This window comes from Banduia mediterranea, from assembly GCF_031846245.1.
In the GTDB taxonomy this organism is placed as follows: Bacteria; Pseudomonadota; Gammaproteobacteria; order Nevskiales; family Nevskiaceae; genus Banduia; species Banduia mediterranea.
In genome coordinates this window covers 1-57,671 of the sequence record NZ_JAVRIC010000014.1, presented here as the reverse complement: position 1 = coordinate 57,671, position 57,671 = coordinate 1, and the positions used below count along the sequence as shown (strand labels likewise).

The window sequence follows — 57,671 nt, the reverse complement described above, 5'->3', positions numbered from 1 at the left end:
GGCGCGCGACGCCGTTCGCCGCAAGCTCAATGTGCGCGCCCTGGAGCGGCAGCTCAGCTCGGATCGTCGCGCCCCCGCGACATCGCCCGCCAAGGACGGGGACTGGCGCCGCCTGGAACGCGCCGTGGCCGAGCATCTCGGCTATCCGGTCAGTATCGAGGCCGCCGACGATGGCCGTGGCGAGTTGCGGGTCCGCTTCCACAGTCTCGAAGAGCTCGACGGCGTGCTTCAGCGTATCGGCTATGACGCATCGAATGGCTGAGGCATGCGCGGCTCCGTCGCGCCGGTATAGTGGGCCGGTCCGCCCTGTTTGATCGCCTATGCCACCGCCTGCCAATCGTCTGAACTGGGATGAGCGCCACCGCGCGATGTTGCTCGAAGCGCTGTTGATCTGGAACGGCGCCGTCAGCGCCGAGGATCTCGGCGATTGCCTCGACTGCGGCATTGATCGGGCCGAACAGGACCTTGCCCGCTATCGGGCACTGCATCCGGGATGCCTGATCGGCGACACCGGAACCTACCGCGCCAGCGACCAGTTCGAACCCAGCTACCTGCGCGGTACGGTGCAGGAATTCCTGCAGGTTCTGCGCAACGTCGGCGACGTCGCGGCAACGCCCTTGTCCGTGGTCGCGGCGCAGGTGGCGCCGATCGAGCTGCTGCAACTGCCGGAACGTGCCTTTGATGTCCGGATTCTGCAGCGCATGAGTACCGCGATCCGAAACCGGCGCTGGCTCGTGGTCGAGTATCAGTCGATGAGTTATCCCGAGCCGCGCCGCCTGCGCATCGCGCCGCACGCCCTGGCACACGCCGGCCGCTGGCATGCCCGTGCATGGTCGGAGACACATCAGGCCTATCGAGACTTCCTGCTCTCGCGCATCAGCGGCATTCCGCAGCTCGGCAACGAGGTGCCGGACCGGACCGACGATTGGGAATGGAGCAATCTCGTCAGTGTGCGGATCGGCCCGCATGCCGGGCTCAGTCCGGCTCAGCAGCGCGTGGTCGAGCAGGACTACGGAATGCGCCACGGCATGCTGGAGGCCACGCTGCGTCTGGCGCTGGTGCCGTACTACCTGAGGATGATGGGCGTCGGCCGGGACGACCATCTGCAACCCGCTGCCGAGCAGCAGATCATGCTGCTCAACGGTAGCGAGCTGGCGAGCTACGATCGCCTGTCCGGCGGGGGTGGGCATGGCGACTGAGCCCGGTGCATGGCTGCTGCAGGAGGACTGGGACGTGGACGAACGGATCAGCGCGCGTGCGCGCCAGATCCGCATCGAACTGCGCGCGCCACGCGAGGTCCGGCTGGTGATCCCCCGTCACGCGCCGCGCCGCGAGGCCTACGCATTTCTCCAGAGTCGCCGCGAGTGGATTGCGCGCAAACTCGCCGAGCTGAGCAGCGTCGTGCCCGAGGCCGGCGCTGCGCCGATGCGCTGGGACGGCCAGGACGAACTGCCGCTGCTCGGCCGCCCGCGTCGCGTCGAGGTCCATCCGGCGCGCCTGAAGCGGCCGCAGATGCGGATCGCCGATGACTGCATCGCGCTGTACGTGCCCGGCGCCTGGAAGACGCAGGGCGACAAGCTGCGTGCCTTTCTGATTCACGCGCTGCGCGAGCGCGCGCGAGACGCCGCGCGCGACATGCTGGACGAGGAATCGACGCGTCTCGGCCTGCCGTATTCTGGCCTGCGTATTGCGGATCAGAAGACCTTGTGGGGCAGCTGCACCTGGGACGGACGGATCAGTCTCAACTGGCGCCTGCTGATGGCGCCGGGCGAGACGTTTCGCTACGTGGTGATCCATGAGCTGTGCCACCTGCGCTGGCGAGCACACGGGCCGCGTTTCTGGGGGCTGGTCGCCCGTCAGATGCCCGAATACGAGCAGCACCGACAGTGGTTGCGTGAGCACGGCGGGCAGTTGCAGGCCGCGCTGGGGCGCAGCCCGTGAGGCGTGAGGGGGAAGGCGTCAGGCGTAACAGCGAAAAAAGCCGCAGAGGCCCGTAGCCCGTTCCGCCTCACGCCTTGCGCGGAAACCGGCAGCTGTCAAGATGCTCGGCGAGTGGCGCTTGTCTCGCGTGCCTTCAGGTGTACTCGCAGCAGCGACACTGCGGCCGGCGTGATGCCCGAGATCCGTGCCGCCTGAGCCAGTGTCTCGGGGCGGTGGCTCTTGAGTTTCTGCCGCACTTCGTTGGACAGGCCGCCGACGCCGTCGTAGTCGAAATCCAGCGGCAGTACCGTCGATTCCTGGCGGCGGCCGCGTTCGATCTCCAGCCGGCTGCGCTCGATGTAGCCGGCGTACTTGGCCTGAATCTCCACCTGTTCGGCCACGGCCGCGTCGATTTCCCGGGGCGCGAGATTCAAGGCCTGCAAGTGGGCGTAACGCACCTGCGGCCGGCGCAGCAGATCAAGGGCCTTGGCACCCGTGGATTCGCGTGCCTCACCGAACACGGCCACATGCTCGGTCTGGGCGAGTTGCGCCGGTTTGAGCCACAGCGCTGCCAGACGCGTGTTCTCCTTGTCGATCGCCTCGCGCTTTTGTTCGAAACGCATCCAGCGCATGCTGTCGACAAGCCCGAGTTCGCGCGCCAGCGGCGTCAGCCGCAGGTCGGCGTTGTCCTCACGCAGATGCAGGCGGTGTTCGGCACGCGAGGTGAACATGCGGTAGGGTTCGGTGGTGCCGAGCGTGATCAGGTCGTCCACCAGCACGCCGATGTAGGCCTGATCGCGCAGCGGTGTCCAGGGTTCCTCGCCGGCCGCGCCACGCGCCGCATTGATGCCGGCGAGCAGACCTTGCGCCGCCGCTTCCTCGTAGCCGGTGGTGCCGTTGATCTGGCCGGCGAAATACAGGCCGGACACGGTCTTGGTTTCCAGCGTGCGCCTGAGGTCGCGTGGGTCGAAATAGTCGTATTCGATCGCGTAGCCGGGCCGCGTGATCCGCGCCTGCTCCAGGCCCGCGATCGAGCGCACGAAGCGTTCCTGGATGTCGAATGGCAGGCTGGTGGAGATACCGTTCGGATAAATCTCGCGGGTATAGAGCCCTTCCGGCTCCAGGAAGATCTGATGCGCCGTGCGTTCGGCGAAGCGCGCGACCTTGTCTTCCACGCTCGGGCAGTAGCGCGGGCCCACACCTTCGATCAGGCCGGTGAACATCGGCGAGCGTTCGAAGCCCTCGCGAATGATCGCGTGCGTGGTTTCGTTGGTGTGGGTGATGTGGCAGGACACCTGGCGCGGGTGCAGTTCGCGCGTACCGAGCAGCGAAAACACCGGCGTCGGTTCGTCGCCGGGCTGGGCCGTGAGCCGTGAAAAGTCGATGGAGCGACCATCCAGACGCGGCGGCGTGCCGGTCTTGAGGCGCCCCACGCGCGGCATCAGTTCACGCAGGCGCTCCGCCAGCGGCAGCGACGGCGCATCGCCGGCACGGCCGCCGGGCTGGTGGTTGAGGCCCACATGGATGCGGCCGCCGAGGAATGTACCCACGGTCAGCACCACCGCTTCGGCATCGAAGCGCAGCCCGCTGCGGGTGATGACAGCGCGCACGCGGGCACCTTCGATCACCAGATCGGCGGCTTCCTGCTGGAACAGTTCGAGGTTCGGCTGCGCTTCGAGCATTTCCCGAATGGCAAGACGGTACAGCGCGCGGTCGCACTGCGCCCGGGTGGCACGCACGGCCGGACCCTTGGAGGCGTTGAGCATGCGGAACTGGATGCCGGCGCGATCCGCCGCCAGCGCGATGGCGCCGCCCATGGCGTCGATTTCCTTGACCAGGTGCCCCTTGCCGATGCCGCCGATCGCGGGGTTGCAGGACATTTGACCCACTGTCTCGATGTTCTGCGTCAACAACAAGGTACGCGCGCCGGCGCGGGCCGCCGCCAGCGCGGCTTCGGTTCCGGCGTGGCCTCCGCCGATGACGATCACGCCGAAACGCTTTTCTTGGCCGGGCTTGTCGAAGTGTGGGGCGGGCTTGTCTAGGTCCATGTCAATGAAGCTCTTTCCGGGTTCAGCGCTGGCCGAGGATTCTACGGCCTCTGTCAAGCCGGCACAGGGGCTGGGTCGGCGGAATTTCGCGGGACTTTCCAGTGTTGATCCCCAAGTATTCGGATCGACTTTAAGAAGTCGGTATTGCGTATTGTTTTTAAAGGCTTTAAATTCATGGAAGATGATCAGAACAACCGGGGCTGCCTGAAATGAATCCAACGACGCTAGAGTTCGACCTTCGATCCCGCCTGGGCCAGCACGCCCAGCCGCTGCCGGCCCATCGCTCGGGCGCAGAGCCGGCACGGCCGTCCGGTACCGAAATGCAGCGCCTGTTCGCGCGCCTGCAGCGTCAGGGTCAGCCGCGCTGATTCAAGGGGATTCAGGGTGGCTGGCGCGCACTGCTGCCGTCAGCCCATGTCGACGCCTGATCGCGATAGGCGAACAGACGCAGAGCACGCCGCGGCTTGAGGCCTTGCTGCCACTGGCAAGGTTGGTGCCTAGGCAGCTATATTGCGCACGTCGAGCTTGGGTAAAGGTCCGGTTGCTAGATTTGATCGGGGCCAGCCCGTAAACTTCGGCGGCGGTATCCCTCGCGACCCCATCGTTCCCTCTTTCCCGGGCAGCCTAAAACCGTGGATGTCACGCGTATCAAGATCAAGAAAGGTCTGGACGTGCCCTTGGCCGGCGCGCCCCAGCAAATCATCGAAGCCGCGGTACCGGTCAGCTGTGTTGCGCTGATCGGCGCCGACTACATCGACATGAAACCGTCGATGCTGGTCGAGCAGGGCGACCGGGTAAAGCTCGGTCAGCCGCTGTTCGAGGACAAGCGCAACCCGGGCGTGCTGTTCACCGCGCCTGCCGCTGGCATCGTTTCCGCGATCAATCGCGGCGCGCGTCGCGTGCTGCAGTCCGTGGTGATCGAGGTCGACGGCGATGAGGCGATCGATTTCGGAAGCCACGCGGTGTCGGCGCTGCCGCAACTTGCGCGGGAGACCGTGCGCGACCAGCTGGTCCAGTCCGGCCTGTGGACGGCGCTGCGCACGCGGCCCTACAACAAGACGCCAGCGATCGACGCAGTGCCGGCCGCGATTTTCGTCAGTGCGCTTGATACCAATCCTCTGGCCGCCGACCCGGCCGTGGTCCTGGCCGAACGCGCCGAGGACTTCAAGAACGGACTTGCGGTGCTGTCGCGCCTGACCGAAGGCGAACTGTTCGTGTGCAAGGCGCCAGGCAGCTCGATTCCGCTACCGGAGCTGCCGTCGCTGCGCGTCGCCGAATTCGAAGGGCCGCACCCGGCCGGTCTGGTCGGCACGCACATGCATTTCCTCAAGCCGGTCGGCGCCACGCGCAGCAACTGGCATATCGGCCCGCAGGACGTGGTCGCGATCGGCCAGCTGTTTACGACGGGCCGGCTTTCGGTGGAACGCGTGATCTCTCTGGCGGGGCCGGTGGTGCGCAAACCGCGCCTGCTGCGCACGCGCGTCGGTGCGTCGGTCGACCAGTTGCTCAAGGGTGAACTGGAAGACATCGATGCGCGCGCGATCTCGGGTTCGGTGCTCGGCGGACGCCGAGCTGCGGGATGGGCCGCCTACCTCGGCCGCTTCGATGTGCAGGTTTCGGTGATCGTCGAAAACCGCGATCGCGAGCTGTTCGGCTGGCTCAACCCGGCCGGCGACAAGTATTCCGTGACCAATGTGTTTTTCTCGGCGCTGTCGAAGGCGAGCCGCCGGTTCTCGTTCTCGACCTCCACCAATGGCAGCCCGCGTGCGATGGTGCCGATCGGCAGCTATGAGCGCGTGGTGCCGCTGGACATTCTGCCGACGCAGCTGCTGCGTGCACTGTTGGTGCGGGATACCGACATGGCGCAAAGCCTCGGTGCGCTGGAGTTGGCTGAAGAGGATTTGTCGCTGTGCACCTATGTGTGCGTCGGCAAGTACGACTACGCGCCGATGCTGCGCGCGAATCTCGACCAGATCGAGAAGGAAGGATAATGGCTACCGGTTTACGGGGGGTTCTGGATCGGCTGCATCCGCTGTTCGCCAAGGGCGGCAAGCTGGAGAAGTACTACGCCGTCTACGAGATGGTGGATACCTTCTTCTACAGCCCGCCGGACGTGACACGCGGGGCGCCACATGTGCGCGATGGCATCGACCTCAAGCGCACGATGATCTATGTGTGGCTGGCGACGTTCCCGGCGATCGCCGTCGGCTGCTGGAACGTGGGCTATCAGGCCAATCTCGGCATGCAGGCGCTGGATATCGCGCAGCTCGACGACTGGCGCCAGGTGTTCCTGCACTACGTCGGCTACAGCCCGGACAACTGGTTCGCCTGCTTCGTGCATGGCTTCACTTATTGGGCGCCGATCTATTTCGTCACCTTCCTGGTCGGCGGACTGTGGGAAGTGTTGTTCGCCGGCGTGCGCAATCACGAGATCAACGAGGGCTTCTTCGTCACCTCGATCCTGTTCTCTCTGATCCTGCCGCCCACCGTGCCCTTGTGGCAGGTCGCGCTCGGTGTGAGCTTCGGCGTGGTGATCGGCAAGGAGATCTTCGGCGGTACCGGCAAGAACTTCCTGAACCCGGCCCTGGTCGGACGCGCCTTTCTGTACTTTGCCTATCCAGCGCAGCACTCAGGCGATGCGGTATGGACGGCCGTGGACGGTTTCACCGGCGCGACCCCGCTGGCCTTGGCCGCGCAGGGCGGCGTCGATGCGGTGCAGGCCGGCGGGTTCACCTGGATGCAAACCTTCCTCGGCAACATCCCGGGTTCGGTCGGCGAGGTCTCCACGGCGGCGATCCTGCTCGGTGGCGCCTTCCTGGTGTACACCCGTATTGCCAGCTACCGCATCATCCTAGGCATGTTCATTGGCATGCTTGTTTCGGTGTACGTGTTCCAGTGGTTGGGGCCGGCGGACAATCCGTACTTCCAGGTGCCGTGGTACTGGCATCTGACGCTCGGCAGCTTTGCCTTCGGCGCGGTGTTCATGGCCACCGATCCGGTCAGCGCCGCGCATACCAATGCCGGGCGCTGGATATTTGGCGGACTCTGCGGTTTCATGACCGTGCTGGTGCGCGTCGTCAACCCGGCCTTCCCGGAAGGCGTGATGCTGGCGATTCTGTTCAGCAACATTTTTGCGCCGCTGATCGACTACTGTGTGATCAAGGCGAACATCCGCCGTCGCAAGTCGCGGCTGGCGGCGGTCTGAGGGCGACATGAAAAAGGACAGCAAGAGCTACACCGTTCTCGTCGCGTTCATCCTGTGCCTGGTGTGCTCGGTGTTCGTGTCGGCTGCGGCCGTCATTCTCAAGCCGGTTCAGACGGTCAATCGTGTCGCCGACCGCCAGACCAACATCCTCAAGGTTCTGGGCCTGTGGCAACCGGGCATCGACGTGGCCGCGGTGTTCGACGACAAGGTCGAATCGCGCATCATCGAGATCGAAAGCGGCGACTACGTCGAAGGCATCGATCCGGCGACCTTCGACATGTACAAGGAGCAGAAGGACGCAAGCAGCAATTTCACGCTGTCCTCGGCCGAGGACATTGCCGGTATCGGTGCCGTGCCCAAGCACGCCATCGTCTATCTGCAACGTGACGAGGCCGGCACGCTCAAGACCATCGTGCTGCCGGTACAGGGCTACGGCCTGTGGTCGACCATGTACGGTTATCTGGCGCTGGAGGCCGACGGCAACACGGTGCGCGGCATCACCTTCTACCAGCAGGCGGAGACGCCTGGCCTCGGTGGCGAGGTCGAGAATCCGAACTGGACGGCACTCTGGCCCGGCAAGAAGGTCTACAAGGACGACGAGGTCGAACTGCATCTGGTGAAGGGCGGCGTCAACCCCAACGCAGCGGATGCCGAGTACCAGGTCGACGCGCTGGCCGGTGCCACGCTGACCTCGCGCGGTGTCACCAATTTGATCCACTTCTGGCTGTCGGATCGCGGATTCAAGCCGTATCTTGACCGCGTCGCGAAGAGCTGAGGGAGCTAGCAAGCAATGGCGAGCGAAACCACAACCCTGGTCACCGAACCGGTCTTCGACAACAACCCGATCATCCTGCAGGTGCTGGGCATCTGTTCGGCGCTGGCGGTGACCTCGAAGATGGAAACGGCCTTCATCATGTCGCTGTCGCTGACCGCGGTGACGGCCTGTTCCAGCCTGTTCATCAGCATGGTGCGCAATGTGATTCCGGGCTCGATCCGCATCATCGTGCAGATGACGATCATCGCCTCGCTGGTGATCGTGGTCGATCAGCTGCTGCGCGCCTACGCCTATGACGTGTCCAAGCAGCTCTCGGTATTCGTCGGCCTGATCATCACCAACTGCATCGTGCTCGGCCGCGCCGAAGCCTTTGCGATGAAGAACAAACCGGTGGCCTCGTTCATGGACGGCGTCGGCAACGGCCTGGGCTACAGCTTCATCCTCATGAGCGTCGCCGTGGTCCGCGAACTGTTCGGCAGCGGCAAGCTGTTCGGCGTCGAGATTCTTCCGCTGGTGACCGATGGTGGCTGGTACGTTCCGAACGGCCTGTTGCTGTTGCCGCCGTCCGCGTTCTTCATCATCGGCATGCTGATCTGGGGCGTGCGCACCTGGAAGCCGACGCAGGTCGAGAAGCCCGACTACCAGATTCACATCGTCCACCGCACCGAATCGGTTTAAGTCATGGAACTGGTCAACCTCGCGATCCGCTCGGTTTTCGTCGAAAACCTCGCGCTGTCGTTCTTCCTGGGCATGTGCACCTTCCTGGCGATCTCCAAGAAGATCGAGACCGCCTTCGGGCTCGGTGTCGCCGTGGTCGCCGTGCAGACCCTGACGGTGCCGGCCAACAACCTCGTCTACCAGTACTTTCTCAAGGACGGCGCGCTGGCCTGGGCCGGCATGCCGGACGTGGATCTGTCGTTCCTGGGTCTGATCTCGTACATCGGCATCATCGCCGCGATCGTGCAGGTCCTGGAAATGTTCCTCGACAAGTACGTGCCGGCGCTCTACAACGCGCTCGGCATCTTCCTGCCGCTGATCACCGTGAACTGCGCGATCCTCGGCGGCACGCTGTTCATGGTCGAGCGCGACTACGATCTGGCCGAGGCCACGGTCTACGGCTTCTCGTCCGGCCTGTCCTGGGCGCTGGCGATCGTGGTGCTGGCCGGCGTGCGCGAAAAGCTCAAGTATTCGGACGTGCCCGACGGCCTGCAGGGTCTCGGCGTGACCTTCGTCACCGCCGGCCTGATGGCACTCGGGTTCATGGCGTTCTCGGGCATCCAGCTCTAGTCGGCGCCCCCCTCAACCACGGTTAGCACGATGACAGAAATCATTCTCGGCGTCGGATTCTTCGTCACCATCATCCTGGTGCTGGTCGCGATCATCCTGTTCGCCAAGTCGATGCTGGTGCCCGAAGGCAATGTCAGCATCGAGATCAACGGCGAAAAGTGCATCTCGGTACCTACCGGCGGCATGCTGCTGCAGACCCTGGCCGCCAACGGCCTGTTCGTGCCCTCGGCCTGCGGCGGCGGCGGTTCCTGCGCGCAGTGCCGCGTCAAGATTCCCGAAGGCGGCGGTTCGATCGGCCCCACCGAACTCAATCACATCACCAAGCGCGAAGCCCGCGAAGGCGAGCGCCTGTCCTGCCAAGTGAAAGTCAAGCAGGACATGAAGGTCGACGTGCCGGAAGAGGTGTTCGGCGTCAAGAAATGGGAGTGCACCGTACGCTCCAACGACAATGTCGCCACCTTCATCAAGGAACTGGTGCTGGAACTGCCAGTGGGACAGCAGGTCCACTTCCGCGCCGGTGGTTACATCCAGATCGAGTGCCCACCGCATACGGTCGAATACAAGAACTTCCAGGTCGACGATCGCTTCCGCGAGGACTGGGACAAGTTCAATCTGTGGCGCTACGTCTCCAAGGTGGACGAGCCGGTGATGCGCGCCTATTCGATGGCGAACTATCCCGACGAACTGGGCATCATCATGCTCAACGTGCGCATCGCCAGTCCGCCGCCGCGTCAGCCGGACGTGCCGCCAGGTGCGATGTCGAGCTACATCTTCGGCCTCAAGCCGGGCGACAAGGTCACCATTTCGGGGCCGTTCGGCGAATTCTTTGCGCGCGACACCGACAAGGAAATGGTCTTCGTCGGCGGCGGCGCCGGCATGGCGCCGATGCGCAGCCATATCCTCGACCAGTTGCTGCGCATCAAGACCCAGCGCAAGATAAGCTTCTGGTACGGCGCGCGCTCCCGCCGCGAGATGTTCTACGTCGAGGATTTCGACGGGCTCGCCGCCGACAACGACAACTTCGAATGGCATGTGGCCCTGTCCGACGCGACGCCGGAGGACAACTGGACCGGCTATACCGGCTTCATCCACAACGTGCTCTACGAGAACTATCTCAAGGACCACAAGGCACCGGAAGACTGTGAGTACTACATGTGCGGCCCGCCGATGATGAACGCCGCCGTGATCAAGATGCTCACCGATCTCGGCGTGGAGCGCGACGACATCATGCTCGACGATTTCGGCGGCTGATCGGGAATGCGTCGGTGAGCACCGGAAAAAAAGGCCGCGTTCGACGCGGCCTTTTTTCGATCGTTCATCGACGACCTGCAGCGGTTCTTCGATCGCTGCAAAGGCAGTATCACGCATGAACAGCGCCGTGGACCCGCAGCAGGACGAGGCATTCATCGGGCTCAAGGTCACCCCGCTGCAGCGCAATGCCGCGCTCGCACGCATGGGGGCGGGCATGGGCGCGCGCTTCGTCGCACACAGCGCGCGCAATCTGTTTCGTGACGCGGATGGCCGCAGCGCGGCGAATCAGACCTTCTACCGCGAGCAGGCGCAGCAGCTGGTCGAACAGCTCGGCCAGCTCAAGGGCAGCGTGATGAAGGCCGGCCAGCTGCTCGCGCTCTATGGCGCCTATTTCCTGCCCGAGGACGCCGTGGGCATACTCGGGCAGCTTCAGGACCTGTCGCAGCCGGTGCCGTGGCGCACGCTCGAACCGATCGTGCGGCGTGGCCTCGGCACCGCGCAAATGGCGCAGCTCGACATCGACGAAACCGCGATCGGTGCCGCTTCGCTCGGGCAGGTACACCGCGCCCGCCGCAAATCCGACGGTCTGGAGCTTTGCCTCAAGGTACAGTATCCGGGTGTCGCCGACGCGATCGACAGCGATATCCGCACCTTGTCGCGCCTGCTGATTCTGAGCCGGATCACGCCCAGGGGCCTGGACCTGCGGCCGATGTTCGACGAGCTCAGGCAGATGCTGCGCCAGGAGGTCGACTACCGCCGCGAGCGGCGCTACACGCAGCTCTACGCTGAGCGTCTGCAGGGCGATGCGCGTTTCGCCGTACCGCGGATGCTGCCCGAATACTGCGGACTTCGCGTACTGACGATGACGTACGAGAGCGGGCGTCCGGTGAGCGATCCACAAATTCGGGCGCTGTCACAGGCACGCCGCAACCGCTACGCCGATGCACTGCTGGACCTGTTCCTGACCGAGCTGTTCGGCTGGGGCATGGTGCAGAGCGACCCGAACTTCGGCAACTATCTGTTCCGCCCGGGGACCCCCGAAGGCGACGCCCTCCTGCTGCTCGATTTCGGCGCGGTGCGTCGTTTCAGGCCGGCGTTCGTCGAAGCCTACGCGGAGATCGTGCGCGGCGCGTTGCTGCACGAGCGCCCGCGCATCATCCGTGGCGCGGCGGCGATCGGCATCCTGCGCGAGGATTTTCCGCAGTCCGTGCTCGACGGCTTTTCGCGCATGTGCGAGGCACTGGTCGAACCGTTTGCCGAGCCGCCCAGGGGCGGTCCGCAGGCGCATCTCTGGAACGCGCGCGGCGAATACCGATGGGGACGTTCGGACCTGCCGGAACGTGCCGCGCTCGCCACCGCGGCGAGCACGGTGACGGTGCACTTCCGCCTGCCGCCGCGCGAGATCGTGTTCCTGCACCGGCGGTTGACCGGCATGTTCATGATGCTGGCGGCGCTCGACGCCGAACTGGACGGCAGAGAGCGCCTGTGCCGCGCGCTGAAGCTGCCCTGAGCGGCGGTCGCCGCTGTTCACGGTCGGGACACGGCGACGCTGGAGAGCCTGCGATGCTGTGGCTCAACACGCTGGTGACGAGCCTGTCGGTCCGTCTCGCGCTGGCTTGGCCCTGCCGCGTGGATTCACCTGCATAGCCAGCAGGCGCCGCTTGCGGCATCGTTGCCGCTGACGACGGTCGACAGCTCGACCGTGGGCCTGCTGGCGCCCGGTACGCTGGCTTGGTTGGGGGACGCCCGCTTTCACTGGACCCTGACGGGGAATGTTGACGGATGGAACGCACAATCATCGGCCCGGTGTTTCATGCCGCCCGGCCCAATTTCCTGAGCCTGACGCCGCTGTGCGTGTTGCTCGGCATCGCGGCGGCGCTGCATTCGGCCGGCCGTGTCGATATCGGCGAGAGCCTGCTGGTGCTGCTCGCGGCCCTGCTCGGACACATCAGCGTCAACCTGCTCAACGAATATCACGATTTCCGGTCGGGACTAGACCACCTGACGGTGCGAACCCCGTTTTCGGGTGGCAGCGGCTCGTTGCCGGCGCACCCCGAGGCTGCCGCCGCGGCCGGCGCGGCCGGTGCCGTGGCCCTGGCCGGCAGCGTCGCGATCGGCCTTTATTTCATCGCTGAAAAGGGCTGGGCATTGTTACCGCTGGGTCTGGTCGGGGCGCTCGTCGTGGTCGCGTATACGCCGCTGATCACGCGCCAGCCGCTGCTGTGCCTGCTGGCACCGGGTCTCGGATTCGGCCCGGTGATGGTCGGCGGCAGCGCCTTCGTATTGAGCGGCCATTACAGCTGGGTCGGTGCGGTGGCGGCATTGCCGCCGCTGCTGCTGGTCAGCGAGCTGTTGCTGATCAACCAGTTTCCCGACGTCGAAGCCGATCGCCAGGTCGGGCGGCGTCACCTGCCGATCGTGCTGGGCCGGCGTCGCGCCGCCGTGCTGTTCGGCGCGCTGCTGATCGCGACCTATCTCACGATCATTGGCGGCGTTCTGGCCTCGATACTGCCGCTGCCCGCTTTGCTGGCGCTGCTGACGCTGCCCGCGGGCCTGCTGCTGGCGGTGCGCGTACACACCCATGCCGACGACACGAAGCGCCTGCTGCGCTATCTCGGAATCAACGTCGCGACGATCCACCTCACGCTACTGCTGCTCGCGGTCGGCCTGCTGCTCGGCTGATGCCGTGTCGCAAGGTCCGCCGTTCAGGCGGTGTTCGAGATGTATCCGCTGGGCTTTCTGACGATCGCGAGCTATCCGCACGCGTGCGGCCTGCAGGTGTGGCATCGTCAACCTCGCTTGGAGTTCTTCACCGTGCCGCCGGCCTGGCTCCTGCCGAAGGTCGCGACGCGACAGCCTGAAATCCGGCGCTGCTCGGCGAGATTTCGCGTTTCTCGATCTCCACGGTCTGCGACAAACGCGGGCTGTTCTGGCGGCGCCATGTCGTCAATTTCCGTTTCGGTGAGGGGCTGCGCATCATCTGGCGGTATGGCAGGGATCGGCTGCATCAGAGCCGGCCGGTGCACTGAATCAGTCACGCCTTCGGGCAGGCTCGCCAAACCGGGTCGCGGCTCAGACGCCTTCGGGCAGTACGTGGGCAACGCCCTTGTGGCAATCGATGCAGGTCTTGCCGCTCTTGGCCATGTATTCGGCCGAATGCCGTTTGGCGGCGATACGGTCCTGTTTGCTCAGGTCCATTGCGGCCTGATTGTGACAACTGCGACATTCCGCCGAGTCGTTCGCCTTTAATTCCGCCCAGATCTTCTGCGCGAGCTGGGCCCGCAGGGCCTCGTACTTTTCGGGCGTGTTGAGCTTGCCGGTCAAGTGTCCCCAGACCTCGGTGCTCGCGCGGACGTGTCGCATCAGGCCGCCGAAGAGGGTCGGCGGGACGTGGCAGTCGGCGCAGCCGGCCTGAATGCCGTAGGCGTTGGAATGGTGAATGCTCTGCTGAAGCTCGGCGAGCGGTTGCTTCATCTCATGGCAGGAGGTGCAGAACGCATCGGTTTCGGTGTATTTCAGCCCGCCGACGAATCCGCCGGCGACGCCGATTCCAAGTACGAAGGTGAGCAGGCCGCCGAGCGGAATTCCGAACAGGAACCAGCGTCGCGGCCGTTTCCACAGGCGCGCGCCGATTCCGCGATGCTGCGTGTCTTCTCCCTGTTCCGGGTTCACAGTCGTTTCCCCTGGGACGTCGCCGATCTTATTCGGTGGTTTCGCTGGCGTAGAACTCGACCAGGGCCTTGATGTCGTCGTCGGACAGGGCCGAAGTCTGCGGCTTCATCTTCTCCGGCTCGACGCGCTTGCCGCTGCGGTATTCGACGAGCATCGACTGCAGATAGGGCTTCCACTGTCCGGCGAGCAGGCCGGCGTCGTCGTCGGCGAAGCTGCCACCGTCGGAATGGCAGATCTCGCAACGCCGCTCGTGCAGCGCCTTGCCCTTGGCGGCCAGCGCCGCGTCGGCGGTCTGGTCCGCCGCGACGAAGTCCTGGCTGGAGAAATAGGCGTCGATCTCGGCGATCTGATCGGCCGTCAGCGCCTTGGCGATGTCGCACATGTCGGCCGTCTGGCCGTCATCGCCCTTGACCTTTTCACAGGGGCGATCGCCTTTCTGATACGCCTGCATCTGTCCTTCGAGATAGAACTCCGAGAGGCCGGCGATCGTCGGGATGTCGGAACGCTGGCTGACGCCACCTTCGCCGTGGCAGGCGGCGCAGCCGGCCGCCGAATCCGGCGCCGCGGCGGCGGCGGTACCGCCGAGCGCGAACGACAGCACGAGCAGTGTCGCGAAAGATTTGATGCGCATTCTTGTCTCCGGACCTGAGCGGGCGAACCGCTTCTGGGTGATTGGCCGCATCGGCGTCTACGTGATCGCAGACTACGGCAAGCGGGCATCCGCGAAATTGATCGTGGTCAATATCGCTGCGATCGACGCGTGCTGTAATCGAAAGAACCAGCAAGCAGATGCGGGGGCGGGATCGGACGTGCCGTCAACGGATTCCTGCCGCCGCTGCCAGTCAAGGGGTCGGGAGCATGTATCTTCATAGCCGTCGGCGTGGCAACGCGTGCTTGTTCGTGTTTTCGCTGCTGTTGTTCGGGGCCTTGGCCGGATGTGATGGCGACGACGGCGAGCAAGGGCCCGCAGGCGAGCCCGGCACGCCCGGCACGACGATTCCGGTCAGCAACGGGCAAAGCGATTTGACGCTGACGATCACCGGCGCGAGCCTCGGCGACAGCTCGACGGTCGACTTCACGCTCATCGACGAATCCGGCCTGCCCTACGTCGGCCTGCCCGCGAGTACGCTCGAAGTCATGCTGGCGAGGCTCCTGCCGGGCACCGATGGCGACGCCGACAGCTGGCAGAGCTACATCAACCAGACTGAAGAGCCGAGCGGCAGCGGAGCAGGCACCGAGGAAACGATCATCGCCGCCCGCGACTCGGGCGGCAGTCTCGAAGACCACAACGACGGCAGCTATTCCTATACCTTCGGCGCCGACGTCACGCACGTCACCGAGCCGCGCGCGGTCGAGTACGATGCGACGCTGACGCACCGCGTCGCCATCGCCGTGCGCTCGGGGACGCTGCCAACGGTCAACAACGCCGTCTACACCTGGCAGCCGTCCACCGGCAGCACCGAGCCGGAGGACGGTCGCGACATGGTTGCGCAGGCCAGTTGCAATGCCTGCCATGGTGATCTGTCCGCGCACGGCGGCGCGCGGCGCGACGTCAAGCTGTGCGTGACCTGCCACAACCCCGGCAGCGTCGAGGCGAGCAGCGGGCAGTCGATCGACTTCATGGTGATGATCCACAGGATCCACGCCGGCGCCGAACTGCCGAGCGTCGTCGCCGGCACGCCGTATCTGATCTACGGCTACGGCAACAGCGTGCACGACTACTCCGAGGTCGAATTCCCGAAGGACTTGCGCAACTGCACCGGCTGCCACAATCCGGACGACAGCAGCACACCGCAGGCCGCCCATTTCATCAACAAGCCGACGCTGCAGGCCTGCGGAAGCTGCCATGACGACGTCGATTTCGCGGCCGGCGCGGCCGGCGGTCATCCCGGCGGCGTCGTCACCGACAACACCCAGTGCACGGTCTGCCACGCCGAGAACCGAGTCGCCGGCAGCGTGCCGGAATCGCACCAGATTCCCGGCAAGCTGTGGGCGGCCCGCTTCCAGTACAACATTCTCAGTATCGACGACACCGGGCAGGGCCAGTACCCGAGCGTGAGCTTCTCGGTGACCAACCCCGAGGACGGCAACGCGCCCTACGACATCCTCGCCGACGCGCCGTTCACGGCCGGCGGCAATTCCTCGCTGAGCATCGACATCGCCTGGAGCACCGCCGATTACGGCAATGTCGGCAGCGGCGACTATCCGGGTGGGCCGGTCGCGATCTCCGCGTTGAGTGCGGCCACGTCCAACGGCGACGGCACCTTTACCGTGACGTCATCGGTGCCGGTGCCGTACGACGTGACCGGCTCGGGCACGGTCGCGATCGAAGGCCATCCGGCCGGCGACTACGACGGTGACGGGATCTATTCCGACCGCATTCCGGTGACCGGGGTGACCGAGAATTTCGCGATCACCGACACGGTACCCGCGGCGCGCCGCAGCGTCGTCAGCCTCGACAAATGCCAGGCCTGCCACGGCGTCAACGATGGCCTGTCGTTCCACGGCAACAACCGCACCGACAACGTGCAGCTCTGCACGATGTGCCATACGCCGAACGCGACCGATCTGGCGGTGCGTCCGGACGATCCCGACGCAAGCGCCAACGGCGTCAACACCGCGGCCGTCGATGGTCTCGAACAGCGTCCGATCGACTTCAAGCTCATGATTCACGCGATTCACGGCGCTTCGGTGCGCAGCAGCAACTTCGTGGTCTACGGCTACCGCAGCTCGGTCAACGACTTCTCCGGCATCGGCTATCCCGGCGTGGTCGCCAACTGCACGCAATGCCACGAATCGTCGAGCTATGCGCTGCCGCTGCAGAGCACGGTGCTCGGCACGACGATCGACACGCATGCGACCAGGCTGGCCGGCGACTTCTCGCCGCCGGGCGCGGTCGAGGACCTTGCGTCCTATGGACGCATCTCGCCGGCCAGCGCGGTGTGCTCGTCCTGCCATGACGATCAGGCGGCCGTCACGCACATGCAGCAGAACGGCGGCGGCTTCGGCATCACCGCGGCCGAGATCGGCAGCAGCGCGGCGACGACCGAAAGCTGCGCGGTTTGCCACGGCTCGGGCTCGATTGCCGACGTCGCGGTCGTGCACGGTCTGCCATGACGCCACGCGCGGCGAAGCCGGGCCGGCGGAGCGGGCGTGCGCTGGCCTGTCTCGTGCTGGCGCTGGCTGCGGTCGGCGCCGCCGTGCCGTCAGCGGCTGCGGTGACGTCGGCATCCGATGAATCCGCCGAAGCGGCGCCCTCGTTCTCGCCGCGCGGCGCGGACACCTGCATCAAGTGTCATGACGATGCGCACGTGAAAAGCATCTTCGACTCGCCGCACGGCCGCCGCGCCGATTCGCGCACGCCGTTCGCGCAGGCGCAGTGCGAAAGTTGCCACGGTCCCGGCGGCGAGCATGCCAGACGCCTGCATCCCGGCGATCCGCGGCCGCCGATTCCGCTGTTCGGCAAGCACTCCGCGGCCAGCGTCGCCGAGGAAAACGGTGCCTGCCTGGCCTGTCACCAGGGCGGCCATCGCGTCGATTGGCAGGGCAGCGTGCACGAGCGCGAGGACGTGGCCTGCGCGAGCTGCCACACCGTGCACGCCGACCACGATCCGGTCATGAGTGCGCACGAGCAGCCGCAGGTCTGCGAGAAGTGCCACCGCGAGGTGCGCGCCGACTTCGAGAAATTCTCGGCGCATCCGGTGCGCGAAGGGGTGATGCAGTGCACCTCCTGTCACGCCGCGCACGACTCGATGTTCGCGGCGATGCTGCACAAGCCGACCGTCAACCAGACCTGCTACACCTGCCACGCCGATCTGCGCGGCCCGTTCCTGTGGGAGCACCCGCCGGTGGCCGAGGACTGCGCCAACTGCCATGTGCCGCACGGTTCGCCGCGGCCGGCGTTGCTGACACGCCGTCCGCCGCAGTTGTGCCAGCAATGCCACTCCGCGGAGGACCATCCGGGTCTGCCGTTTACGGGGCGCGGGCTCGCTGGCGGCTCCAGCCCTTCGGCTTTCGTGCTTGGCGGAAGCTGTACCAACTGCCATTCCCACGTGCACGGCTCCAATGCGCCGTCCGGCGCGGACCTGAGCCGCTGACGGGTGCCGCGATGAGCCCGCATCCGCTTCGATCGATCGCCATCCCGCTCGGATTGCTGCTCGGCTTCGGCAGCGGCGAGGCCGTCGCGGCCGAGGACGGACCCGACACCTCGCATTGGGATTGCCGCTTCTGCCAGTTCGATTATGGCTGGCGCGGATTCGCCGACCTGGGGTTCGAGTACGCCGACGCGGCAAGCTACCGCCTTGGCGAATACACCGGCCTGCGTGACGACGGCGCCTACCTGCTGGCCGGCGGCGAGGCCTCGTACCGCAACGAGCACGGCGCCTGGTTCGACGCCGTCGCCGACGAACTGGGCCTGTTGTCGCGGCGGATCGACGCCCGCGGCGGCCGCCAGGGACTCTACGAATTGCACGGCAGCTGGCAGCAGATTCCGCAGTTCCGTTACGGCAACGCGGTCACGCCGTTTGTCCGCGATGGCGAGCGGCTGAACCTGCCGGAGGACTGGGTCGCTGCCGGCGCGACCGACCAGATGAGCGCGCTCGATGCCTCGCTGCATTCCCTGAGCCTCGATACCCGGCGCAGCCGCTTCGCGCTCGGCGGCAGCTTCACGCCGCGCGCCTCGGCCTGGAACTTCGCCTTCGACCTGCGCGAGGACCGCGTTGCCGGCGCCTCGATGCTGGCCGGCAGCGTGCTGACGGCGGCGTCCCAGCTGCCGCTGCCGGTCGACCAGCTCACGCATCAGCTCGACGCCTCGGTCGCGCGGCGCGGTGACAACTGGCAGCTCGCGCTCGGCTTCTACGGATCGTACTTCGAGCAGGATGTCGACGCACTCGAATGGAGCAATCCGTACACCGCTTACAGCGGCGCGACCGAAGGCCGCGCCAGCACCGCGCCCGACAACAGCTTCAACCAGCTTTCGCTGAGCGGCGCCTGGCAGTTGCTGCCGTCGACGCGGCTCACGGCCAATCTGTCCTACGGACGCGGGCGCCAGGACCAGGATTACATCGAGCCGACGATCAACGACACGCTCGGCGTCGCCGCGCTGCCACAGTCCAGCCTCGATGGCCGCGTCGACACCGTCAATCACCTGCTCCGTCTCAGCGCGCGGCCGGCACGCGGACTGTCGCTGACGGCGCAGTACACGCTCGACCAGCGCAAGAACCACACGGACATGGCCGAGTACCAACAGGTGCCGAGCGACGCCTACGTCGGCGAATACCGCGTCAACCTGCCTTACAGCTACAAGCGCCAGGCGGCCGAGGTCGAGGCGCGCTACCGCCTGCGCCCGGACCTGCAGTTCCTGCTCGGTGGCGAGAAGCAGCGCTACGACCGCAGCTACCAGGAGGTCGCGCGCACGCAGACCACCAAGGCCTGGGCCGGGCTGCGCACGAGCCTGCTCCAGCGCATCGATCTCGACCTGCGCTATACCCACTCGTCGCGCTCGGTGTCGTCCTGGCATGAGCTTGATGTCGACGGCCGCCCGCTCGAAAACCCGCTGCTGCGCCGCTTCAACCTCGCCGCGCGCACGCGCAACGCGGTGTCGGTGTCGGGCTCGTTCTCACCGCATCGCGGCGTCATGCTGGCGGCCGATTTCCAGTGGCGCGAAGACCGTTACGACGACACGCAGATCGGCCTGACGCGTGCCGAGGACAGGATCGGCACGATCGACGCAGGCTGGACGCCGGTCGCCGATGTCAGTCTCCACGCCTATACCAGCCTCGAGCGCATCGAGTCGCAACAGGCCGGCAGCCGCCGCTACTCGACGCCGGACTGGTACGGCAGCAGCGACGACACAATCCGCACGATCGGTTTCGACGGCCAGTGGAAGCAGGCGATCAACAAGGCCGACCTCGGTCTCAACTACAGCGACTCCCGCGCCAGCGAATCGGTCGGGATCGACGCCGGTGCGTCGGCCGCCGGTTTTCCCGACAACGACACCCGCTTCCGCAGCCTGCGGTTCTATGCGCGTTATCCCGTCAATGCGCGGATGACGACGATGCTCAGCTACGCCTGGCAGTCGCTGCGCTACAGCGACTGGTCGCTCGACGGGCTCGAGCCCGACACCGTGTCGAACCTGCTGGCGACCGCGACCGGCACGCCGACCGATCACGAGCGTTTGCTGATTCTGTCGCTGCGCTATGCGTTCTGATCGGGTTTCGATCTCAAAACCGCGGCGGGTCCATTGTTTCGCCGGCAATGATTGCCGCGGTGGCGATGGCGGTGTTACGTCGCCGGATTCCGTCTGTCGAGAGCCGATCTCATGTGCATGCGTCTTGCGTTGCCTGCCTTGATTGACCGATGCGCGTCGTCACAGACTCCACGCTCGCATAGCTCTTGAAAACTCCAAGCAAGGCCACCGGATCGGTCGCGCGTGCCGAAAATTGGGTCCATGCTGAATCGAGTGGAATCGGCCTGTAATCTTCGTGTTGCCTGATTGAGGCGTTCATGAAGAGTGGGGAGCACACGGCTCAGAAACGCCTCCACCACCCCCGCACCCATGTCCGCCGGGTGCCGCTTGCCGTGAAACACGATGAAGCGTTTAATCCAGTGGACATAGGTTTCCTCCGTTCGCAGGCTGTAGTGCTTGGCGCGCATACGGTGGCGGACCTGCTCCAAGAGCTTGGGAGGCCTTGAATCCAATGCGGTTATGCTTTGAACAGACGTATTTTCTGATGACATACCCGTTCTCATCAGTTACTTACAAAAATTCTGGGTCCATGACGTTTCAGGTGGAACAATCGTGCCCTCATCGCGTGCAGTTACCGTTGATGTGCTGGACACCCTTCTCAGTGTGTTGCGTCGATCATGGTGAGGACGAATGCTCCGTGGTCAAGGCTTGTCGGCCTAACTGCTTGCCCGACAAGCCTTTTCCGAGCATTTCACGCTGCCGCCGAGCGTCAAGGCCAAGCCCTTCGGGCGGCCTGCGGCCGACCTTGACGCTCAACAGCAGCTCGAGAAACTGGGCCTTGTCTTCCACCCGAAACGACATAGAGCCAAAATTCTGTACAGATTATACGTCTGATTGGCAGGTTAGGCGTCATCCTGAGGTCTAATAAGCGTTAAGCATACAAAAATGAGTGAATTAAACCTCTATCAGATAGGGCGGAAAAATTCATTTTGTCACGTATGAATAATCACGAAACAGTCAATGTGATTCAGACGGAAAGGGAATAGGTGTAGAAATTGAGTGAATTATTCATTGTGAGAATAGATATATGAAGAAGCTGGATGCTTATCGCAAAGCACTGAAGGATTGCGAAAAGATTGCTCAGGAAGAATTCAAAGCGGCAGTAAAGTTTAGTAAGCGTTGCGATCAAATTGTTAACAACCTAAAAAATGAATTTAACGATATTGCATGGAAGGCAGAACAAGTTACCGCCAAGGATCAGGTTGCGGCAAAGGGATTGACTGATATTCAAAGCAGCTTGGGTGCCGGTTATGAGTTGCTCAGGGCTAAGCAAGCAAAGGCTTTAGAACAGCAGAAAGAGTCACTAAAAAGCTTTAGTGTTATGTTGTTTGGTCGCACTATGGCGGGTAAAAGCACTATACGTGAAGCCATCACTGGAGGAGATGGATCAACTATAGGGATGGGGGCGCAAAGAACGACCCGAGACGTGCGTCAGTATGACTGGAATCATCTTCGTATTATAGATACACCAGGGTTTGGTGCTTATAACGGTGAGGAAGATACAGAGATAGCACGCAGCATTCTTGAACAATCAGATGTGATTCTCTTTTTACTCAGCGATGACAGTATTCAGGAGTCTACATTTACCGAGCTGAAATACGCCTATCAGTTGAACAAGCCTTTAATATTTGTTGTGAACGTGAAGAAAAACCTGGAGAAGAATGTTCATAGAAAAAAGGCGATAAAAGATACCGATAGCTATATCTACAATGCTTCAGACCTCGAAGGGCACAAGGAAAGGTTGCGAAATGAAGCTGCAAAGCTGGGGATGAACCCAAGATACATCCATATTGTCCCTATACACGCTCAAGCAGCTTTTTTGTCGACTCAGGAAGCCTATAGCGATCAAAAAGAAGATCTTTATCGAGTCAGTCGAATGGATAATCTTCTGACGCTATTAATAGATGAAATTACGCATAAAGGCCGTGCTAGACGAGTTCAAACGCTATTAGGATCGACATTAACCCATACGGATGATCTTGAGACATTGATTCGTTCCCAGAAAGAATCAGTGAAAGGGCTGCTCAAGGAATATGCTAATACCCAGAAGCGTGTTTATAAATGGCACGAACGCCAGTCAAAACGGGTGCCGGATAAGATTGAAAAAGATGTCGGACGCGCTTTTGCTCCGTTAATGAAGTCAATATCAAGTTTTGTTGATGACAATATTCAGTCTAAGTATTTTGGCAATAGACTTGAAGATCACATTGCTTCTTTTGATTTAGAAGAACGCTGCAAAAATGTGGCAAATAATATAGCTGAAGAACTTGCTTCTGATCTTGAACAATTCAATCGGGATATGGCTAAGAATATTGAGCTTGGTGGCAAGCTCAATATAGAGGGAAGTAAAATGTCATTTGATCCTTTTGATTATAAACGCATGAATGGTTGGACAGCAGCCGGGCTGGGTGTTCTTTCTGTCATTGCTTTTGCAAATAGCTGGAATCCCATTGGTTGGGGACTAGCAGCGGCAGGCTTCGTGTTTGGTTTGTTTCAAATGTTCTCGGATTCAAAAACCAAGAAGCTACAAATGGAAAAGCGTAGTCGAACTAAAGAGATTCGTGATGAAATTGCAGTGCAACGGGATAATTCGATTAAAGAAATCACAAAATGGTTTCACAAGGATATCGAACGAAAGCAGATACTTCAGATTAAATCGGACTTAAATGAGGTCTGCATGGGGCTTGAGATGTTTATTCAGTCTCTCGAAAAAGCGTTTCTCCAGCTTGATCAATTAGAACATGACATAAACGAAAGGTACTTGCTGCGGTCTATGGATATCGTGGCTTCAGATAAATATCAAAAACCAAAGTTTAAACGCATAGTCCGCCAACCCGGTTACGCTTGCTATTTCACCGTCACCAATCATTTTAAAGAGCCTGAGCTGCTCTCATCGTTGCAGACACTTTTGGGTGAGCGGGTTAGAGTGGTATACGAAAGCTCGGTAGAAAAGATGCTTTCTCATATGTTGGGTCTTAGAAAAAATAGGGCTCGAGTCGAAGGTGAAAATGGAGAGTATTTCATTTTTGCTAAAGAAGAAGATCTTGGCCGGATTATTGGAAAGCAGGGACGCAATATTATGTTGGCTGCTGCTATTTGTAATATCAAGTTATCTGCAAAACCAATGCATGAAATGAGTGAGGTTTGTCATTAATGGAAGAGTTGAAGTTTAATCAGGCTAAACAAATGGTGTCGGCATTTATCGCTGATTTGTCTAAGAGAAATGAGTTAACTGAACTGGGCCTCAGTTTTCCGAATCAAGACGAGTATCAAAATTCAAAGCTAAATATCGCTTTTGTTGGCCAATATAGCTCTGGGAAATCCTCTCTAATTAAAGGATTAACAGGACTTGATGACATTCCCATTGGCTCAGGCGTGACAACTGATCAAGTGACTAAGTATGACTACAAAGATCTGGTTGTATGGGATACCCCTGGCATACTTGCTGGTGAAAGAGAGCAGCATGATGAAGCATCATTTACAGCGATGGATCAAGCGGATTTGTTGGTTTACGTGATTACAAATGAACTGTTTGACGATGTTGTTGGGGCTGCATTTAGAGATCTATGTTTTACAAAAGGAAGAGAAAAAGAAATTCTTCTGGCAGTAAATAAATCTCAACGCGATTCAGGTACTGTGGAGACCAAATTAAATGGGATTGCTGAGGTTTTAGAACCCAGAATACCGGAAGACTTTCCTATTGTATTTGTTGATGCAGAGTCATATTTCGAGTCATTGGAAGAAGAGGATGAAGAAGATAGAGCAGAGTTAATGGCTCTATCCAACTTTAGTGGCTTTATCGAAGCTATTGACAAATTTTCCCAAGAGCGAGGTTTGCTAGGCAAGGTGACTACACCGTTAGCCGCTATACACACTCAGTTAGAAGAGTTACTAGGCAAATTGGCCGCTGAAGATCCGACGCAGGAAGCGCTGGTTGAACTGCTTCAGCAAAAGATGAGGATTTTAAAGACTAGTCAAAAGCAGCTTCAAGAGCAGTTTGATGGCAATTTAGCTGAAATGGAGCAAAATATTCTACTTATTGGTGATGAGCTGGCGGAGTCAGTGGATGATGGCCTCAACGAGGCGGATTTTAAGCAAGTACAGCTGCGCTCTGCAGATGATGTTCTTGCTCAAGTTAAGCAAACCCAGCTGAAACTTGAGAAAATCGTCGATTCAGCTTTAAGTACTCTTGAATCTGATCTGCAAGAGCTGGATACAAGCCCGCTAGCAGAGTCACTCAAAGCCGCTTTGAGCGATCATTTTCAAGCTACAGATCAACTTAATGCTAATGCAGATATTGATATTAAAACGCATAATGTCGGCGATAAATATGAGGGTTCGGTAAAAACACAGAAGACTCTTAAGTCTGCAGAGAAAGGATTCTCATGGTTATCAAATCAGGCGATCAATAAGACTGCTAAAGAAGGGACGAAAGCAGCATCGGGCAGCAACCTCCACAAAGCAGTTTTGGAGATAGGACACTTTTTTGGCGCCAAATTTAAACCTCATCAAGCTGTTAATATTACTGAAATAATTGGCTCAGCTGCGAAGTTTGTCGGGCCGGTTATGGCGTTAATCGGCGTAATCGTACAAATCAATGACGACATTCAACAAGAGAAGCGCGCTGCAGACCTAATAGCTGCTAGACGCGATATTAGGAAGAATTATCGGGAAATATTTCTTGAGTTGAAAATTGAGTTTGTCAAACGTATGGATGAGTTATCAACATCTTTCTATACGACTGAAATTCGCCATGTTTCTGAAGCATTGCAAGACTTACAGAGCACATCAGAAGCAAATATTGAACAGCGGCAACAAATTGAAAAGGCGATATCTGAATTAAACAATCTGCGCGATAGATTGGTCCTTGGGTAGAGCAACGGACGTCGGGGTCAGGTCTTGTTCCTTGCCAAATTTCTTTGGCTTCGCTACGTTCCCGGCATGGCCCGCCCTCTGCGTATCGAATTCCCCGGCGCGATCCATCATGTGATGGCGCGCGGCAATGCCCGTCAAGCTATCTTCCTCAATGACGAAGATCGCGACGCCTACGAGAGCGGACACCGACAACTTCCGCAGATCGGTGTGCACTTCGGGTAGCACTACTCGACTACTCGCCGGTAAGCCGGATCGCGCGAGGTGTGGATCGGCGGGCTGCGTCAAGGCGCAAGACCTGACCCCAATTGGTGACCCCGATTGGGCAGAATACCACCCGCACTTCAATCGAGGCCATGATCCCAATAACGTCGCTTACATTGCGAAGCCTCAACTACGAATCGATGACTTGGTTGCAAGCCTTCCAGGAGCAGGCGTCTTCTCGCGTTTCTTGGAGGGCGTTGGGGTCAGGTCTTGTTCCTTGCCAAGCGAGTGGGGTCAGGTCTTGCGCTTTGACGAGGGTCGCCGATCAATACCTTGAATAGTGCAGACCGGAGAGCGCGCCGATCTGAGAAAAGGTGCGGCAAGGAACAAGACCTGACCCCAAAGTTTGCAAGCCCCCGACCCGCATTGAACGTCAGGCAGCGGGCATGCCGCTGCCGGCGATGCTGGCCGATCTGCCGACGGTTTGCGATGTCGGCACCAAGCGCAACAGCCACGGCTTCAAGACCACCTGGATCGGCTACAAGCTGCACCTGGACGTGGCCGACGGCATGATCCCGATCTCGGCGGTGCTCACCTCGGCCAGCGTGCACGACTCGCAGGTGGCGATCCCGTTGGCGACGATCAGTGCGCAGCGCGTGACCCACCTCTACGACCTGATGGATGCCGCCTACTGCAGCCCGATCATCCGCGCGCACAGTCAAGGCATGGGCCATGTGCCGTTGATCGATCACAACCCGCGCCGTGGCGAGAAGATCGAGTTCGCGCCCCATGAAGCCCAGCGCTACAAAGAACGCAGCACCGTCGAGCGCGTCAATGCGCGTCTCAAGGATGACTTCGGTGCCGCACGTGTCAACGTGCGGGGCCCCGCCAAGGTGATGACCCACCTGATGTTCGGCGTGCTGGTCCTCGCCGCCGATCAATTGCTGCGATGGGTCACGTAGCCCCCGGCGTCGGACCCCATCCACACCCTCCGCGCGCGATGGCGCCGGGTTCACCGTGCCCGCCAAACCGAGACATGGACACTTCTTGACCCCATCGATATCCGGATTTCAGTCAAAGGCTTCCGGATTGGCCACAACTTGACCAGCGCGCCGCTGGCGCAAGCTCTCAACCCAACTTCAGCGGGAATTTCGCAAGACCCTCAGAGGGGAAAGCTTTTCAGGCGTACGGTAGAGACGACGCCGGATCGAGCGCAATGATGATCGCAAGGCGAGCGCGGTCGCGCCCCGTGCGGAGCGGGCAACGGTCAGCGGATGTCATCGGTAGTCGCTGTTCTCCTGTGCGGGTGCATGGCCGGAGCGCGATGGCGCTGCGGGTCTGCGGATCGGACGCGATCCGCGCCTGAGGCGTCAGCTGTCGGGTCTGCGGCCGACGCGCACGGCGACGATTCGCATGGGCCAGGCGCAGTGTGGGCAGCAGACGCCGGGACGCGACCGCCGGGCTGTACCGGATGGTTCGGGGCCGCTGCGGCCGAGTCGAGGCGGCCTCAAGCCCTGTCTTTCCGGATCCGCCACCGGCTTGATCCGGGGATCGAGGTCGCATCACGCTGTGCGGTTGGTGGCGGCGCGGGCCTGTGCCCGCTGCCGATCGCGCAGTCCTTGGCGCATGGGCTGCTTCGACATGATGCATCGCCCCGGAAATGCCACGCATTGGCCGGAAAACAAGTCGGTGAAGTCCGCGAGAGTCCAGGCGGAATCCCGCAATCCCGAACGCATGCGCAGTGGGCGGTGGTTTTTCGTAACAAAGTGTTAAGTCCGTCGGGCGTGATTCATCGTGCAAAGTCCCGCCCCCGGTTCCGGATTCGAGCATGGCGCGACGCCGCGAACCAAGCCCGACAAGGGGCGCGGCCAAGCGCTTCCAAGCCGAACGGTTTCCGGTCTGCGGATGCGGCGACGCCGGTGTGCGGTTCGATAGCGCCCATACTTTCGTGGCGCCGGGCAAACTGGCCTGAAATTTTCTTGCAAGGGCTTGGGTGCGCCAGCCTGGGACGTCCGGGAAGGGTCCGTATACTCGAATGCGGAGTTGGGCGCTCCGAATTCGAATAAGAAGGGGGTATTCAGTGCCGCAACGGTTTTCGCCGACGCCGGGAGGGTGTCGCGGCGGTCATTCTGGTGTTCGCGCGGTCGCGCAGGGGCTGCTGCTGGCCCTGCTGTGCGGCTGTTCGATCTTCCAGTCCGAAGCCCCTGAGTCGCCCGCGCCCGAATTGCCGACCGATTTCAATACGCACCTTGAGGGGGCGTCGCTCGCGGTCGGCGACTGGGTCGATGATTTCGACGATCCGCAGCTCGAAGCCCTGGTCGAGGAGGCGTTGAATCACAACAACAAGTTCCTCTCCGCCCTGTCCAAGCGCGATGCAGCCTCGGCCCAGTATGCAGCTGCGTTCGCCGGACGCCTGCCACGGCTGGACCTGCAGGCGCAGGCGCAGCGTCAGAAGTTCATCAACGACATCGTGCGCAGCAGCAGCGTGGATATCGAGCCAGTGGTGTATCCGACGCGCTTGATATTGGGCGCGGGCGTCAACTGGGAATTGGACCTGTGGGGCCGTGTCGCCAATCAGGCCAACGCGGCACGCGAGGAGGCCGCTGCGGCGATTCTCGATGTTCAGGCCGCCAGCTTTTCGCTGGCCGCGCAGACGGCAACGCAGTGGTTCGCGCTGGTGGCCGCTCAGCAGCGTCTGGCCCTGGCGCAGCGGGTGGCGGACTCCTATGGCGAGACCGTCAAGCGCAGCGAGGAACGCTATGAGCGCGGTCTGGTCACGGTGGTGGACCTGCGTCAGGCGATGGCCGAGTCTGAAGGTGCTCAGGGCGAACTGCTCGGGCGGCAGATCGAGCTCGGCCGCACGCGGCGTGCCCTCGAGGTGCTGCTGGGGCGCTACCCGAGCAATGAACTGGAGGTGGCGGGCAGCCTCCCGGCCTTGCCGCCGGCCGTCGCGGCCGGTGTGCCGGGCCAGCTGATCGAGCGCCGACCCGATGTTGCCGCCGCCGAATTGCGCCTGCGCGCGTCCGACCAGCGTCTGCTGGGGGCCAAGAAGAATCTGCTGCCGCGATTCAGTATCAGCCTCGGCGCCGGCACGCAGGCCAAGTATCGTGACCTGTTGTTTACGGACGATTCGGAAATCTGGTCGATCGGCGGCAACGCCGTGATGCCGCTGTTCGACGGCGGCGCGACGCGCGCCGGCATTCAGGCGCAGCGTTCCTTGATGGAAGACTCCGTGGCGCAGTTCCAGGACAAGGTGCTGTCGGCCTGCCTGGAGGTCGAGGACGCGCTGGCGGCCGAGCTGCTGATCCGCGATCAGGTGCAGCGCTCACGCAATGCCGTCGAGCAGACGCTCGCTGTGGAAGATTCGATTTCACGCCGCTTCGAGCTGGGGCTGGTCGATTTGCGCGCGGTGCTGGCGGCACGGCGCAGCCGCTGGCAGGCCGAACAGCGCGTGCTGGAAACCGAGTTGCTGGCGCTGAACAACCGCATCGGGCTGTATCTCGCCCTGGGCGGCGGTATCGCGGAACCGGGCGATGAGGATACGGACACCACGGATGCCGAACCTGATGTGGCCGACGATCAGGCCGAGGATGGCGCGGAAGCGGCCATCGAAATGCTCCCGATCAGGCCCGTGACCGACGAAGAGCTGCCCTCGGACCCGGCGCCGGCATGGGAAACCGTGCCGGAAAAGGAACCTGCCGCCGCCCCCGAGGCGCCCATGGAGTCCATGGATCCGATGGACAATTCCATCATGGAGCCGACCGAACCCGTGGTGCCTGTGGATGAATCCGTGGAGGTGCCGGTCGATGTTCCCGCGTCGGTCATCGAGCCGGAGCCCGAGCCGGCGCTCGATCCTGTTCCGACCGAGGCGGTGACCGGGATGCCGGCCGCCGATGCGGCGCTCAGCGTGCCCGAAGAACCGGTGGTCGAACCCATGGGGGCGGTACCAATGTTGGGCGAGCCGGTGACCGACGATCCGCCAAGCGCCAGCGAGGACGCTGAACTGGAAGCCGCGCGTCAGCGCAATCTCGAATCGTTGCTGGCCACCGACCCGGTTCAGCAATAAAGGAATCAGCAAAGCGCCATGAGTAAACAAGCGATCATTTCCGTTCTGGTGCTGGTGGTGTTCGGCGGCGCCGGATTTCTGATCTGGAAGAGCCGCGAGCCTGCGCAGCCGACCGAACCGGTGTTCGTGGCACCGACGGTCGAGATCGTAGTGGCCAAGGCGGAATCGCTGAGCCTGCCGGTACAGACGCAGGGCACGGTGGTGGCGCGCGCCGAATCCGAGATTACGCCCGAAGTGGCGGGCCGTGTGGAGTGGATGGCGCCGAATTTCGTGGCCGGCGGCAGCTTCAAGCCGTCCGAGGTGTTGTTGCGCATCGATTCGCGCGACTACGAACTGGGCGTGGAACAGGCCCGTTCGCGCGTCGCGCAGGCCGAGCTGAGGCTGTCGCAGATCAAGGCCGAAGCCGAGCAGGCTCGTGCCGAATGGGCCGCGTACTCGGATCAGCCGCCGCCGCCGCTGGCGGTGCGCATACCGCAGATCGAGGAGGCTGAATCCACCGCTGCCGCCGCCCGTGCCGACCTCGAACGCACGCAGCTTGCACTGTCCAAGACCTCCGTGCGCGCGCCACCGTATAGCGGCCGCGTACTGGGCGTGATGACCGGCCTGGGCCAGGTTGTGGCGCCGGGCCGGCCGATCGCCAAGGTGTTCAACATCGATTCGCTGGAAGTGCGCCTGCCGCTGACCGATCCGCAGGTGGGCCTGATCGGACTGCCGCCGCCGGGGCGTCCGATCGAGACTCCGCCGGAGGTGGAGCTGTCCACCTTGGTCGGTGGCAAGCAGCAGGTCTGGAAGGCACGCATGACGCGCACCGAGGCGGCGCTGGACCCGCGGACACGCGTGGTGTTCGGCATCGCCGAGATGCCGGATGATGCGGCCGAGAGCATGGGCTTCGGACTCAGCGTCGGCCAGTTCGTGCAGGCCACCGTCACCGGCTCGCCGCGCGCGGACGTCTACTCCTTGCCGCGTTCGGCCTTGCGCGGCGACGATCAGGTGATGATCGTCGATGCGCAGTCCAAGTTGCGTTTTCGCCAGGTCGGCGTGGTCAACAAGAGTGGCGAACGTGTCGTCGTGTCCTCCGGGCTGGATGATGGCGACAAGGTCGTGGTGTCGCCGATCGAGTTTCCGGTCGACGGCATGGCGGTGACGATCCGGAAGCCTTCATGAAAGCGGCGATTGCCTGGTTCGCGCGCAATCGCGTCGCGCCGAACCTGTTGATGGCGCTGGTGCTGCTGGGTGGCGTCTATGCGGTACCGCACCTGCAGCGCGAGGTCATCCCGGAACTCAAGCTGCAGCGCATTCAGGTCATCACCGCGTATCCCGGCGCCGGCCCTTCGGAAGTCGAGGATGGCGTGGTCGCGCCGATCGAGGATGCGATCGCCGATCTCGAAGGCATCAAGCAACTGGTCTCGGTGTCGGTCGAGAATCTCGGCACGGTGGTCGCCGAGATCGAACCGAACTACGACCTGCATCAGGTCATGAACCTGATCGACACGCGCGTCTCCGGACTGCGCAACCTGCCGCAGGATGCGGAACGGCCGATCATCAGCGAGCTGGTGTTCTCGCAGCCGGTGATGAACCTCACGCTCTATGGCGACGTCGATCCGCGCACGCTCAAGGCCTTGGCCAACAATGCGCTCGACGAGATTCTCACGCTGCCGAACGTGACGCGCGCCGAACTCATCAATGTGCGGCACGACGAGATCGCGATCGAACTGTCCGAATCTGCGCTGCAGAAATACGGTTTGTCGTTTGATCTGGTATCCAAGCTGATCAGGGCCAGCTCGGTGGATATGCCGGCCGGCGAGATTCAGACCGAGACCGGCGGCGTGCTGTTGCGCACCAACGCCAAGCGCCGTACCGGCGACGAATTCGAGGATATGGAGTTGCTGCGTGCGCCGGACGGTACGCTGGTGCGTCTGGCCGATATCGCGACCGTCAAGGACGGCCTGGCCGACGGCGATCAGGAGGTCAGCTTCGACGACAAGCCGGCGGTCACGATCCAGGTGTCACGCGTGTCCGGCCAGGACGTGCTCGACATCACCGGCGTGATCAAGCGCTACGCCGATCAGCTGAAACCACGGCTGCCGGAAGGTGTGAGCGTGGCGCTGTGGCGCGATTCGTCGAAGCTGTTCGAAAGCCGCATGGACACGCTGACCAAGAACGGTCTGCAGTCGATGGTACTGGTGTTCGTTTCCTTGCTGTTGTTCATGCGACCCTCGGTCGCTTTCTGGGTCACTCACGGCATCGTGTTCTCGTTTCTCGGCACGCTGCTGGTGATGTGGCTGCTCGGCATTTCGCTGAACATGGTGACGCTGTTCGGCTTCGTGCTGGTACTTGGCACGCTGGTGGACGATGGCGTGGTCGTGGGCGAGGCGATCTACAGCGAGCAGCGCGTCAACCGCAAGGGCGTGCAGGCCTCGATCATCGGCGCCAGTCTGGTCGGTTGGCCGGTGCTGGTTTCAGTGTTCACCAACATCATGACCTTCACGCCGATCCTGTTCCTGCCCGGCGTGCAGGCGCAGCTCTGGGCCTACGTGCCGGCGGTGGTGATCATCGCCTACCTGGTTTCGCTGGTGGAATCGCTGTTCGTGCTGCCGGCGCATCTGGCGCCGCTCAAGCCGATCGATGAAACGGTGCAGCACCGTAACCGACTGACGCGCATGCAGCGGCGCATCGCCAGCAGCATGGAACGCTTTGCGATCGAGCGTTACCGGCCCGCCCTGGATCGGGCGCTGGCCTGGCGCTGGGTGACGCTGTCGATCTTCGTCGGTGTGCTGTTGCTGACGCTGGGGCTGTTGGCGGGTGGCAAGATTCGTGTGAACTTCTTTCCGGCGGTGACCGCCGATTCGGTGGTCGTGGATATCACGCTCGAATCCGGTTCGCCGCGCAGCTATACGGAGGCGGCCGTCGATCGCATCGAGCAGGCGCTGCGCGAGGTGGTCACCGAAGCCGAGGGCAGTGAAGCCTCGATCCAGCACGTGATGCGATCCATCGGTCAGGCCGGCGGCGGTCTCGGCATCACCACCGAGACCGGCGCCAATACTGCGCAGATGTTCGTGGAGCTGTCACCGGCTGAGGAACGCTCGCTCGATGTGCAGGATCTGGCCGACCGCTGGCGTGAGCGCATCGGTGCCGTGCCCTACCTCAAAGAGCTGAAGATGAACTTTTCGCTCAACTTCCCGGGTGCGGATATCGAGATCAATCTGATGGCGCGCGACAAGGCGATCGTGGCGGCGGCAAGTACTGCGCTGCAGGAACGCCTGAGGCGTTACCCGGGCGCTACGGAAGTCAGCGACAGCTCGCGTGCGCCGCGAGACGAACTCAACTTCGACCTGCGCCCCGAAGCCGAGGCGCTGGGCCTGACCGTGGCCGACGTCGGCCGCCAGATCCGGCAGGGCTTCTTCGGCGAGGAAGTGCAGCGCCTGCTGCGCGGTCGCGAGGAAGTGCGGGTGGTGGTGCGCTACGACGAGCAGAGTCGCGAATCGGAGAACTCGCTGTCCGGCATCAATATCCGTACCTCGGACGGCGCGGCGGTGCCATTGGCGAACGTGACCGACATCGTGCGCGAGCAGAGCGATACGCTGATCACCCGTGTGGACCGGCGCCGCACCACGGTTGTCAGCGCGATGATCGATCGCAACAAGAACGACGCCAATCGCGTCCTTGAAGACCTTGAGACCAACTATTTGCCGCAACTGATGGCGCAGTACCCCGGCCTTCAATGGGCTTACTCCGGAACCAAGCGGGAGGAAGCTGAGGTCACCGGTGCGCTCTATGCCGCGGCCTTGATCGGTATCGCCCTGGTATTCGCCGCAATTTCGATCCTGTTCCAGTCCTATGTGCAGACGCTGCTGGTATTCACCGTGCTGCCGTTCGCCGTGATCGGCGCGATCTTCGCGCACATGGTGTTCGGCATCACATTGTCGATGCTGTCGATGGCGGGCATCGTGGCTGCCTTGGGCGTCTGCGTGAACGATTCGATCGTGCTGATCACCTATATCAACGAACGCCGGCGCGAGGGCATGAGCCGCGACGAGGCGATTCGCACCGCCGGCGTGCAGCGTTTCCGTCCGATCGTCCTGACCACGGTCACCACCTTCCTCGGTCTTTCACCGCTGCTGACCGAACAGGCGGCGCAGGCTCAGGTGCTGATTCCGATGGCGGTTGCGCTGTCCTTCGCCGTGCTGGTCACGACCGTGATCTGCCTGTTTCTGCTGCCGGTACTGGTCAGCCTGGTCTGGGTCGATGCTCCAGCAGTGGACGATGAGTCCGAGGAAACGGCCGCCTGAGCCGGTCCTCGGCGCAAGACTTCACTGAGCGGGCCTGAGCCAGCGCAGGCTCGGATGCACCCACTGCGGATTGGGGCGATAGAACGTCCCATGAGCGTGACCGGTATGAATCTCGATCTCCTCGTACTCACCGGGCGTGCTCGCGGCTTCGAACAGCGGCTCACATGAACGCCCCAGGGAATCGGTCGATTCTCGAATCGACAACATGCGCCCGGCGACATCGACATCCTCACGTTGGAACAGCGCTTCGCCGCAGGTGGCGAGGAATACGTAGTTGATGGCCGGGTCGTGCAGACGCGCCGCGGTCAGCACCGCGATGTAGCCGCCTTTGGAGAATCCGACCACGCCGATATTCGTCGCCGGTACACCGGCTGCGAGTAGCTGGCGCACCTGCGCGGCGACATGCGTCGCGAACTCGCCGATATCGGTATCCATCGGTCGATGCTCCGCGATCACCACGGCGCCCTGCGCCGCCAGCGCGTGGACGATGTCCTCGAATTCATAGCTTCCGAAGCGCGGATCGCTGGCCTTGGCGTTGCGCCCTTCGAAGATTCGCCCGTGCAGATAGATCAGATAGTGCTGCGTCGGATCGATGGCCGCAGGCACGCCCGGCAGCGGCTCGATGGCCTCGGCGGAGGCGAACGGACTTGCCAGAGCCCCCAACAGCAGGGCGCACAGCAGCGGACGGCGACGGATTCGCATGCGAGTCAAGGCGGAGAAAGAAAAAGGCCGCCGCATGATAGCGGCGGCCTCCCGGAGCCGCGACCCGCCGACGTTCAGGGCGCGGTGACGTCCGCCGCCGCGAAGTACGGGGTGGTGATGCCAAGCCCGTTGCTTGCCCACGATGCCCAGGAATTGCCGACACCGTCGCCGAGGTTGTCGGTGGTATCGCTGATGCTGTCGTAAGAGACCAAGCCGTGCGTCTGTACGAGCGCAACCGATGTCAGGTCGGTCAGATCGCCGATCTCGCTCAGGGCGTAGGCGTCTTCCTCGTAGGCCAGCGTCGGATCGAAGCAGCTTTCCGGATCGGCTACGAGTGTGGCTGGGGCCGTCAGCGTGGTGCCGTCGGACGACAGCGCCACCTCGGGCGCAGCGACATCGATCGTCTCTGCGCAGGTTTCAAGGGTGATGCTGCCGGCTTTGTTGATGGCTTCGTGGAACCGGAAGACGAAGTTGCTGCCGTCGTAGAACGCCAGCGTCATCAGCGGCGGGAAGTAGTCTCTCACCCGTACCAGAGCACGGGCCGCGTCGTCGGCCAGCAGGCCATTGAGATCGCGGATCACGCCGCCCAGATCGATCGTCGCTTCATCCGAGGCATTGGCGTCGGCCTCCAGCTGGAACAGGCTGTCGACGCGGTAGGTGAACAGAATCGTCGGCTCGCCATCTTCGGTCACCGCGCTGTTGAGGACGCCGAAGTTGCTGAGCGCGGCCTCGATGTCGGTGGTGTCGGGCTCGGCGCCTTCGACCAGCGAAATCGGTTCGGTGACGACGACACCCAGACGCGGGCCGATCGAAGACAGGAAAGCCATGCTGCCGGTCGCGTCCGCGGCCGTTTCCGTGGTGCCGAGGCTGTCGACGAAGGCCGAGGCCTGCAACATTTCATCGGACAAGCCCAGCAGTTCGTTGTCGCCCTGGAAATCATCGGCGTCAAATCCGGCCTCGCTGTCGTCCACGTCTGCGGCCTGCGGCGTAATTGGATAGATCACGAAGCCCGGCTCGGGGTCGGTGCCGTCGACGATCACACCGCCACCGCCGCCCTGGCCGCTGGTTCCGGCCGTGGCCGCCAGGACTTCGGTCAGCAGCTGCACGCCGACGGTCGGTGGCGCGATGTCATGCAGCGCCAGGGTCGCGGTGCCGCCCAAAATGGCGCTGGCGTTGCGCGACACGATCTTGAAGGTGTCGCCGTCCTGCAGCCGCGTTGCAGCGGTGCGTCCGGTCACGATCAGATCGAATTCGGTGGCGCCATTGGGATCAATCACATAGCGTGAGGTGCCGGCCGTCACCGGCCCGTCGTTCTCGGGGGCGCCATCCAGCGTGGCCACCGGGAAGAACAGGGCGTCCAGCGGGGTTCCGTTGCGCTCCACGGTCACCAGATAGTCGGCGGCTTCTGCGCTGGCCAACACGCGCACGCGGGCGATGTCCGTGAACAGCCCACGGCTGCCGTCGCCTTCCAGTGCATCGAGCAGATCCTGCAGGCCGTCTTCGGCGTCGGCGCTGTTGAGTTGCTCAACGTCGTCACTGTCGGTTCCGATGATGTTGCTGTACAGCACGCTGCCGCCGCTGGGCGTGGCCGCCTGACCAATGCTTTCGCCACCGACGACGGCCGTGTCGATCAGGGCCGAGGTGGTCACGAACGCCGCATCCTCCGGGACGCTGGTGCTCACGACCTGGCTCGGCAAGGCCGCGTCGGCAGTCGCGTCGGACGGCTCGAACGTCAGCAGGTCCAACTCGAACAAAGTCGCCGAGCTGCCGGAAAACTCGTCGTAGGCGATGGCATCGTTCAGTACGATCGGGTTTCCGGCGGTGTCCTTGAGCATGCCGCGCACGATCTGCACGGTCACCGCGGTGCCGCTCGGCAGCGGTGCGGCGGTTGCGATCGACAGGGTGTCTCCGCCACTGAGCGTGACGCTGTCCAGCGGCGCCGAGCTGATGTCCGGTGCGGTGCCGAGCAGGACCGTCACATCGGCGGCGGTGATCGTCGCGGCCATTGCTTCGCTGAATTTGATCCTGAGTTCGTTCGGGGGAACGCCGGTAACCGAGGAATCCAGCGGCGCCGGGTCGCTGTCGGGATTGACGACGCCGACCACCGAGGTCACGAACGGCGAGACGCCGTCTTCCGTCGCATACGGCGTCAGGAACACATTGGCGAGCGTGATGCTGGCCGTATTGGTCTTGAGTTCTAGCGCATTGGGGTCGTCATCGACCTCGGCGATCAGGCACGGCGGCGCGCTGCCGCTGAGGCCGTCGATGCTGTAGCCGGCCACCAGCACACGCACGCAGGAGTCGTCCGCCACGCCGCTGAGGGTGAAGCTGCCGCCGGCCTCGCTGTCGGTGCTGATGGTGGCCGCCGCGCCGTAGGTCAGGGCGATGCCGGTGGTGTCGGCCTGCTCAAAGGCCGTGATGATGAATTCGGCGCTGACGATGCTGCCGACGACCGCGGAACCGGTACCGGTGTCACGCAGCACACCGCTGATGGTGGTCGCCGTGGCCGGTAGCTTGACCGGACCGGTATCCACGTTGAACTCGTCGAGGAATACGTCATTGCTGCTGCCGATGCCGCTGATTGGCTGTGCCGAAGGGGACACAGCCACGGTGCCGGACAGATAGCCGGCAGGCGGTTCCAGGAACAGGGTAAGCGGCGACGACATCGAGTTCTGCGTGCCGCTGACGACCACGCCCGCGAGGGCGAACTGACCCTGGGCATTGGTGACCGCCGAGACCTCGGCGACGCCGTCCGAGCTGGTGTTGCCGGTGTAGTGAACCGTGACCCCGGGGATCGGGTCGCTGTCGCTGTCGAGGATGGTGCCGGTGACGGTGCCGCTGAGATCCTCGATCTCCTGGATATCGTCGTCATCGTCCGGTGACTCGCACGCGAGTAGAGCGACGGCGACCAGCGCCACCGATACCCAACGAAAAACGCTCTGCACGCTGCCTGCGCTGCACCCCATGACCCCCGCCCTCCCCGGAAACTTGGTTTTTGCCGAATTTCTGCAGTCTGTCACTGCGACTGAACTCTCGATATTTCCTTGCACAAGTCCGGCCAAAACCGGAACCGCACAAGCTGGCGTCGCGTCCTGCAAGTCAATATTTGTCGACCTTGACCCCGAAATTCCGCGCCTATGGCCGTGGACACTAGCATCGGCGAGGAAATTGCGACACCGCCCGCCGCCACTGTCGAAAGGTTTCGTAACAAATTCGCACGCCGCCCACTTTCGCGGCGGGCGGCATTTCGTCAGACCCTGATGCGGCGCGCGGATCGCACTCTTTCGGGGCGGTTCCAATGCCGGCCGACTGGCATTCCGTGGCCACTGCACCCATATTGGGGACATGGCCGGAAGACTGCTGTTGCTGTTCATTGCGCTGCCGCTGGCAGAGACTTGGTTGCTGATCGAGGTCGGCAGCCGTATTGGCGCATTGCCCACGATCCTCGCGGTGATCACGACCGCCGTGATCGGCAGTCAGCTGATACGCCGACAGGGCATGGAAACCCTGCGCGAAATCCAGCGCCGCCAGCAGCGCGGCGAAATCCCGGCCGGACCGATGCTGGAGGGCGTGGCTCTCCTGATCGCCGGAGCGTTGTTGATCACGCCCGGTTTCATCAGCGATACCCTGGGTTTTCTGCTGCTGGTGCCGCGGTTGCGTACGCGACTTGCACGCGCATTGCTGTCCCGGGTGTTCGTGATGCGTGGTGCCGCCGGATTTGACGCAGGCGCCGACCGATCCTCCGAAACCATCGAAGGGAAGTTCCGGCGCGAGGACTAACGTGAATCACGCGCCGCGTGCGCGGCCGGTGTTTTGCCCCGGAACGCCGCGGCGGCCGCTTGTGGCATGGCCGTCAGGCTTGCATGGAACGGCCCGGTTCCGCGCCCTGTTCCCACACAAGCGCTGTGGCTTTCAACGCTTGGCGATGATCCACACGGCGTGAACGATGCCTGGAATGTAGCCCAGCAGCGTCAGCAGGATGTTCAGCCAGAATGCGCCAGCGAAACCCACTTGCAGGAACACGCCGAGCGGCGGCAGCAGAATCGCAACGATGATGCGGATCAGGTCCATGGAATAACCGGTGCTCAAGTGGACCGCCACCATGCGCCTTTTCATCTGAGCCGGCACTGAAGCCCACGGCCACGCTCGCGCTCATCTGGGCGAAAGCTGCGCCCGTCAGCATGGGCCGATGAGCGAACCGGAGTCTCCAAACCTGTCGACGCGGCTGCGTTCGCGCTGGCGTTCGTTTGCGGACGCAAGGCCGGGCCATCGGTTTGTGGAGCAATACCATCGGCGGCGCCGCGTCCGCAGCAGTACGCTGGGCAGCCTGTTCGAGATCCTGATCGGCATCGCCCTGCTGGTGGTGGGGCTGACGATGCTGGTCACGCCCGGACCGGGCATCGTCATGCTGTTGCTGGGCCTGAGCCTGCTGGCGCACCACTCGCTGTGGGTTTCGAGCGCGCTCGACCGCGCCGAGCTGCGCTTGCGTCAATGGGGTGCATGGCTGCGTCGCCACTGGCAGACATCGGCGCTGTCGCGCCTGCTGATCTGCTTCGCGGGCTTGTTGCTGACCGGGCTCATGGTCGGTGCCGCGGTGCTTGGGCTGATGCTCTATCGGCAATGAGCCGGGCCTGGAACCGGCGGCCCGTGGTGGGATTCATTCGCCGCGGCGTTGCGCTTCGACTTCGCGAGCGCCCGGCACGAGGATGCGAGCCCACACGATGCCGATCTCGAACAGCAGATACGCCGGTCCGGCCAGCAGCAACTGCGAGAAGATGTCCGGCGGCGTCAGGAACGCGCTGAGCAGGAAGGTGCCCACCAGCACATAGGCGCGCTTGGCCGCGAGATCGGCGGGCGTGACGAAACCGGTCTTGACCAGCAGCACGATGGCCACAGGGGTTTCAAACGCGGCGCCGAAGGCCAGGAACATCGTGATCACGAAGTCGAGGTAGCGCGAGATGTCCGTCATCACGGTGACGCCTTCAGGCGCAACCTTGACGAAAAAACCGAACACGATCGGGAACACCACGAAATAGGCGAACAGCATGCCGACATAGAACAGCGCGCTGCTGGTGGCCAGCAGCGGCACCACGAGGCGTTGCTCGTTCTTGTAGAGCCCCGGCGCGATGAATGCCCATGTCTGGTACAGCACCCACGGCAGCGCAATGACCAGCGCCGCCAGGCCGGCGAGCTTGAACGGGGCGAAGAACGGCGAGGCCACCTCGGTGGCGATCATGCCGGTGCCGGCCGGCATCAGCTGCATCAGCGGTGCGGCGACGATGCGGTAGAAATCCTTGGCGAAATAGGCCAGCGGAATGAACACGATCAACACGCCGATCAGTGCCCGCAGCAGGCGTGTACGCAGCTCGAGCAAGTGCGCGATCAGCGGCTGCTCGCCGCTGCTGGAAGCGTCCTTGCTCATGCCGCGGGCGGCTTCGGCGGCGTAGCGTCAGGCTTGGGCGCGGATTCGATCGCGGCGTCGACATTGCCCGGTTTGAGGGATTCCTCGTCGGCCTTCGGTCGGATCGACCGCTCGGCCTCGTCGGCCAGCTGGCGCACCTGCGTCTTTGCGATCGTGGCCTGTTCGCGCACGGCGCGATTGGCGCTTTCGACCTGTTCCCGCAGCTCCTGCACCTTGACCTCACGCTCGAGTTCTGCGGTGAGATTGCGCATGTAGGCGCGCGCCTGTCCGCTCCAGCGACCGAAGGTGCGTGCCAGACCCGGCAGGCGCTCCGGGCCGAGCACCACCAGCGCGATCACCGCGCACAGGAACAGTTCAGAAAATCCGATATCGAACATGCGCCGAATCCGAGCGTGAACGCCTAGCTGGAGGTCTTGCTGTGCTGCTTGCTGTCTTCGGTCTGGGTCTCGGCCTTGAGGTGTTCGACATTGCGCTCGGCCTCTTCCTCGCCATCCTTGACGGACGACTTGAAGTTCTTGATCGCCGAACCGAGATCGCCGCCGATGTTGCGCAGCTTCTTGGTGCCGAACAGCAGGACGACGATCGCGAGCACGATCAGCAATTGAGTCAGACTTGGGGCCATGGTGGTCTCCTATTGGCCGCCCCGGGCGGCTTTCTCGTCGAGTCCGGAACGGCCCATGCGCCGTGCCAACTCCTTGGTGATGTCGTTGAGCGAAATGCCCGTCTGTGCCGCCAGTACCAGGCTGTGGAACCACAGGTCGGCGAGCTCGTAGGTCAGAGCCGCACGATCCGGATTCTTGGCGGCGATCAGCGTTTCCGCCGCTTCTTCGCCGAGCTTCTTCAGAATCAGATCGATTCCGCCGTCATACAGCCTGGCGACGTAGGAGCTCGACGGATCGGCCTGCTTGCGGGATTCCAGCGTCTCGAACAGGCGCTGAAGCACGTTTTCGGGAGTTTCGGACATTGGGGTGCAATCGTACGCTTCTAACAAGGCGCGCACGAGTCAGTCAGGACACGCGCCGCAGCGCCTCGTTTCGACTACAGGCGGACGCGGACTCCGCGTTCGGCCAGATATTGCTTGGCTTCCGGAACGGTATGCGTGCCGTGGTGAAAGATGCTGGCGGCGAGCACCGCATCGGCGCCACCCGTCACCAGTCCTTCGTAAAGGTGTTCGAGCTTGCCGACGCCACCGGAGGCGATCAGCGGCACCGGCACCGCATCCGAGATCGCCTGTAGCAGTTCCACGTCATAGCCGGACTTGGTTCCGTCCTTGTCCATGCTGGTCACCAGCAGTTCGCCCGCGCCCTTGGCCACCATTTTCTCGGACCATTCGATCGCGTCGAGACCGGTCGGCTTGCGGCCACCATGGGTGAAGACTTCCCAGCGCACCGGCTGCCCCTTCTTGTTGACGCGCTTGACGTCGATCGCCACTACGATGCACTGCACGCCGTAACGCTCGGCCGATTCGGTGACGAGATCGGGGTTGTGCACGGCGGCAGTATTGATCGAGACCTTGTCGGCGCCGGCCGACAGCAGGGCACGCACGTCGGCGCAGCTGCGTACGCCGCCACCGACCGTCAGTGGCACGTAGATCGTGCGCGCGACCTGCTCGACGGTCTGAAACAGTGTGGGCCGCTCGTCGCTGCTGGCGGTGATGTCGAGAAACACCAGTTCGTCCGCACCCTGCTGATCGTAGCGATAGGCCACTTCGACCGGATCGCCGGCGTCCTGGATGTCCTGGAACTTGACGCCTTTGACCACGCGGCCGCGGTCGATGTCCAGGCAGGGGATGATGCGTTTGGCGAGCATGACTTGGTGTAAGCGCTGAGGCGCTATTCGCCGGCGACGATCTTCATCGCGTCGGCCAGCTTGAAGCTGCCTTCGTAGAGTGCGCGACCGATGATGCAGCCGGCGACGCCGTCTTCTTCGAGTTCGATCAACTTGCGGATGTCGTCGAGGCTGGATACGCCGCCGGACGCGAACACCGGCGTGTTGACCGAATCGGCGAGTTCGCGCGTGGTCTCGGCGTTGAAGCCGGTCATCATGCCGTCGCGGCCGATGTCGGTGTAGATGATCGCCTCGACGCCGTCCTTCTCGAACTGCTGCGCCATTTCCATCGCGGTGTGATGCGACAGTTTGCTCCAGCCGTCGATGGCGATGCGTCCGTCCTTGGCATCGAGGCCAACGATGATGTGGCGCGGATATTCCAGACACAGATCGCGCAGGAAATGCGGTGCGTGCACGGCCTTGGTGCCGACGATCACGTACTGCACGCCGGCGTCGAGGTAGCGCAGGACCGCGCCTTCGTCGCGAACGCCGCCACCGACCTGAATCTCGATCTCGGGGCAGGCATCGCAGATACGGTGGATGACATCGGTGTTGACCGGTTCGCCCTTGAGCGCGCCGTCCAGGTCGACGACATGCAGTCGTTGCGCGCCTTCGTCGACCCAGCGCCGCGCCACGGCGACGGGATCGTCGGAAAACACGGTGACATCGTCCATCTTGCCTTGGCGCAGGCGCACGCACTGGCCATTCTTGAGGTCAATCGCGGGGATCAGGAGCATGACACAGGCGGCAGGACACGAGAGCGGTTCGCGGCGGCAGGCCCAGAGGCCAGGCGACACAGTCGTCCGGCGCAAGGGCTTGGAGTGGGCTTCTGGCTGGCTTCGGTTTGGAGAAACAGGCAGTCGGAACGTCGTTGCGGTCAATGTGCACGAATCGTGGGGGCTGCGCAAGGCGCGGCGCCGGTCCTATACCGGACTTTGCCCGTCCCATTGCACGAAGTTGGTCAGCAGCGCCATGCCGGGCCCCTGGCTCTTTTCGGGATGGAACTGCACGGCCACGACATTTTCATGCCCGACCACCGACACGAACGGATGCGTATAGGTGGTCCGGCCGATCACATGCTGCTCATGCCTGGGCTTGGCGTAATAGCTGTGCACGAAGTAGAACCAGGCGTCGTTCGGCACGCCGGCGCAGATCGGGTGCGGCTGCTCCCAGTGCACGCGGTTCCAGCCCATGTGCGGTACCTTGAGTCGTTCGCCGTCGATGCCCTCGGGCGGCGGATCGGGAAAGCGCAGCACTTCGCCGGGAATCAGGCCCAGTGCTTCGACACCCTGGTTTTCATGCGAGAAATCCAGCATCACCTGCATGCCGAGACACACACCGAGGATCGGCTTCTGCCGGGCCTGTTCACGCACGAACTCGTCGAGTTCCAGACGTTTGAGCTCGGCCGTGCAGGCACGCACGCCGCCGACGCCCGGCAACACGAGCCGATCGCACTTGGCGAGCTTGTCCGGGTCATAGCTGACTTCCACGCGCTCCGTACCTGACACCCGCTGCAGCGCCTTGGCCAGCGAATGCAGGTTGCCCATGCCGTAGTCGACAACACCGATCGCAGCCATATTCTCTACAGACGGCCTTTGGTCGACGGGATGCCGGACGCGCGTGGATCGGGCTCCACGGCCATGCGCAGCGCGCGTCCGAATGCCTTGAAGATGGTTTCCGCCACGTGGTGGCTGTTGCGCCCGCGCAGGCTGTCCACGTGCAGCGTGATCTGCGCGTGATTGACGAGGCCCTGGAAGAATTCGCGGAACAGGTCCACATCGAAACTGCCGATGCGCGCGCGCGAGAATTCGACGAACCATTCCAGACCGGGCCGGCCGGACAGGTCCACCACGACGCGCGCCAGCGCTTCGTCGAGCGGCACATAGGCATGACCGTAGCGACGCACGCCGGACTTGTCGCCCCAGGCCTGCGCCAGCGCCTGGCCGACCGTGATGCCGATGTCCTCGACGCTGTGATGGTCGTCGATATGGCGATCGCCGACGCAGTCCACCAGCAGGTCGATCATGCCGTGACGGGCCACCTGATCGAGCATGTGATCGAGGAAGGCGATCCCGGTATCGAGTTCGGCGTGCCCGGTGCCGTCCAGGTCGAGTTCGACGCGGATTTTGGTTTCTCGGGTTTCTCTGGCGACGCTGGCCTTACGTGCGGACATCGAGGGAAGCAGGGTCCCGGCTGGCGAAAAGGGGCGCTAGCATACTCCGCGCCTATGGGCTTGGAAACTTCTGTTCGCAGCCTTGGATGGCGAGCCGCCGAAAGTGCATCGTCGTGTCTCAGACGGCGGGTTTGACGGCTGCCGCCAGGCCTTCGCGATAGATTGCGTCGGCGTCGCCGCCTTCGGGGCTGCGTTCGATCAGCCGCGCCAGTTCGAGATAGGTCGCCGCGTCCGGCCGTATGCGCAGGCCCGCCTCCAGATAGGCGCGCGCCTTGCCCCACAGTTTGTTGTCGAGACAGGCGCGGGCCGCGGCATATAGCAACTCCGGGCGCTCGCCGTACTGATTGAGCCATTGCTCGACCGAGGCCAGCGCACCGATGCCGTCGGGCGGCGACAGCGCGCTGAACACCTGCACCAGTTCGGCGTCCCACTCGGTCTTCAGCACATTGGCGATGAGCGCCGCCGCTTCGGCGTGCGCATTCAGCTGCGCCAGTGCCCGGATGTAGGCGTTGCGCACCTCGCGCTCGCCACGCAGCGCCGTCGGCGTTTGGGCCCAAAGCGCCTTGGCGGCGTCCAGACGCCCGCTTGCCGCAGCCTGCGTCAATCCGCGATGGCTGGCCTCGATCAGCAGGGCACGGAACTGCGCGGGCGCAAACACCTTCATGCGTTCGCTCTCGATGAGCAGCTTTCGCAGCGCTTCCCAGTCCCCGCTCTCGCGGTACAGCCGCGCCGAAAGTTCCACCAGGCCGCTGTGCCTGGGCGCTTCTTCGCGCAGTGTCGGCAGGCGTTCCTGCGCATAGGCGTAATCGCCGTCATCGATCGCAATGCGTGCGCGTAGCAGCCGTGCCGCGAAACGCAGCTGCGGATCCTCGCGCTCCAGCGCCAGGCGCAGGTAATGATCGCGACGTTCGGTTTCACCGCTGTGGTGCGCGGCCTGAGCGGCGAGCAGCATGTTGAGTCCGCCGGCGTCATGATCGGCGGCACGGCGCACCAATTCGACCTCGGCGCGGTGCCAGCGCCCGGACAGCCAGTCCAGCAAGCCCGTCTCGAAGGATTCGCGGGCCAGGCGCTGCCGGCGCTGGTCGTAGGCGCTACGAACCCGCGTCGGCAGCCGCAAGGTTCCCAGCAGCAGGCGCAGGCCGTAGTTCAGCAGCAACAACGCGATGAGCAGGCTCAGCACGAAGATCACGACCGAGGTTTCCAGCGTCCAGTGGCCGTAGCTCAGCAGGACGTAGCCGTTTTGATCGCCCATCAGTACGGCGGCCGCGGCACCGGCGGCGAAGACGAGGGCAAGCAGGATCAGGACTTGAATCATTGGCGCGGCGACGGTGCTTCCATGACGCCGCGCAGCGCCGTCAGGCTGCTCGTGAGGTCCGGCAGCGGCGGTTCCAGTTCGAGTTGTTGCTGCGCCTGGAGTTCGTCGACGGCCGAGGCCACCGCCGGGTCGGACAGCGCGTAGCGCGCACGCAGCCAATCGATCGCGCTGGTCAGGCTCTCGCGGAATTGGCCGGTATTGCCACCGAGCAGGGCCGCGCGCGTCGCCTCCAGCTTGAGCAGCAAGATGGTCTGGACCAGTTCGCGTTGTTCGGGCGCGAGCAGGGGTTCGATCGGCGCATCGCTGCGGCGCAGGGTGAACACCGTGGACAGGGCCAAGCCCATCCGATGCCAGGCGACGCGCCACCAGGGCATGTCCTGCGCCGTGCCGACGTCGGCCGGCGATCCAACCTGATAGTTGTCGGGACGGCTGCGGGCCAGCGGCAGGTTCGGCACCTGCACGATCAGGCTCGACAGTGCCAGCGCCGCCGAGGCGCGATCGGCTGCCGGCAGCGAGGCCAGCGCCCGCTTTTCGGCGGCGATCGCCTCGCGCACCTTGAACAGGCGAGGATCGGCGAGCACCGCGAGGCGGCGGTCGGCCAGATCCAGCGCGCGTGCTGCGCCGGGAACATCACGGGCGAGCTGCAGGCGTTCGTTGGCGATGAACAGCAGTTGCTCGACCGCGACCAGTTGCAGGTCGGTACGGCCGCCACGCACGGATTCCGAAATCTCGGCGAGCATTTTCTCGCTGTCATCGAAGCGCTGGCGCATGGTCTCCAGTTCGCTGCCGAACTTGCGCTGAGTTTGTCCAAGGTCGCCCTGGCGCGTTTCCAGCTGGCGCAGTTCCGCGCCGGCGCCGGTCGCGTCGCGCGAGGTCCGTGACAGCAGCGTCTGCTGCGCGTCCAGTGCGTCCAGCGCCTGTTCGCGAAACTGCCAGGCCATCCAGCCGCCGTAGGCGACCACGGCGGTGAGCAGCAACAGCACTAGCCAGGCAAGACCGACGAAGAAGCCCAGAACACCGCGACGCCCCGCCGGTGCGGCCGGGGCCGGCGCGCGCGACTGCGAAGCTGGCGGCGGCGGTGAGGTGATGGGCTTTTCTGGAATGGGATTCGGTTCGGTCATCGGTGATTGTGGGGCAGGCTCAGTGGGTGCCCCCCAACGTTCCAGGGCTTGCACCAGCGCCGCGTCGGACATCGAATTCGGGAGTATCGGCTCCCGTTCAAAGCCTGCGGCCGTCGCCAGTTCTAGCACACGCACGCTCGGGACCACCACCGGCAGCCTGAGCAGGCGTGCACGAACGGCATCATTCTGAATCGATTCGAGCAGGTGTTGCAGAGCGTCGCCACTGGTCAAAATCAACAGGTCGCTGCGTTCGATCGCCGCCGCGATCTCGGCCTCACCGTAGGGCACACGGACGCGCCGATAGACCGGAACCACCTCGACCTTGGCGCCGCGCGCGCGCAGGCTGTCGGCCAGCGTCGGCAGGCCCTCCTCGCCGGTCACGATGACCACGCGACTGCCGGAAACAGCCTGCATCGGCGGCAGTTCCAGCAGCGCGGCGCTGGAATATGAGTGGCTGGGAACCGCCTGCACCGGATGGCCGGCGGACTCCAGCGCATGCGCGGTGGCCGCGCCCACGGCGGCGATCTGCGCGGGCCATGCGAGACCTTCTGCCTGCGCGGCAAAGCGCACCGCGTTGCTGCTGGTGAAGATCCACCAGTCGGCTTCGGTATTCGCCGCCAGTCGTTGCAGGGCTGTGTCGCCGACGGCTTCAACCGAAAGCAGCGGCAGACGCAGTGCGGTTCCACCTCGGCGTTCGATTTCCGCGCACAAGGCCTCGGCCTGCGCTGCCGGGCGCGTCACCAGGATACGGCGGCCCAGCAGGCTCGTATCCGCCGGCTCGGTCGCTTTGCCATCAATCGGCTCGTTCATCTCAGACCTCGATGCCGAGGTTGCGCAGGATCGCAGCGGCGCCATCGTCCAGCAGGCGCTCGGCAAGGTTCAACCCGAGCTGCGCCGCCTCGTCGACCGGACCTCCGATCTCGCCCCGAACGATCTGCGTACCATCGGCTGCGCCGACCAGCCCGACCAGCCGCAGGCGCTCGCCGCTCGCGGTGGCGTGGCCGGCCACCGGTACCTGGCAGGCGCCGCCTAGACGCGCGTTGAAGGCGCGTTCGGCACGCAAACGCAGCGCCGAGTGTTCGTCGTGCAGCGGCGCCAGCCAGTCGTGCAGTTGCTGGTCGTCTGCGCGACATTCCACGCCGACCACGCCCTGCGCGATCGCCGGCAGCATCCGCGTGACTGCGAAACGCTCGCGTATCCGCTCCGAAAAACCCAGGCGGTCGAGGCCGGCGCAGGCCAGGATGATCGCGTCGTACTCGCGGTTGTCGAGCTTGGCGAGACGGGTGTTGACGTTGCCGCGCAAGGGTTCCACCGCCAGGTCCGGACGCAGCGCGCGCAGCTGCGAGGCGCGGCGCAGGCTGGCGGTGCCGACGATGGCGCCGCGCGGCAGATGGTCGAGGCTCTCATGTGCATTCGAAACGAAGGCGTCTCGCGGATCCTCACCGGCCAGCAGCGCGCCCAGCGTCATGCCGTCCGGAAGCTGCACAGGCACGTCCTTCATCGAATGCACGGCGAGATCGGCACGGCCTTCCAGCATGGCCACTTCGAGTTCCTTGACGAACAGGCCCTTGCCGCCGGCCGTGGCCAGGGACTGGCCGAGCAGGCGATCGCCGGCGGTGCTCATCGGCAGCAATTCGACCCCAAGTCCTGGGTGCGCCGCGCACAGGCGCGCTTTCACATGCTCGGCCTGCCAGAGGGCGAGCGGACTGCGGCGGGTGGCGATGCGCAGGCTGCGCGAATTCATGTAATGGCGACCTTGAACGACGGGCGGCGTGCAGGAAGTCCGGACGACGTCTATTCGCCGTGTGAACTTTCGGTGATGAAACGACGGACCTCGGCCAGGCGGCGCCGCGACACCGGCAACAGTTTATGGGCGTGACGCAGTCGCAACCAGTGATGCTCGTCCTCACCACGACCGCGCTCCAGTGCCTGGATGAAGCGCGTGGCCACCAGCGCCTTGCGGTGCACGCGCAGGAACCAGGGCTCGAAGTCATGCTCCAGGGTTTTCAGTGACTCCTCGATCAGCACCTCGCCATGCAGATGGTGCACGGTGGTGTATTTCTGATCGGCCAGAAAGTAGACGATGTCATCGGCCGGCACGCGGATCAGGCCGTCGCGTGTGGTTGCCAGCACGAACTCGCGCTTGGGCCGGTCGCCGGGCTTGGCTTCACCGCCAGGGCGTTGCGCGCGACTGGGACGCCGCACCTTGACCATCGCGTCGAGCAGTTTTTCCTTGCGAATCGGTTTGAGCAGATAGGCGGTCGCCGCGGTGTCGAAAGCCGACAGCGCGTGCTCGGCGTAGGCCGTGGTGAAGATCACGGCTGGCGGCACGTCCTCCTCCGATAGCTGCCGCGCGACCTGCAGGCCGTCCATGCCGCCCATGCGGATGTCCAGAAACACCAGATCGGGCTGCTCCTCGTCGATCAGTTCCAGGGCGGCCTCGCCGTCGCCGGCCTCGCCGACCACGTCATAGCCCGGGAACTCCGTCAGGAGGCGGCGCAGGCGTTCACGCGCCAAGGGTTCGTCATCGACGATTACGACTCTCATGCTTGGTATCCGGACTTTCCTGCGTCCACTATCGGTAAACGCAGCCGGGCTCGAAACACACCCTCGCTGCGATCCAGCGCCAACGTTGCGCCCTCACCGTAAATCAGGCGCAGGCGCTGGGCAATGTTTTCGACCGCCGTGCGCGAACCGGTATGGCCCGGTTCGTCATCGGGCGGCAGGGGGTTTTCAACATCGATCAGCATGTGGTGTCCGTTGTCCTGGGCGCGCACCGCGATGGTTGCGGCGCCGGCCACCTTGGCCACGCCGTGATAGACCGCATTCTCCACCAGCGGCTGGATCGTCAGCAGCGGGATCTGCGCGTTCATCAGCGATTCCGGTACGTCCCAGTCGGCGCCGAGGCGCGCGCCGAGCCGCGTCTGTTCGATGCGCAGATATTTGCGTACCAGGTCGAGCTCCTCGTGCAGCGGCACCAGCCGGTGGCGCGTGTCCAGGCTCACGCGGAACAGGTCGGCGAGATCCTCAACCATCATTTCCGCCGCCGCCGGCTTGATCGGGATCAGCGCCGCCAGGCTGTTGAGGCTGTTGAACAGGAAGTGCGGCCGGATGCGCGCGTGCAGCGCCTGGTAGCGCGCCTCGCCCTCGGCCGTGACCTGGCTGCGCCACTGGTCGCGCGCCCAGAAATAGCGCAACAGCATCAGGCCCACGATGGCGCTGATCGCCAGATTGCGCAGCACGAACTGGTAGCGGGTTTCACCCGAGAGATACACTTGGTCGATCACGAGCTGCGCCAGCCGATAGCCCAGGTCGCTGACGATGGTCGTCACCGCCAGGATCAGGCCCCAGCTCACGAAGAACACGATCCTGGCCCGCGCCACCAGCAGCCAGCGCCGCGCCACGCACAAGACGCCGGCCACGCTGATGGCGAGCCATTGCAGGTACAGCGAGATCAACATGAAGCGCGCCGGAAACAGCGAGGCGTCGGCTGGACCTGCCAGCGTCAGCACCACGGCGACCAGTTCCATCAGCACCATCAGCGTGAGCAGCGACCGCCACTGACAGAAGTTCGGGATCAGGCCCTGCAGATCGATCGACGGCTGGCTGGTGTTCACGTTGATGATATTTGACTCTTGGCTCGTGCTTCGACGCGACGCGGCGTCGCTCCCGGTTGCGCGGACTATATTGGAGCCGGCCCGGGTGCGCGAACCACCACTTCCGTTCTGCCGTCTATCCGTCCCCACGCGCCCTCTATACTACGGCCCCAAATTTGAAGGTTGGATGCATGAGCCAGGATTCACAGGACGGCAATCGCAAACTCTGGGGCGGACGCTTCAGCGAATCCACGTCCGCACTGGTCGAGCGGTTCTCCGAATCGGTGAGCTTCGACCAACGCCTGTACCGTCACGACATTCGCGGTTCGCAGGCGCACGCGCGCATGCTCGAGCGCGTCGGCGTGCTGGCGAACGGCGAGGCCCAGATCATCGTCGACGGGCTCGACGCCATTCTTGCCGACATCGAAGCCGGTCGCTTCGAATGGAAGACCGCGCTCGAAGACGTGCACATGAACATCGAGGCGCGCTTGACCGAGAACATCGGCGAACTCGGCAAGAAACTGCATACCGGGCGCAGCCGCAATGATCAGGTCGCCACCGATATCCGCCTCTATGTACGCGACGCTATCGACGCACTGGTGGCGGACATGACGCGCCTCGCCGACGCCCTGCTGGATCTGGCCGAACGCGAGGCCGATTCGATCATGCCGGGCTTCACCCACCTGCAGATCGCGCAGCCGGTGACCTTCGGCCATCACATGCTGGCCTGGCGCGAGCAGATACTGCGCGACCGTGCGCGCTTCATCGATGCGCGCCGCCGCACCAATATTCTGCCGCTGGGTTCGGCCGCGCTGGCCGGCACGGTCTATCCGATCGACCGCGAATATGTCGCCGAGCAACTGGGTTTCGACGGGGTGACCGAGAATTCGCTGGACGCCGTTTCGGATCGGGATTTCGCGATCGAGTTCTGCGCCGCCGCCAGCCTCACCCAGGTGCACCTGTCGCGCTGGAGCGAGGAGCTGATTCTGTGGGTCACGCCGATGTTCGGCTTCATCCGCCTGCCGGACCGCTACTGCACCGGTTCCAGCATCATGCCGCAGAAGAAGAACCCGGACGTGCCCGAACTGATCCGTGGCAAGAGCGGTCGTGTAATCGGTGATCTGCAGGCCTTGCTGGTGTTGATGAAGGGCCAGCCGCTGGCCTACAACCGCGACAATCAGGAAGACAAGGAGCCGCTGTTCGACGCGATCGATACGGTATCCGCCTGCGTGCGCCTGTACGCGGACATGTTTCCGCATATCGGCGTGAACCGCGAAACCTGTCGCGAAGCCGCGTTCAAGGGCTATTCCACCGCCACCGATCTGGCCGACTACCTGGTGCGCAAGGGGCTGGCGTTCCGCGACGCGCATCACGTGGTCGGCGCCGCCGTGGGGCACGCCGTGGAACAGGGCTGCGATCTTTCGGAGCTGCCGATCGACACCCTGCGCGGCTATTCGGCCCTGATCGGCGAGGACGTGTACGCGGTGCTGACCGTGGAAGGCTCCGTCGCCGCGCGCGACCACATCGGTGGCACCAGCCCAGGACAGGTGCGCGCCGCCATCGCACGGGCGCGTGCCGCCGGATAAGCCCAGCCGCCGGCCTGTCCCCGAAGCGGCCGTCGGCCGCTATCGGCACGCCCCAAGTCTGGCCTACACTCGCTCGACCATACGCCAGGTTTTCAAGGACGCTGTGCCATGAAAAATGCCGGCCCGGAAGAAGGGGGCATGCCAATGCCGGCCGAAGCACCCGCGGTTCGGCCAGTCGGCGACGCGGACTATCGTCTGATGGTCGATTCGGTGCTCGACTACGCGATCTTCCTGCTGGACCCGGAGGGTCGCATCCTCAGCTGGAACGCCGGTGCTCAGCAGATGAAGGGCTACGAGGCGTCCGAGGTCATCGGCAGGCACTTCTCGATGTTCTATCCGCCCGAGCTGCGGGATGTCGACTGGCCGCAGCGCGAGCTTGATGCGGCACGTGCGCAGGGACGTTTCGAGGACGAAGGCTGGCGGCTGCGCAAGGACGGCACGCGCTTCTGGGCGAACGTCGTGCTTACGCGCCTGGTCGATGCCGACGGTGGGCTGCGCGGCTATTCGAAGATCACGCGCGACCTGAGCGAGCGGCAGCAGCAGGAAGAGCTGCTGCGCACGAGCGAAGAGCGCTTCCGGCTGATGGTGGAAGGGATCAAGGACTACGCCATCTTCATGCTCGATCCGGATGGCATCATCTCCAGCTGGAACGCCGGCGCCAGGCTGAACAAGGGCTACGAGGCCGGGGAAATCATCGGCCAGCATTTTTCGGTGTTCTATCCGCGCAACGTGGCCGAAAGCGGCTGGCCGGCCGAGGAGTTGCGCCGCGCGCTCGCGGACGGGCGTTTCGAGGACGAGGGCTGGCGCGTGCGCAAGGACGGTACGCGCTTCTGGGCCAGCGTGGTGATCACCGCGGTGCGCGACCACAGCGGCCGACACATCGGGTTCGCCAAGGTCACGCGCGATCTCACGGAGCGGCGCCGGATCAGCGTGCTCGAGGAGGAAGGGCGCCGCGTCACGACCTTCCTCGCGATGCTCGGCCACGAGCTGCGCAATCCGCTGGCGCCGATCGTCAGCGCACTGACGATCATGGAGATGGAATCCATCGAATCGGCGACGCTGCGCATGACACGGGACGTGATCGCGCGGCAGGTCGATCAGATGCGACGTCTGATCGACGATCTGCTCGACGTCGGCCGTATCACCAGCGGCAAACTGCGTCTCGACTTGGTGCCGCTGGACTTGCGCGAGGCGACCCTGGAGGCGATCGAAGCATCCGAGCCTTTGATCCGGAGTCGCTCGCATACGCTCGATGTGGATATCGAGTGTCCCGAACTCTGGGTCCGGGGCGACCGCACGCGAGTCGCGCAGATCATCGGCAACCTGCTCACCAATGCAGCCAAGTACACGCCGCCCGGCGGCCGTATTGCCGTGCGCCTGGATGAAGCCGGCTTGAATGCGGAGCTGTCCGTCAGCGACAACGGGATCGGGATTCCGCCGAAGCTGCTGCCGCAAGTGTTCGACCTGTTCGTGCAGGGCGAACAGGACGTGGCGCGCAGCCAGGGTGGACTGGGACTCGGGCTGAGCCTGGTGCAGCAACTGGTGGCGCTGCACGGTGGAGACATCGCCGCCTACAGTTCCGGGCACCCCGGCAAGGGCAGCGAATTCATCGTGCGCTTGCCCAGAACCCAGCCCCCGGCGGAGACCGGCGCGGCGGCGCAAAAACCGCCCGGTGGAACGGCGCAGCGCCGCATCCTGGTGGTCGACGACAACCGGGATGCGGCGAAAACCATGGCGCTGCTGCTTCAGCGGATGGGGTACCACACCGACGTCGCCTACGACGGCCCCTCCACGCTGGCGGCGGTCAAAACCGGTGCGCCCGAAGCCGTCATTCTCGACATCGGCCTGCCCGGCATGAGCGGTCTGGAGGTTGCCCGCCAAATCACGGCGCAGGTCGAACGGCCACCCAGGCTGATCGCAGCCACGGGCTATGGACAGGATCAGGATCGCGAGGACAGTGCTGCTGCCGGATTCTGCGCGCACCTGACCAAGCCGCTGCGCGCCGACGAACTCGCGCAGCTGCTCGATTCGCTGTTCGGCGGCGTGTCGGATGGCGTCTACAGACCCGCGCCATAGCCGCCGCGGATCGAATCGTTCTCCGGGCATTCAGCGCCGGCCCGTCCACCTTCTTCAGCTCCGCTCCCGCATCGTCCGCCGATGCAGGCGCTTCAGAGGATGGCGGCGGCAGCAGCTCGCGTGCCCGCCTGTGGAAGGTATCGCTGCAGAGTCTGGCCGACGACACCGGATTGAAGATCTCCGTCTGCCACTTTCCGCCAGGCACCAGCCAGTGGAACAAGATCGAGCACCGGTTGTTCTGCCACATTACCGAGAACTGGCGTGGCCGACCCCTGGTAAGCCACGAGGTCGTCGTCAATCTGATCGCCGCAACCACGACCACTGCCGGCTTGCGCATTAAGGCGGCCCTGGATGCCTTAATCGTCGTGACATCCACGCGAAGTCGGCATGCAACATGCTCGACTTAGACTCGCAGCCCCCCGAAAATCCGTGGAGTTCCCCATGCTCGATGCGCGCGTGCGCGGCTTGCTGCTGGCCGCTCTGGTATCCGCCAGTCCGTCTGTTTTCGCCGATGTGTTATTCAGCGAATACGTCGAAGGTTCCAGCTACAACAAGGCCGTGGAAATCCACAACGCCGGCAGCGAGAGTGTGGATCTCGGCGCGGCCGGCTATCGCATCGAGCTGTATTCCAACGGTAGTGTCGACATCACCAGCACCGAGGAGCTGTCCGGCACGCTGGCGGCCGGCGAGACGCTGGTGGTCTGCAATTCGGGTGCCGATGGCGCCATTATCGACGTCTGCGGCCTGCAAAGCGGCACCGTCAATTTCAATGGTGACGATGCCTTCGTTCTGCGCAGCGGTGGTGAATCGGGTGTCATCGTCGATGCCATTGGCCAGATCGGCGTCGATCCCGGCAGCGAATGGGGCAGCGGTGACACCAGCACCGCGGACAATACGCTGAGACGCCTGCCGAGCGTCACCAGCGGCGACAGCGACGCCTCCGACGCCTTCGATCCGAGCGTCGAATGGGCCGGCGTCGCGCAGAACAGCTTCGACGGGCTCGGATGCCCCGGCGTGGACGCCTGCGAAGGCGGCGAGACGCCGGACGCGCGCGCCCTGCGCATCTTCGAGATTCAGGGGGCCGCGCATCTGTCCGCGGTGGACGGGATTCTGGTCGTGACGCAGGGCATTGTCACCGCTGTCGGCGGCTCCGGCTTTTATCTGCAGGATCCGCAAGGCGATGACGATCTGGCGACCTCGGACGGAATCTACGTCTATACCGCCGCCGCGCCGGGCGTTGCGGTCGGTGAGGCTGTGACCGTGACCGGCACGGTGGACGAATATCGTCCGGGCGGCAACAGCTCCGGCAATCTCAGCATCACCGAACTGACCTCACCCATGGTGGTCGCCGGATCGGCGCTGTTCGACGGGATGGCGGTGACGCCGACCGTGCTCGGTGCGGCGGGGCGCCTGCCGCCGAATACGATCATCGACGACGATACCGAGGGCTCGGTCGAGGTCGCATCGGAGACCACTTACGACCCCGAACAGGACGGCATCGATTTCTACGAAAGCCTGGAAGGCATGCTGGTACACATCGACGACGCGCTGGTGATTGCGCCGACCAATCAGTATGGCGAAGTGTGGGTGCTTGCCGACGGCGGCGAAGGCGCCAGCGGCGTCAACGCGCGCGGCGGCCTCACCCAGACCGACAATGGCGAGGGCCTCGTCGATTACAACCCGGAGCGGATCCAGATCGACGCCGGATTCGGCATCGAGCCGCCGACGGACGCGCAGCCCGGTGACCGCATTGCCAGCGTCGATGGCGTGTTCTCGTATGGCTTCGGCTATTTCGAAGTGCTCATCACGGCGCTGGGCGAAATCAGCCCCGGCACGCTGGAACGTGAGACCACGACACTGAGCGCGGATTTCGGTGGTCTCACCATCGGCAGCTACAACGTCGAGAACCTCGACCCGAACGACGACGATCCCAACCCCGGCGCCAGCGGCTGCCCGGACGCCGACATCGCGGGCGGCAAGTTCGCGGCGATCGCCGATCAGATCGTCTCGCATCTCGGCGCGCCGGATATCCTTGCCCTGCAGGAAGTTCAGGACAACAGCGGCTGCACGGACGACGGGGTGGTTGCCGGCGACGAAACGCTCGCGACGCTGAGCGTGGCGATTGCTGATGCCGGTGGCCCGGACTACAGCTACATCGAGATCACGCCGGTGGACGGGCAGGATGGCGGACTGCCGGGCGGCAATATCCGTGTGGCCTACCTCTACGATGAGTCTCGCGTCAGTCTGCTCGACGGTGTGCAGGGTGCCGGCGATTCCACCACCGGCACCGAAGCCACCGAAGCAGCCGGCGCGCTGGCGCTGAGCCTGAGTCCGGGGCGGGTCGATCCCGCCAACGAGGCCTGGGCGTCCACGCGCAAGCCGCTCGCCGCGCTGTTCGATTTCAAGGGACAGCGATTGCTGCTGATCAACAACCACTGGTCCTCCAAGGGCGGCAGCGGCTATCTGTTTGGTGCCGAGCAGCCGTTCGAGAACGGTGGCCAGGCTGAGCGCGAGGCACAGGCGCAGGTCGTCAACGACTTCGTCGATTCGGTGCTGGCGGTCGATGGCAACGCGCAGATCGTCGTGGTCGGTGACCTCAACGAATTCAGCTTCCTGCCGCCGCTGTCCATCCTTCGCGGTGGCGATACGCCGGTCCTGTTCGATCTGATCGACGAACTGCTGGCGCCGCAGGAGCGCTACAGCTACGTGTTCGATGGCAATTCGCAGACCCTGGATCACGCCCTGGTCAGCGAAGCCCTGCTGGATCGCACCGAGTTCGATGTGGTGCACGTCAACGCGCAGTTCGTCGACCAGATCAGCGACCACGACCCGACCCTGATGCGCATCAGCTTCGATGCCGAACCGGACGACTTCGACTTCGGAGCCGTGCCGAATGCGCAGGCTGGTGCGCAGGTGACCTCGCCGAGCGTCATGCTGAGCGGCTTCGAACTCAGCCTGCCGCTGGAAGTCAGCGGCGGGCAGTACAGCCTCAACGGCAACGCTTTCAGTACCGCGGCCGCCACGGCCCAGGCCGGTGATCGCGTGCAACTGCGTGCGATCGCGTCGTCGACGCCCGGCGAGACCCGGGCGGTGACACTGAACCTGGGCGACAGCAGCGGCAGCTTCGAGCTGACGACCGCGGCTGCCGACGAGGGTGATGAGGACCAAGACGATGATGATGATGATGATGATGATGATGATGATGATGATGATGATGATGACGACGACGGCGGCGCGCTGGGCTGGGGAATGCTCGCGCTGCTGGGCTTCGCCGTCGCGGGACGTCAACGCAGGCTTCGGGTCTGAGCGGAACCGGCGGGAGCGCGCCCTGGCGTTCCCGCCTCAGTCCTGCGGGCCGGTCTGCCGCACCTCGTCGATCACCGACGCAGAATTCTGCTCTGTGGCGGCGACAAGTCGCAAAAAAGGGGAGTGCGCCAGCACAAACTGGCAAGTGATAGTTGGTGAAAGTCCAATACAGGAAAGGAGTAGCGAACCGTCTTGGCCCCCGAGTCATGCGTTGGTCATCGCGAGGTGAGCGACGAAGCGTTGACAGGGGACACCGGCAGGCGAGCCATTGAGCCGCGAAATTTTCGATTCGGGATGCTGACGCCGTTCCCCAAGGCGGAAGGCCACATACAGCGCGGCGCAACACGCGAGCCGCGCTGTGATCCTGCGCGGTCGGAGACCCTGAGCATGCCGGGAAGTCACTTGCACAGGAGCTGGGAGGTCTCAACGGTGCCCGAGGGTAGTGAGTCGGGCGTGGCGGGGAAGGGAAACCGAAATCCCGCCACCGACGCCGTCGAGAAGTCGGATGCGCCCGTAGTACCGAAGAAGCGACCGAACAGACGTCGGGGTCAGGTCTCGAACAGACGTCGGGGTCAGGTCTTGTTCCTTGCCAAATTTCTTTGGCTTCGCTACGTTCCCCGCATGGCCCGCCCTCTGCGTATCGAATTCCCCGGCGCGATCGATCATGTGATGGCGCGCGGCAATGCCCGTCAAGCAATCTTCCTCAATGAC

At 63.6% G+C, this 57,671-nt stretch carries 47 protein-coding genes and 3 pseudogenes (1 of these 50 running past the window's edge); 29 read left to right on the top strand and 21 right to left on the bottom strand.

All coding sequences use genetic code 11. The features are described 5' to 3' along the window. The 3 genes in view from RM530_RS10840 to RM530_RS10830 are tightly spaced (at most 58 nt apart) and all read left to right on the top strand, a layout consistent with a single transcriptional unit that may run on beyond the window. Nucleotides 1–262, top strand: partial view of a ParB/RepB/Spo0J family partition protein gene (locus tag RM530_RS10840; RefSeq protein ID WP_311365245.1) — the end only. 536 nt of this gene lie to the left of the window's left edge; the window shows 262 of its 798 coding nt (coding positions 537–798); its start codon lies off the left edge, out of view; it ends in the stop codon at nt 260–262. 58 nt (nt 263–320) lie between these two features. Beyond that, nucleotides 321–1,199 carry a BrxR family transcriptional regulator gene (locus tag RM530_RS10835; protein ID WP_311365244.1) on the top strand — a complete coding sequence of 293 codons (879 nt, stop codon included), beginning with the start codon at nt 321–323 and terminating at the stop codon, nt 1,197–1,199. Further along, a complete protein-coding gene (locus RM530_RS10830) occupies nt 1,189–1,941 on the top strand; it encodes a M48 family metallopeptidase (protein WP_311365243.1) in 753 nt (250 codons plus the stop codon). The genes RM530_RS10835 and RM530_RS10830 overlap by 11 nt, the downstream gene beginning before the upstream one ends. Nucleotides 1,942–2,036: 95 nt before the next feature. Here the strand turns inward: RM530_RS10830 and mnmG are convergent, their stop codons facing one another. Further along, complete coding sequence (mnmG, locus tag RM530_RS10825) at nt 2,037–3,968, bottom strand: tRNA uridine-5-carboxymethylaminomethyl(34) synthesis enzyme MnmG (RefSeq protein WP_311365242.1); 1,932 nt, start codon at nt 3,966–3,968, stop codon at nt 2,037–2,039. A gap of 209 nt (nt 3,969–4,177) precedes the next feature. Here mnmG and RM530_RS10820 point away from each other — a divergent pair, with 209 nt between their 5' ends. The 9 genes from RM530_RS10820 to RM530_RS10780 all read left to right on the top strand — a co-directional run bounded on the left by RM530_RS10820 (nt 4,178) and on the right by RM530_RS10780 (nt 13,168). Continuing rightward, complete coding sequence (locus tag RM530_RS10820; RefSeq protein WP_311365241.1) at nt 4,178–4,336, top strand: hypothetical protein; 159 nt, start codon at nt 4,178–4,180, stop codon at nt 4,334–4,336. Between the two features lie 264 nt (nt 4,337–4,600). After that, nucleotides 4,601–5,959 (top strand): Na(+)-translocating NADH-quinone reductase subunit A, encoded by a 1,359-nt coding sequence (locus RM530_RS10815; RefSeq protein WP_311365240.1) that lies wholly within the window; start codon nt 4,601–4,603, stop codon nt 5,957–5,959. After that, complete coding sequence (locus RM530_RS10810; protein WP_311365239.1) at nt 5,959–7,173, top strand: NADH:ubiquinone reductase (Na(+)-transporting) subunit B; 1,215 nt, start codon at nt 5,959–5,961, stop codon at nt 7,171–7,173. The genes RM530_RS10815 and RM530_RS10810 overlap by 1 nt, the downstream gene beginning before the upstream one ends. 7 nt (nt 7,174–7,180) lie before the next feature. Further along, nucleotides 7,181–7,948 (top strand): Na(+)-translocating NADH-quinone reductase subunit C, encoded by a 768-nt coding sequence (locus RM530_RS10805; protein ID WP_311365238.1) that lies wholly within the window; start codon nt 7,181–7,183, stop codon nt 7,946–7,948. A gap of 15 nt (nt 7,949–7,963) precedes the next feature. Continuing rightward, complete coding sequence (locus RM530_RS10800) at nt 7,964–8,626, top strand: NADH:ubiquinone reductase (Na(+)-transporting) subunit D (protein WP_311365237.1); 663 nt, start codon at nt 7,964–7,966, stop codon at nt 8,624–8,626. 3 nt (nt 8,627–8,629) lie between these two features. Next, a complete protein-coding gene (gene nqrE, locus RM530_RS10795) occupies nt 8,630–9,235 on the top strand; it encodes an NADH:ubiquinone reductase (Na(+)-transporting) subunit E (protein ID WP_311365236.1) in 606 nt (201 codons plus the stop codon). Between the two features lie 30 nt (nt 9,236–9,265). After that, a complete protein-coding gene (gene nqrF, locus RM530_RS10790) occupies nt 9,266–10,486 on the top strand; it encodes an NADH:ubiquinone reductase (Na(+)-transporting) subunit F (RefSeq protein WP_311365235.1) in 1,221 nt (406 codons plus the stop codon). A gap of 115 nt (nt 10,487–10,601) precedes the next feature. Continuing rightward, a complete protein-coding gene (locus RM530_RS10785; RefSeq protein WP_311365234.1) occupies nt 10,602–11,996 on the top strand; it encodes an ABC1 kinase family protein in 1,395 nt (464 codons plus the stop codon). Nucleotides 11,997–12,268: 272 nt separating this feature from the next. Beyond that, nucleotides 12,269–13,168 carry a prenyltransferase gene (locus tag RM530_RS10780; protein WP_311365233.1) on the top strand — a complete coding sequence of 300 codons (900 nt, stop codon included), beginning with the start codon at nt 12,269–12,271 and terminating at the stop codon, nt 13,166–13,168. 107 nt (nt 13,169–13,275) lie between these two features. Here the strand turns inward: RM530_RS10780 and RM530_RS10775 are convergent, their stop codons facing one another. Genes RM530_RS10775 through RM530_RS10765 form a run of 3 tightly spaced genes read right to left on the bottom strand, consistent with a single transcriptional unit; the run spans nt 13,276 to nt 14,789 of the window. Continuing rightward, nucleotides 13,276–13,545: a hypothetical protein gene (locus tag RM530_RS10775; protein ID WP_311365232.1), complete on the bottom strand. Its 270-nt coding sequence runs from the start codon at nt 13,543–13,545 to the stop codon at nt 13,276–13,278. 13 nt (nt 13,546–13,558) lie between these two features. Further along, nucleotides 13,559–14,158, bottom strand: a complete 600-nt coding sequence (locus RM530_RS10770; protein ID WP_311365231.1) for a NapC/NirT family cytochrome c — start codon at nt 14,156–14,158, stop codon at nt 13,559–13,561. Between the two features lie 28 nt (nt 14,159–14,186). Next, nucleotides 14,187–14,789: a c-type cytochrome gene (locus tag RM530_RS10765; RefSeq protein WP_311365230.1), complete on the bottom strand. Its 603-nt coding sequence runs from the start codon at nt 14,787–14,789 to the stop codon at nt 14,187–14,189. Between RM530_RS10765 and RM530_RS10760 the strand changes: the two genes are divergently transcribed. From RM530_RS10760 to RM530_RS10745, 4 genes are read left to right on the top strand one after another with little or no spacing between them, the layout of a single operon-like run. Beyond that, the gene (locus tag RM530_RS10760; protein WP_311365229.1) at nt 14,782–15,030 is read left to right on the top strand and encodes a hypothetical protein; all 249 of its coding nucleotides are present in this window, start codon (nt 14,782–14,784) and stop codon (nt 15,028–15,030) included. The genes RM530_RS10765 and RM530_RS10760 overlap by 8 nt on opposite strands. Further along, nucleotides 15,017–17,275, top strand: coding sequence for an OmcA/MtrC family decaheme c-type cytochrome (locus RM530_RS10755; RefSeq protein WP_311365228.1), 2,259 nt, complete (start codon nt 15,017–15,019; stop codon nt 17,273–17,275). The genes RM530_RS10760 and RM530_RS10755 overlap by 14 nt, the downstream gene beginning before the upstream one ends. Beyond that, the gene (locus tag RM530_RS10750) at nt 17,272–18,255 is read left to right on the top strand and encodes a DmsE family decaheme c-type cytochrome (protein WP_311365227.1); all 984 of its coding nucleotides are present in this window, start codon (nt 17,272–17,274) and stop codon (nt 18,253–18,255) included. Before RM530_RS10755 ends, RM530_RS10750 begins: the two co-directional genes overlap by 4 nt. Nucleotides 18,256–18,266: 11 nt before the next feature. Continuing rightward, nucleotides 18,267–20,366, top strand: a complete 2,100-nt coding sequence (locus RM530_RS10745; RefSeq protein WP_311365226.1) for an MtrB/PioB family decaheme-associated outer membrane protein — start codon at nt 18,267–18,269, stop codon at nt 20,364–20,366. 311 nt (nt 20,367–20,677) lie between these two features. On the opposite strand, the pseudogene RM530_RS18990 reads toward RM530_RS10745, so the two are convergent. Next, nucleotides 20,678–20,896 (bottom strand): annotated as a pseudogene (locus RM530_RS18990) (phage integrase N-terminal SAM-like domain-containing protein); the annotation flags it as partial. Nucleotides 20,897–21,432: 536 nt separating this feature from the next. Between RM530_RS18990 and RM530_RS10735 the strand changes: the two are divergent. The 7 genes and pseudogenes from RM530_RS10735 (at nt 21,433) to RM530_RS10705 (ending at nt 33,836) form a co-directional block, all read left to right on the top strand. Further along, nucleotides 21,433–23,559 carry a GTPase gene (locus RM530_RS10735; RefSeq protein WP_311365225.1) on the top strand — a complete coding sequence of 709 codons (2,127 nt, stop codon included), beginning with the start codon at nt 21,433–21,435 and terminating at the stop codon, nt 23,557–23,559. Beyond that, a complete protein-coding gene (locus tag RM530_RS10730; protein ID WP_311365224.1) occupies nt 23,559–25,280 on the top strand; it encodes a GTPase domain-containing protein in 1,722 nt (573 codons plus the stop codon). The genes RM530_RS10735 and RM530_RS10730 overlap by 1 nt, the downstream gene beginning before the upstream one ends. 66 nt (nt 25,281–25,346) lie before the next feature. Beyond that, entirely contained in the window at nt 25,347–25,502 is a 156-nt protein-coding gene (locus RM530_RS18985) for a hypothetical protein (RefSeq protein WP_311365223.1), read from the top strand. 401 nt (nt 25,503–25,903) lie between these two features. After that, nucleotides 25,904–26,443, top strand: a pseudogene (locus RM530_RS10720) (transposase); the annotation flags it as partial. Between the two features lie 1,118 nt (nt 26,444–27,561). Next, the gene (locus RM530_RS10715; RefSeq protein ID WP_311365222.1) at nt 27,562–29,547 is read left to right on the top strand and encodes an efflux transporter outer membrane subunit; all 1,986 of its coding nucleotides are present in this window, start codon (nt 27,562–27,564) and stop codon (nt 29,545–29,547) included. Nucleotides 29,548–29,565: 18 nt separating this feature from the next. Then, nucleotides 29,566–30,711: an efflux RND transporter periplasmic adaptor subunit gene (locus RM530_RS10710; RefSeq protein ID WP_311365221.1), complete on the top strand. Its 1,146-nt coding sequence runs from the start codon at nt 29,566–29,568 to the stop codon at nt 30,709–30,711. Next, nucleotides 30,708–33,836 (top strand): efflux RND transporter permease subunit, encoded by a 3,129-nt coding sequence (locus tag RM530_RS10705; protein ID WP_311365220.1) that lies wholly within the window; start codon nt 30,708–30,710, stop codon nt 33,834–33,836. Before RM530_RS10710 ends, RM530_RS10705 begins: the two co-directional genes overlap by 4 nt. Before the next feature lie 21 nt (nt 33,837–33,857). Here the strand turns inward: RM530_RS10705 and RM530_RS10700 are convergent, their stop codons facing one another. Together RM530_RS10700 and RM530_RS10695 are read right to left on the bottom strand one after the other, a co-directional pair. Further along, nucleotides 33,858–34,547 (bottom strand): lipase family protein, encoded by a 690-nt coding sequence (locus tag RM530_RS10700; protein ID WP_311365219.1) that lies wholly within the window; start codon nt 34,545–34,547, stop codon nt 33,858–33,860. A 65-nt stretch (nt 34,548–34,612) separates the two neighbouring features. After that, nucleotides 34,613–37,504 (bottom strand): Ig-like domain-containing protein, encoded by a 2,892-nt coding sequence (locus tag RM530_RS10695; RefSeq protein ID WP_311365218.1) that lies wholly within the window; start codon nt 37,502–37,504, stop codon nt 34,613–34,615. Nucleotides 37,505–37,883: 379 nt separating this feature from the next. Between RM530_RS10695 and RM530_RS10690 the strand changes: the two genes are divergently transcribed. Next, nucleotides 37,884–38,318: an FxsA family protein gene (locus RM530_RS10690; protein ID WP_311365217.1), complete on the top strand. Its 435-nt coding sequence runs from the start codon at nt 37,884–37,886 to the stop codon at nt 38,316–38,318. A 132-nt stretch (nt 38,319–38,450) separates the two neighbouring features. Here RM530_RS10690 and RM530_RS10685 read toward each other — a convergent pair whose 3' ends face one another. Next, the gene (locus tag RM530_RS10685) at nt 38,451–38,609 is read right to left on the bottom strand and encodes a YqaE/Pmp3 family membrane protein (protein ID WP_311365286.1); all 159 of its coding nucleotides are present in this window, start codon (nt 38,607–38,609) and stop codon (nt 38,451–38,453) included. A 118-nt stretch (nt 38,610–38,727) separates the two neighbouring features. Between RM530_RS10685 and RM530_RS10680 the strand changes: the two genes are divergently transcribed. After that, entirely contained in the window at nt 38,728–39,162 is a 435-nt protein-coding gene (locus tag RM530_RS10680; RefSeq protein ID WP_311365216.1) for a PGPGW domain-containing protein, read from the top strand. Between the two features lie 33 nt (nt 39,163–39,195). Here RM530_RS10680 and tatC read toward each other — a convergent pair whose 3' ends face one another. The 13 genes from tatC to RM530_RS10615 form a co-directional block, all read right to left on the bottom strand. Continuing rightward, nucleotides 39,196–39,960: a twin-arginine translocase subunit TatC gene (gene tatC, locus RM530_RS10675; RefSeq protein ID WP_311365215.1), complete on the bottom strand. Its 765-nt coding sequence runs from the start codon at nt 39,958–39,960 to the stop codon at nt 39,196–39,198. Continuing rightward, on the bottom strand, nt 39,957–40,337 hold the full coding sequence (gene tatB / locus RM530_RS10670) for a Sec-independent protein translocase protein TatB (protein ID WP_311365214.1): 381 nt from the start codon (nt 40,335–40,337) through the stop codon (nt 39,957–39,959). Before tatB ends, tatC begins: the two co-directional genes overlap by 4 nt. Before the next feature lie 23 nt (nt 40,338–40,360). Continuing rightward, the gene (locus RM530_RS10665) at nt 40,361–40,582 is read right to left on the bottom strand and encodes a Sec-independent protein translocase subunit TatA (protein WP_311365213.1); all 222 of its coding nucleotides are present in this window, start codon (nt 40,580–40,582) and stop codon (nt 40,361–40,363) included. 9 nt (nt 40,583–40,591) lie between these two features. Continuing rightward, complete coding sequence (locus RM530_RS10660; RefSeq protein WP_311365212.1) at nt 40,592–40,924, bottom strand: phosphoribosyl-ATP diphosphatase; 333 nt, start codon at nt 40,922–40,924, stop codon at nt 40,592–40,594. A gap of 74 nt (nt 40,925–40,998) precedes the next feature. Next, on the bottom strand, nt 40,999–41,769 hold the full coding sequence (gene hisF, locus RM530_RS10655; protein WP_311365211.1) for an imidazole glycerol phosphate synthase subunit HisF: 771 nt from the start codon (nt 41,767–41,769) through the stop codon (nt 40,999–41,001). A gap of 23 nt (nt 41,770–41,792) precedes the next feature. Next, entirely contained in the window at nt 41,793–42,524 is a 732-nt protein-coding gene (gene hisA / locus RM530_RS10650; protein WP_311365210.1) for a 1-(5-phosphoribosyl)-5-[(5-phosphoribosylamino)methylideneamino]imidazole-4-carboxamide isomerase, read from the bottom strand. A gap of 186 nt (nt 42,525–42,710) precedes the next feature. Next, on the bottom strand, nt 42,711–43,364 hold the full coding sequence (gene hisH / locus RM530_RS10645) for an imidazole glycerol phosphate synthase subunit HisH (protein WP_311365209.1): 654 nt from the start codon (nt 43,362–43,364) through the stop codon (nt 42,711–42,713). A gap of 5 nt (nt 43,365–43,369) precedes the next feature. After that, on the bottom strand, nt 43,370–43,960 hold the full coding sequence (gene hisB / locus RM530_RS10640) for an imidazoleglycerol-phosphate dehydratase HisB (RefSeq protein WP_311365208.1): 591 nt from the start codon (nt 43,958–43,960) through the stop codon (nt 43,370–43,372). 118 nt (nt 43,961–44,078) lie between these two features. Further along, nucleotides 44,079–45,275 carry a heme biosynthesis HemY N-terminal domain-containing protein gene (locus RM530_RS10635; RefSeq protein WP_311365207.1) on the bottom strand — a complete coding sequence of 399 codons (1,197 nt, stop codon included), beginning with the start codon at nt 45,273–45,275 and terminating at the stop codon, nt 44,079–44,081. Then, complete coding sequence (locus RM530_RS10630; protein WP_311365206.1) at nt 45,272–47,206, bottom strand: uroporphyrinogen-III C-methyltransferase; 1,935 nt, start codon at nt 47,204–47,206, stop codon at nt 45,272–45,274. Before RM530_RS10630 ends, RM530_RS10635 begins: the two co-directional genes overlap by 4 nt. A gap of 1 nt (nt 47,207) precedes the next feature. Continuing rightward, complete coding sequence (gene hemC, locus RM530_RS10625; RefSeq protein ID WP_311365205.1) at nt 47,208–48,140, bottom strand: hydroxymethylbilane synthase; 933 nt, start codon at nt 48,138–48,140, stop codon at nt 47,208–47,210. A gap of 50 nt (nt 48,141–48,190) precedes the next feature. Then, nucleotides 48,191–48,943, bottom strand: a complete 753-nt coding sequence (locus RM530_RS10620) for a LytR/AlgR family response regulator transcription factor (RefSeq protein WP_311365204.1) — start codon at nt 48,941–48,943, stop codon at nt 48,191–48,193. Then, nucleotides 48,940–50,013, bottom strand: a complete 1,074-nt coding sequence (locus RM530_RS10615; protein WP_311365203.1) for a sensor histidine kinase — start codon at nt 50,011–50,013, stop codon at nt 48,940–48,942. Before RM530_RS10615 ends, RM530_RS10620 begins: the two co-directional genes overlap by 4 nt. 170 nt (nt 50,014–50,183) lie before the next feature. On the opposite strand from RM530_RS10615, the gene argH reads away from it, so the two are divergent. From argH to RM530_RS10595, 4 genes and pseudogenes are all read left to right on the top strand, one after another. Continuing rightward, on the top strand, nt 50,184–51,578 hold the full coding sequence (argH, locus tag RM530_RS10610; RefSeq protein ID WP_311365202.1) for an argininosuccinate lyase: 1,395 nt from the start codon (nt 50,184–50,186) through the stop codon (nt 51,576–51,578). 138 nt (nt 51,579–51,716) lie between these two features. Continuing rightward, complete coding sequence (locus tag RM530_RS10605) at nt 51,717–53,654, top strand: PAS domain-containing hybrid sensor histidine kinase/response regulator (RefSeq protein ID WP_432276090.1); 1,938 nt, start codon at nt 51,717–51,719, stop codon at nt 53,652–53,654. A gap of 98 nt (nt 53,655–53,752) precedes the next feature. Next, a pseudogene (locus tag RM530_RS10600) lies at nt 53,753–54,007 on the top strand (ISAzo13-like element transposase-related protein); the annotation flags it as partial. Between the two features lie 88 nt (nt 54,008–54,095). Continuing rightward, nucleotides 54,096–56,960, top strand: coding sequence for a DUF8508 domain-containing protein (locus RM530_RS10595; RefSeq protein WP_311365200.1), 2,865 nt, complete (start codon nt 54,096–54,098; stop codon nt 56,958–56,960). Nucleotides 56,961–57,671 lie beyond the last annotated feature (711 nt).

Coding starts and splice junctions, on each gene's coding strand:
- hisF (WP_311365211.1), bottom strand. CDS start 41,769: ATGCTCGCCAAACGCATCATCCCCTGCCTGGACATCGACCGCGGCCGC.
- RM530_RS10695 (WP_311365218.1), bottom strand. CDS start 37,504: ATGGGGTGCAGCGCAGGCAGCGTGCAGAGCGTTTTTCGTTGGGTATCG.
- RM530_RS10800 (WP_311365237.1), top strand. CDS start 7,964: ATGGCGAGCGAAACCACAACCCTGGTCACCGAACCGGTCTTCGACAAC.
- tatC (WP_311365215.1), bottom strand. CDS start 39,960: ATGAGCAAGGACGCTTCCAGCAGCGGCGAGCAGCCGCTGATCGCGCAC.
- RM530_RS10835 (WP_311365244.1), top strand. CDS start 321: ATGCCACCGCCTGCCAATCGTCTGAACTGGGATGAGCGCCACCGCGCG.
- tatB (WP_311365214.1), bottom strand. CDS start 40,337: ATGTTCGATATCGGATTTTCTGAACTGTTCCTGTGCGCGGTGATCGCG.
- RM530_RS10785 (WP_311365234.1), top strand. CDS start 10,602: ATGAACAGCGCCGTGGACCCGCAGCAGGACGAGGCATTCATCGGGCTC.
- RM530_RS10685 (WP_311365286.1), bottom strand. CDS start 38,609: ATGGACCTGATCCGCATCATCGTTGCGATTCTGCTGCCGCCGCTCGGC.
- RM530_RS10735 (WP_311365225.1), top strand. CDS start 21,433: ATGAAGAAGCTGGATGCTTATCGCAAAGCACTGAAGGATTGCGAAAAG.
- hisB (WP_311365208.1), bottom strand. CDS start 43,960: ATGTCCGCACGTAAGGCCAGCGTCGCCAGAGAAACCCGAGAAACCAAA.
- RM530_RS10605 (WP_432276090.1), top strand. CDS start 51,717: ATGCCAATGCCGGCCGAAGCACCCGCGGTTCGGCCAGTCGGCGACGCG.
- RM530_RS10665 (WP_311365213.1), bottom strand. CDS start 40,582: ATGGCCCCAAGTCTGACTCAATTGCTGATCGTGCTCGCGATCGTCGTC.
- RM530_RS10710 (WP_311365221.1), top strand. CDS start 29,566: ATGAGTAAACAAGCGATCATTTCCGTTCTGGTGCTGGTGGTGTTCGGC.
- RM530_RS10760 (WP_311365229.1), top strand. CDS start 14,782: ATGCGCATTCTTGTCTCCGGACCTGAGCGGGCGAACCGCTTCTGGGTG.
- RM530_RS10690 (WP_311365217.1), top strand. CDS start 37,884: ATGGCCGGAAGACTGCTGTTGCTGTTCATTGCGCTGCCGCTGGCAGAG.
- hisA (WP_311365210.1), bottom strand. CDS start 42,524: ATGCTCCTGATCCCCGCGATTGACCTCAAGAATGGCCAGTGCGTGCGC.
- RM530_RS18985 (WP_311365223.1), top strand. CDS start 25,347: ATGGCCCGCCCTCTGCGTATCGAATTCCCCGGCGCGATCCATCATGTG.
- argH (WP_311365202.1), top strand. CDS start 50,184: ATGAGCCAGGATTCACAGGACGGCAATCGCAAACTCTGGGGCGGACGC.
- mnmG (WP_311365242.1), bottom strand. CDS start 3,968: ATGGACCTAGACAAGCCCGCCCCACACTTCGACAAGCCCGGCCAAGAA.
- RM530_RS10745 (WP_311365226.1), top strand. CDS start 18,267: ATGAGCCCGCATCCGCTTCGATCGATCGCCATCCCGCTCGGATTGCTG.
- RM530_RS10830 (WP_311365243.1), top strand. CDS start 1,189: ATGGCGACTGAGCCCGGTGCATGGCTGCTGCAGGAGGACTGGGACGTG.
- nqrE (WP_311365236.1), top strand. CDS start 8,630: ATGGAACTGGTCAACCTCGCGATCCGCTCGGTTTTCGTCGAAAACCTC.
- RM530_RS10595 (WP_311365200.1), top strand. CDS start 54,096: ATGCTCGATGCGCGCGTGCGCGGCTTGCTGCTGGCCGCTCTGGTATCC.
- RM530_RS10635 (WP_311365207.1), bottom strand. CDS start 45,275: ATGATTCAAGTCCTGATCCTGCTTGCCCTCGTCTTCGCCGCCGGTGCC.
- RM530_RS10755 (WP_311365228.1), top strand. CDS start 15,017: ATGTATCTTCATAGCCGTCGGCGTGGCAACGCGTGCTTGTTCGTGTTT.
- RM530_RS10805 (WP_311365238.1), top strand. CDS start 7,181: ATGAAAAAGGACAGCAAGAGCTACACCGTTCTCGTCGCGTTCATCCTG.
- RM530_RS10620 (WP_311365204.1), bottom strand. CDS start 48,943: ATGAGAGTCGTAATCGTCGATGACGAACCCTTGGCGCGTGAACGCCTG.
- RM530_RS10750 (WP_311365227.1), top strand. CDS start 17,272: ATGACGCCACGCGCGGCGAAGCCGGGCCGGCGGAGCGGGCGTGCGCTG.
- hisH (WP_311365209.1), bottom strand. CDS start 43,364: ATGGCTGCGATCGGTGTTGTCGACTACGGCATGGGCAACCTGCATTCG.
- RM530_RS10705 (WP_311365220.1), top strand. CDS start 30,708: ATGAAAGCGGCGATTGCCTGGTTCGCGCGCAATCGCGTCGCGCCGAAC.
- RM530_RS10820 (WP_311365241.1), top strand. CDS start 4,178: ATGAATCCAACGACGCTAGAGTTCGACCTTCGATCCCGCCTGGGCCAG.
- RM530_RS10630 (WP_311365206.1), bottom strand. CDS start 47,206: ATGAACGAGCCGATTGATGGCAAAGCGACCGAGCCGGCGGATACGAGC.
- nqrF (WP_311365235.1), top strand. CDS start 9,266: ATGACAGAAATCATTCTCGGCGTCGGATTCTTCGTCACCATCATCCTG.
- RM530_RS10680 (WP_311365216.1), top strand. CDS start 38,728: ATGAGCGAACCGGAGTCTCCAAACCTGTCGACGCGGCTGCGTTCGCGC.
- hemC (WP_311365205.1), bottom strand. CDS start 48,140: ATGAATTCGCGCAGCCTGCGCATCGCCACCCGCCGCAGTCCGCTCGCC.
- RM530_RS10810 (WP_311365239.1), top strand. CDS start 5,959: ATGGCTACCGGTTTACGGGGGGTTCTGGATCGGCTGCATCCGCTGTTC.
- RM530_RS10780 (WP_311365233.1), top strand. CDS start 12,269: ATGGAACGCACAATCATCGGCCCGGTGTTTCATGCCGCCCGGCCCAAT.
- RM530_RS10660 (WP_311365212.1), bottom strand. CDS start 40,924: ATGTCCGAAACTCCCGAAAACGTGCTTCAGCGCCTGTTCGAGACGCTG.
- RM530_RS10765 (WP_311365230.1), bottom strand. CDS start 14,789: ATGCGCATCAAATCTTTCGCGACACTGCTCGTGCTGTCGTTCGCGCTC.
- RM530_RS10730 (WP_311365224.1), top strand. CDS start 23,559: ATGGAAGAGTTGAAGTTTAATCAGGCTAAACAAATGGTGTCGGCATTT.